The sequence below is a fragment of the Nocardiopsis oceani genome (assembly GCF_054777395.1).
Map to the genome: position 1 here is coordinate 1 of NZ_BAAHAR010000050.1, position 54,914 is coordinate 54,914.

Annotated in this window: 55 protein-coding genes (1 of these 55 running past the window's edge); 32 read left to right on the top strand and 23 right to left on the bottom strand. The window is 70.4% G+C overall.

Annotated elements, in window-relative coordinates; translation table 11 throughout:
- Positions 1-111 precede the first annotated feature (111 nt).
- Positions 112-957, bottom strand: a complete 846-nt coding sequence (locus tag ACYVDG_RS26465) for an SGNH/GDSL hydrolase family protein (RefSeq protein WP_460759354.1) — start codon at positions 955-957, stop codon at positions 112-114.
- A 295-nt stretch (positions 958-1,252) separates the two neighbouring features.
- Entirely contained in the window at positions 1,253-1,978 is a 726-nt protein-coding gene (locus tag ACYVDG_RS26470; protein WP_460759359.1) for an SDR family NAD(P)-dependent oxidoreductase, read from the bottom strand.
- A gap of 168 nt (positions 1,979-2,146) precedes the next feature.
- Between ACYVDG_RS26470 and ACYVDG_RS26475 the strand changes: the two genes are divergently transcribed.
- The 7 genes from ACYVDG_RS26475 to ACYVDG_RS26505 all read left to right on the top strand — a co-directional run bounded on the left by ACYVDG_RS26475 (position 2,147) and on the right by ACYVDG_RS26505 (position 9,399).
- Complete coding sequence (locus ACYVDG_RS26475) at positions 2,147-2,566, top strand: hypothetical protein (protein ID WP_460759364.1); 420 nt, start codon at positions 2,147-2,149, stop codon at positions 2,564-2,566.
- Between the two features lie 336 nt (positions 2,567-2,902).
- Positions 2,903-4,159, top strand: a complete 1,257-nt coding sequence (locus ACYVDG_RS26480; protein WP_460759368.1) for an MFS transporter — start codon at positions 2,903-2,905, stop codon at positions 4,157-4,159.
- Between the two features lie 433 nt (positions 4,160-4,592).
- On the top strand, positions 4,593-6,011 hold the full coding sequence (locus ACYVDG_RS26485; protein WP_460759373.1) for a glycoside hydrolase family 6 protein: 1,419 nt from the start codon (positions 4,593-4,595) through the stop codon (positions 6,009-6,011).
- Positions 6,012-6,217: 206 nt separating this feature from the next.
- Positions 6,218-7,030, top strand: a complete 813-nt coding sequence (locus ACYVDG_RS26490; RefSeq protein WP_460759378.1) for an SDR family oxidoreductase — start codon at positions 6,218-6,220, stop codon at positions 7,028-7,030.
- A 110-nt stretch (positions 7,031-7,140) separates the two neighbouring features.
- The gene (locus tag ACYVDG_RS26495) at positions 7,141-8,436 is read left to right on the top strand and encodes a hypothetical protein (RefSeq protein ID WP_460759383.1); all 1,296 of its coding nucleotides are present in this window, start codon (positions 7,141-7,143) and stop codon (positions 8,434-8,436) included.
- A 74-nt stretch (positions 8,437-8,510) separates the two neighbouring features.
- Positions 8,511-8,942: a VOC family protein gene (locus ACYVDG_RS26500; RefSeq protein ID WP_460759387.1), complete on the top strand. Its 432-nt coding sequence runs from the start codon at positions 8,511-8,513 to the stop codon at positions 8,940-8,942.
- A 100-nt stretch (positions 8,943-9,042) separates the two neighbouring features.
- Positions 9,043-9,399 (top strand): antibiotic biosynthesis monooxygenase family protein, encoded by a 357-nt coding sequence (locus ACYVDG_RS26505; RefSeq protein ID WP_460759392.1) that lies wholly within the window; start codon positions 9,043-9,045, stop codon positions 9,397-9,399.
- A gap of 14 nt (positions 9,400-9,413) precedes the next feature.
- Here the strand turns inward: ACYVDG_RS26505 and ACYVDG_RS26510 are convergent, their stop codons facing one another.
- Positions 9,414-10,175: a class I SAM-dependent methyltransferase gene (locus tag ACYVDG_RS26510; RefSeq protein ID WP_460759398.1), complete on the bottom strand. Its 762-nt coding sequence runs from the start codon at positions 10,173-10,175 to the stop codon at positions 9,414-9,416.
- 116 nt (positions 10,176-10,291) lie between these two features.
- Here ACYVDG_RS26510 and ACYVDG_RS26515 point away from each other — a divergent pair, with 116 nt between their 5' ends.
- Positions 10,292-11,521 carry a benzoate/H(+) symporter BenE family transporter gene (locus ACYVDG_RS26515; RefSeq protein WP_460759403.1) on the top strand — a complete coding sequence of 410 codons (1,230 nt, stop codon included), beginning with the start codon at positions 10,292-10,294 and terminating at the stop codon, positions 11,519-11,521.
- Positions 11,522-11,670: 149 nt separating this feature from the next.
- Positions 11,671-12,624 carry a GNAT family N-acetyltransferase gene (locus ACYVDG_RS26520; RefSeq protein WP_460759407.1) on the top strand — a complete coding sequence of 318 codons (954 nt, stop codon included), beginning with the start codon at positions 11,671-11,673 and terminating at the stop codon, positions 12,622-12,624.
- Here ACYVDG_RS26520 and ACYVDG_RS26525 read toward each other — a convergent pair.
- Both ACYVDG_RS26525 and ACYVDG_RS26530 read right to left on the bottom strand, forming a co-directional pair.
- Positions 12,602-13,255, bottom strand: a complete 654-nt coding sequence (locus ACYVDG_RS26525) for a TetR/AcrR family transcriptional regulator (protein WP_460759411.1) — start codon at positions 13,253-13,255, stop codon at positions 12,602-12,604. The genes ACYVDG_RS26520 and ACYVDG_RS26525 overlap by 23 nt on opposite strands.
- A 7-nt stretch (positions 13,256-13,262) precedes the next feature.
- The gene (locus tag ACYVDG_RS26530; protein WP_460759415.1) at positions 13,263-13,844 is read right to left on the bottom strand and encodes a DUF7134 domain-containing protein; all 582 of its coding nucleotides are present in this window, start codon (positions 13,842-13,844) and stop codon (positions 13,263-13,265) included.
- A gap of 215 nt (positions 13,845-14,059) precedes the next feature.
- On the opposite strand from ACYVDG_RS26530, the gene ACYVDG_RS26535 reads away from it, so the two are divergent.
- Positions 14,060-15,169, top strand: coding sequence for a sulfurtransferase (locus ACYVDG_RS26535; protein ID WP_460759418.1), 1,110 nt, complete (start codon positions 14,060-14,062; stop codon positions 15,167-15,169).
- Positions 15,160-16,467, top strand: a complete 1,308-nt coding sequence (locus ACYVDG_RS26540) for a YeeE/YedE family protein (protein ID WP_460759422.1) — start codon at positions 15,160-15,162, stop codon at positions 16,465-16,467. Before ACYVDG_RS26535 ends, ACYVDG_RS26540 begins: the two co-directional genes overlap by 10 nt.
- A 13-nt stretch (positions 16,468-16,480) precedes the next feature.
- On the opposite strand, the gene ACYVDG_RS26545 is transcribed toward ACYVDG_RS26540, so the two are convergent.
- Both ACYVDG_RS26545 and ACYVDG_RS26550 read right to left on the bottom strand, forming a co-directional pair.
- Positions 16,481-17,251, bottom strand: a complete 771-nt coding sequence (locus tag ACYVDG_RS26545) for a nucleotidyltransferase domain-containing protein (protein WP_460759428.1) — start codon at positions 17,249-17,251, stop codon at positions 16,481-16,483.
- Positions 17,252-17,293: 42 nt separating this feature from the next.
- A complete protein-coding gene (locus tag ACYVDG_RS26550; protein ID WP_460759433.1) occupies positions 17,294-18,505 on the bottom strand; it encodes a DUF418 domain-containing protein in 1,212 nt (403 codons plus the stop codon).
- Positions 18,506-18,592: 87 nt separating this feature from the next.
- Here ACYVDG_RS26550 and ACYVDG_RS26555 point away from each other — a divergent pair, with 87 nt between their 5' ends.
- Both ACYVDG_RS26555 and ACYVDG_RS26560 read left to right on the top strand, forming a co-directional pair.
- Entirely contained in the window at positions 18,593-19,207 is a 615-nt protein-coding gene (locus tag ACYVDG_RS26555; RefSeq protein WP_460759439.1) for a TetR/AcrR family transcriptional regulator, read from the top strand.
- Positions 19,208-19,271: 64 nt separating this feature from the next.
- A complete protein-coding gene (locus ACYVDG_RS26560; RefSeq protein ID WP_460759444.1) occupies positions 19,272-20,096 on the top strand; it encodes a phosphotransferase in 825 nt (274 codons plus the stop codon).
- A 25-nt stretch (positions 20,097-20,121) separates the two neighbouring features.
- On the opposite strand, the gene ACYVDG_RS26565 is transcribed toward ACYVDG_RS26560, so the two are convergent.
- On the bottom strand, positions 20,122-21,768 hold the full coding sequence (locus ACYVDG_RS26565; protein WP_460759447.1) for a BCCT family transporter: 1,647 nt from the start codon (positions 21,766-21,768) through the stop codon (positions 20,122-20,124).
- Between the two features lie 240 nt (positions 21,769-22,008).
- Complete coding sequence (locus ACYVDG_RS26570; protein WP_460759452.1) at positions 22,009-22,539, bottom strand: GNAT family N-acetyltransferase; 531 nt, start codon at positions 22,537-22,539, stop codon at positions 22,009-22,011.
- A gap of 118 nt (positions 22,540-22,657) precedes the next feature.
- Here ACYVDG_RS26570 and ACYVDG_RS26575 point away from each other — a divergent pair, with 118 nt between their 5' ends.
- Positions 22,658-23,254 carry an HAD family hydrolase gene (locus tag ACYVDG_RS26575; RefSeq protein ID WP_460759455.1) on the top strand — a complete coding sequence of 199 codons (597 nt, stop codon included), beginning with the start codon at positions 22,658-22,660 and terminating at the stop codon, positions 23,252-23,254.
- A gap of 56 nt (positions 23,255-23,310) precedes the next feature.
- On the opposite strand, the gene ACYVDG_RS26580 is transcribed toward ACYVDG_RS26575, so the two are convergent.
- The 3 genes from ACYVDG_RS26580 to ACYVDG_RS26590 all read right to left on the bottom strand — a co-directional run bounded on the left by ACYVDG_RS26580 (position 23,311) and on the right by ACYVDG_RS26590 (position 26,465).
- A complete protein-coding gene (locus ACYVDG_RS26580) occupies positions 23,311-24,198 on the bottom strand; it encodes an alpha/beta fold hydrolase (protein ID WP_460759458.1) in 888 nt (295 codons plus the stop codon).
- A gap of 365 nt (positions 24,199-24,563) precedes the next feature.
- Complete coding sequence (locus ACYVDG_RS26585; protein WP_460759462.1) at positions 24,564-25,382, bottom strand: aldo/keto reductase; 819 nt, start codon at positions 25,380-25,382, stop codon at positions 24,564-24,566.
- A gap of 75 nt (positions 25,383-25,457) precedes the next feature.
- A complete protein-coding gene (locus ACYVDG_RS26590; protein ID WP_460759468.1) occupies positions 25,458-26,465 on the bottom strand; it encodes an NADP-dependent oxidoreductase in 1,008 nt (335 codons plus the stop codon).
- 158 nt (positions 26,466-26,623) lie between these two features.
- On the opposite strand from ACYVDG_RS26590, the gene ACYVDG_RS26595 reads away from it, so the two are divergent.
- Complete coding sequence (locus ACYVDG_RS26595) at positions 26,624-27,568, top strand: LysR family transcriptional regulator (RefSeq protein WP_460759617.1); 945 nt, start codon at positions 26,624-26,626, stop codon at positions 27,566-27,568.
- A gap of 56 nt (positions 27,569-27,624) precedes the next feature.
- Here ACYVDG_RS26595 and ACYVDG_RS26600 read toward each other — a convergent pair whose 3' ends face one another.
- Both ACYVDG_RS26600 and wrbA read right to left on the bottom strand, forming a co-directional pair.
- Positions 27,625-28,554, bottom strand: a complete 930-nt coding sequence (locus ACYVDG_RS26600; RefSeq protein ID WP_460759473.1) for an arylamine N-acetyltransferase family protein — start codon at positions 28,552-28,554, stop codon at positions 27,625-27,627.
- Between the two features lie 68 nt (positions 28,555-28,622).
- Entirely contained in the window at positions 28,623-29,255 is a 633-nt protein-coding gene (gene wrbA, locus ACYVDG_RS26605) for an NAD(P)H:quinone oxidoreductase (RefSeq protein ID WP_460759476.1), read from the bottom strand.
- A 131-nt stretch (positions 29,256-29,386) separates the two neighbouring features.
- Here wrbA and ACYVDG_RS26610 point away from each other — a divergent pair, with 131 nt between their 5' ends.
- The 3 genes from ACYVDG_RS26610 (at position 29,387) to ACYVDG_RS26620 (ending at position 34,558) form a co-directional block, all read left to right on the top strand.
- Complete coding sequence (locus ACYVDG_RS26610) at positions 29,387-32,650, top strand: BTAD domain-containing putative transcriptional regulator (RefSeq protein ID WP_460759480.1); 3,264 nt, start codon at positions 29,387-29,389, stop codon at positions 32,648-32,650.
- A 283-nt stretch (positions 32,651-32,933) separates the two neighbouring features.
- The gene (locus tag ACYVDG_RS26615; protein ID WP_460759485.1) at positions 32,934-33,527 is read left to right on the top strand and encodes a hypothetical protein; all 594 of its coding nucleotides are present in this window, start codon (positions 32,934-32,936) and stop codon (positions 33,525-33,527) included.
- Between the two features lie 194 nt (positions 33,528-33,721).
- Positions 33,722-34,558, top strand: coding sequence for a TIGR03619 family F420-dependent LLM class oxidoreductase (locus tag ACYVDG_RS26620; protein ID WP_460759490.1), 837 nt, complete (start codon positions 33,722-33,724; stop codon positions 34,556-34,558).
- 35 nt (positions 34,559-34,593) lie between these two features.
- Here ACYVDG_RS26620 and ACYVDG_RS26625 read toward each other — a convergent pair whose 3' ends face one another.
- A complete protein-coding gene (locus ACYVDG_RS26625; RefSeq protein WP_460759493.1) occupies positions 34,594-34,830 on the bottom strand; it encodes a hypothetical protein in 237 nt (78 codons plus the stop codon).
- A 179-nt stretch (positions 34,831-35,009) separates the two neighbouring features.
- Between ACYVDG_RS26625 and ACYVDG_RS26630 the strand changes: the two genes are divergently transcribed.
- The 4 genes from ACYVDG_RS26630 (at position 35,010) to ACYVDG_RS26645 (ending at position 38,329) form a co-directional block, all read left to right on the top strand.
- On the top strand, positions 35,010-36,143 hold the full coding sequence (locus ACYVDG_RS26630) for an ABC transporter substrate-binding protein (protein ID WP_460759497.1): 1,134 nt from the start codon (positions 35,010-35,012) through the stop codon (positions 36,141-36,143).
- Positions 36,140-36,940: an ABC transporter permease gene (locus ACYVDG_RS26635; RefSeq protein ID WP_460759500.1), complete on the top strand. Its 801-nt coding sequence runs from the start codon at positions 36,140-36,142 to the stop codon at positions 36,938-36,940. The genes ACYVDG_RS26630 and ACYVDG_RS26635 overlap by 4 nt, the downstream gene beginning before the upstream one ends.
- Before the next feature lie 104 nt (positions 36,941-37,044).
- Complete coding sequence (locus ACYVDG_RS26640) at positions 37,045-37,827, top strand: ABC transporter ATP-binding protein (protein ID WP_460759503.1); 783 nt, start codon at positions 37,045-37,047, stop codon at positions 37,825-37,827.
- A 52-nt stretch (positions 37,828-37,879) separates the two neighbouring features.
- A complete protein-coding gene (locus ACYVDG_RS26645) occupies positions 37,880-38,329 on the top strand; it encodes a GNAT family N-acetyltransferase (RefSeq protein ID WP_460759506.1) in 450 nt (149 codons plus the stop codon).
- 72 nt (positions 38,330-38,401) lie between these two features.
- Here the strand turns inward: ACYVDG_RS26645 and ACYVDG_RS26650 are convergent, their stop codons facing one another.
- Complete coding sequence (locus ACYVDG_RS26650; RefSeq protein WP_460759511.1) at positions 38,402-39,004, bottom strand: TetR/AcrR family transcriptional regulator; 603 nt, start codon at positions 39,002-39,004, stop codon at positions 38,402-38,404.
- A gap of 52 nt (positions 39,005-39,056) precedes the next feature.
- On the opposite strand from ACYVDG_RS26650, the gene ACYVDG_RS26655 reads away from it, so the two are divergent.
- The 3 genes from ACYVDG_RS26655 (at position 39,057) to ACYVDG_RS26665 (ending at position 41,133) form a co-directional block, all read left to right on the top strand.
- Positions 39,057-39,530 carry a GNAT family N-acetyltransferase gene (locus tag ACYVDG_RS26655; protein WP_460759516.1) on the top strand — a complete coding sequence of 158 codons (474 nt, stop codon included), beginning with the start codon at positions 39,057-39,059 and terminating at the stop codon, positions 39,528-39,530.
- A gap of 68 nt (positions 39,531-39,598) precedes the next feature.
- Complete coding sequence (locus tag ACYVDG_RS26660) at positions 39,599-40,207, top strand: cysteine hydrolase family protein (RefSeq protein WP_460759519.1); 609 nt, start codon at positions 39,599-39,601, stop codon at positions 40,205-40,207.
- Between the two features lie 26 nt (positions 40,208-40,233).
- Positions 40,234-41,133, top strand: coding sequence for a GlxA family transcriptional regulator (locus ACYVDG_RS26665; RefSeq protein ID WP_460759522.1), 900 nt, complete (start codon positions 40,234-40,236; stop codon positions 41,131-41,133).
- Positions 41,134-41,175: 42 nt separating this feature from the next.
- Here the strand turns inward: ACYVDG_RS26665 and ACYVDG_RS26670 are convergent, their stop codons facing one another.
- On the bottom strand, positions 41,176-42,684 hold the full coding sequence (locus tag ACYVDG_RS26670; protein WP_460759525.1) for an MFS transporter: 1,509 nt from the start codon (positions 42,682-42,684) through the stop codon (positions 41,176-41,178).
- Positions 42,685-42,743: 59 nt separating this feature from the next.
- On the opposite strand from ACYVDG_RS26670, the gene ACYVDG_RS26675 reads away from it, so the two are divergent.
- Positions 42,744-43,487, top strand: coding sequence for a TetR/AcrR family transcriptional regulator (locus ACYVDG_RS26675; RefSeq protein WP_460759528.1), 744 nt, complete (start codon positions 42,744-42,746; stop codon positions 43,485-43,487).
- A gap of 28 nt (positions 43,488-43,515) precedes the next feature.
- Here the strand turns inward: ACYVDG_RS26675 and ACYVDG_RS26680 are convergent, their stop codons facing one another.
- From ACYVDG_RS26680 to ACYVDG_RS26700, 5 genes are all read right to left on the bottom strand, one after another.
- Entirely contained in the window at positions 43,516-45,318 is a 1,803-nt protein-coding gene (locus ACYVDG_RS26680) for an alkyl/aryl-sulfatase (protein WP_460759532.1), read from the bottom strand.
- A gap of 216 nt (positions 45,319-45,534) precedes the next feature.
- Positions 45,535-46,017 carry a DUF1269 domain-containing protein gene (locus ACYVDG_RS26685; protein ID WP_460759536.1) on the bottom strand — a complete coding sequence of 161 codons (483 nt, stop codon included), beginning with the start codon at positions 46,015-46,017 and terminating at the stop codon, positions 45,535-45,537.
- Between the two features lie 116 nt (positions 46,018-46,133).
- On the bottom strand, positions 46,134-46,286 hold the full coding sequence (locus ACYVDG_RS26690; RefSeq protein ID WP_460759541.1) for a hypothetical protein: 153 nt from the start codon (positions 46,284-46,286) through the stop codon (positions 46,134-46,136).
- A gap of 15 nt (positions 46,287-46,301) precedes the next feature.
- Entirely contained in the window at positions 46,302-46,802 is a 501-nt protein-coding gene (locus ACYVDG_RS26695) for a DUF3592 domain-containing protein (protein WP_460759546.1), read from the bottom strand.
- Between the two features lie 83 nt (positions 46,803-46,885).
- Positions 46,886-47,683, bottom strand: coding sequence for a class I SAM-dependent methyltransferase (locus ACYVDG_RS26700; protein WP_460759550.1), 798 nt, complete (start codon positions 47,681-47,683; stop codon positions 46,886-46,888).
- Between the two features lie 272 nt (positions 47,684-47,955).
- On the opposite strand from ACYVDG_RS26700, the gene ACYVDG_RS26705 reads away from it, so the two are divergent.
- The 5 genes from ACYVDG_RS26705 (at position 47,956) to ACYVDG_RS26725 (ending at position 53,234) form a co-directional block, all read left to right on the top strand.
- A complete protein-coding gene (locus tag ACYVDG_RS26705; RefSeq protein WP_460759555.1) occupies positions 47,956-48,870 on the top strand; it encodes a TauD/TfdA dioxygenase family protein in 915 nt (304 codons plus the stop codon).
- Between the two features lie 102 nt (positions 48,871-48,972).
- Entirely contained in the window at positions 48,973-50,091 is a 1,119-nt protein-coding gene (locus ACYVDG_RS26710) for an ABC transporter substrate-binding protein (RefSeq protein ID WP_460759559.1), read from the top strand.
- Positions 50,088-50,996, top strand: coding sequence for an ABC transporter ATP-binding protein (locus ACYVDG_RS26715; protein WP_460759564.1), 909 nt, complete (start codon positions 50,088-50,090; stop codon positions 50,994-50,996). Before ACYVDG_RS26710 ends, ACYVDG_RS26715 begins: the two co-directional genes overlap by 4 nt.
- Positions 50,989-51,840 carry an ABC transporter permease gene (locus ACYVDG_RS26720; RefSeq protein WP_460759568.1) on the top strand — a complete coding sequence of 284 codons (852 nt, stop codon included), beginning with the start codon at positions 50,989-50,991 and terminating at the stop codon, positions 51,838-51,840. The genes ACYVDG_RS26715 and ACYVDG_RS26720 overlap by 8 nt, the downstream gene beginning before the upstream one ends.
- A 32-nt stretch (positions 51,841-51,872) precedes the next feature.
- Positions 51,873-53,234, top strand: coding sequence for an LLM class flavin-dependent oxidoreductase (locus ACYVDG_RS26725; RefSeq protein WP_460759572.1), 1,362 nt, complete (start codon positions 51,873-51,875; stop codon positions 53,232-53,234).
- A 157-nt stretch (positions 53,235-53,391) separates the two neighbouring features.
- Here the strand turns inward: ACYVDG_RS26725 and ACYVDG_RS26730 are convergent, their stop codons facing one another.
- Positions 53,392-54,390, bottom strand: coding sequence for a cupin domain-containing protein (locus tag ACYVDG_RS26730; protein WP_460759577.1), 999 nt, complete (start codon positions 54,388-54,390; stop codon positions 53,392-53,394).
- 112 nt (positions 54,391-54,502) lie between these two features.
- Between ACYVDG_RS26730 and ACYVDG_RS26735 the strand changes: the two genes are divergently transcribed.
- A protein-coding gene (locus ACYVDG_RS26735; protein WP_460759580.1) for a Rossmann-fold NAD(P)-binding domain-containing protein crosses the window boundary here: on the top strand, positions 54,503-54,914 show its 5' end (the start). It continues 455 nt past the right edge of the window; the window shows 412 of its 867 coding nt (coding positions 1-412); its start codon is at positions 54,503-54,505; the stop codon falls past the right edge of the window.

Below are 54,914 nucleotides of genomic sequence, written 5' to 3' on the forward strand. Positions count from 1 at the left end.
GGGCGAGCCAAGTGGACCAACCGGTGGAAGCGGGCGCTGAATGCCTTCGAGGTGACCTTCGAGGGCCGGCTGACCCCGACACGCCGCTGACCAGGAAAAATAGTTACACCCTTAACTTGACACACCCGACGAGTCTGGGATGCCCACAGTCTCCGCGATGGCGGTGCCGAAGGCCTCCATCCCCTGGGCATTGGGATGCAGCGGGGCGGCGACGCTGCTGGGGATCAGGCCCTCCAGGTAGCGCTCCCCCGACGGGGCGCACACGTCGTGGCCTTCGCTGACCGCCGCTAGGTCGACGTAGGTGCCACCATGCGCGATGGCCTGACGCTCCAACACGTCGTTGAGGTTGTCGACCGAACCCTGGATGTAGTCGGCGTCCCGGCCCCACATGGGTTGTGCTGGCCAGCAGCCTCCCTCTCGGAGGTAGGTCCCGTAACCCGCGACCACGATGTCGGCGTTGGGGGCGCGGTCTCGGATCTCCGTGAGGGCCTGGTCGAGTTCGGGTTCCCAAGCCTCGATGTCCTCAGCGAGCTCGTCTCCGCCGCCCTCGGTGAAGCGCTCCTCGCAGGAACTGCCGTGCGGTTCACGCAGGAGGTTGAGGCAACCCAGGGTCGTCAGGACCAGGCTGTTGTCGTTACCGCCCACGGTGAGGGAGACCAGGTCGGTGTCCTCGCCCAGGGCGTCGTACTGGGGCGGCAGGAAGCCGTACTGCTCTCCGCTGAAGTCAGAGAGCTTGGCCCCCGAGCAGCTGACGTCGGTGAGGTCCGCACCAAGCGCCTCCGCTGCGACCTGGGGGTAGTTCCGGTCGGAGCGCAGGCACGCGATGTTGCGGTCCTGGTCGGGGATGAGGGGTCCGGCCGCGGCGGAGTCACCGAGCGCGACGTAGTTGAGTGGTGCGGTCTCTGCGGGGCCTTCCTCGGCCTGAACGGGCGAGGTCGTAGCAACCCCAATACTCACAGTAGCCACTCCAGCCACGGCGATCCTGGTCAACCCTTGCTTTCCCACGGGGCCTCCGCTGTTTTTCGCTGTTCGCAACCCTGCATCACATGATGCGGGCCGCTCGCCTTTCGTGGGCTCAGGAAACCGCCGGGGGTCGCGGCGGACGCCCCGCGACCCCTACGGAAAGCGCAGGTCGTGCGGCCCGAACGATCGAGCGGTCCACCCTCCCCGCACTCCGGAACGCCTCCGGCACGCCTCGGGCTCACCACCGGACCCCCTCAGCCCCCAAGCCACCGCAAGGTGACCACGCCGTTCAGCGCCCGGGAAGTGCCCCGCCGTTGACTCCGAGGACCTGACCGGTGGTCCATCCCGCCTCGGGTGAGGCGAGGAAGGCCACGACCGCAGCGACATCGTCAGGGGTACCCGCACGCCCGACCAGGGTCTCGGCGGTGAGTGTGTCGTGTCGGCCCGAGCGACCCTCCTTGGTGAAGAACTCGGTGTCCTGGACATAGCCGGGGGTGAGTGTGTTGACGGTGATCCCGTCGGGACCGCCCCGCTTGGCGAGGTCCAGCCCCCAGCCGCACAGCCCGGCCTTGGCCGCGGCGTAGGCGTCGCCGCCGCCCCGGTGCGCGGCGATGGAGCTGATGTTGACGACCCTGCCTCCCGGGCGTTGGAAAGCAGGCCAGAGTGCCTGGGTCAGCATCATGGCGGACAGGAGGTTGGCGTCGATGGTGCGCCGGTAGATGTCGAAGGCGCCCTTCAGGTCGACCGGGGCCTCCTTGATGATCCCTCCGGCGTTGTTGACCAGGACGTCGACGGGCTCGGCGGAGAGCTGGTCGGCGGCGGCCAGGACCGCGTCCTCGTCGGTGAGGTCGACGGCCAGGGGGACGATCCGTAGGCCGGCGCTGTCGGAGGCGACCCGCTCGAGGACCTCCTTGCGGCGGCCCAGGATGTGGACCTCTTCCCCGGCCGAGGCGAAGCGCTCAGCGATCGCCCGCCCCATGCCCGTTCCGCCTCCGGTGACGATGACTCTGCGCATGTGTTTCCTTCATCGCTGGGGTGATCGCGCGCAGGAAACCACGTCGCCGTCGGCGGGGCAACTCCGTTGGCGACACCCGGCGGACGCAACAGGACCCCGACGAATGCAACACGTAGCATTTCCATTACCCAAAGTCACATCATGCCGCCGAGTCGCCCTGGAGCTCCCATGAAATCGCCCGTCAGACCGCACCAGATGGCCCTGCGGATCGCCACCGGCGCGTCCATCCTCAACTCCGGGTTGGACAAGCGCGGGGCCGACGAGGACACCGCCGTGGGACTGCACGGCATGGCCGTGGGCACGTACCCGTTCCTGGACAAGATCGACCCGGTCACCTTCACCAAACTCCTGTCCGCCGGGGAGATCGCCCTGGGCAGCGCACTGCTGGTGCCCCTCGTGCCGAACAAGCTCGCGGGCGCGGGGCTGAGCGCCTTCGCGTCCGGTCTGCTCGGCCTCTACCTGCGCACCCCCGGCATGCACAAGCCCGGGAGCCTGGCGCCCACCTCCGAGGGCCTGCCGCTGTCCAAGGACCTCTGGCTGCTCGGCGCCGGACTCGCCCTGGTACTGGAGGGCTGCGAACGGGACTGAGTCCCAGCGCCGAACCTCACCCCGGCCCCGGAGCGAAAACCCCTCGCCCCGGGGCTTTCGCGTGTGTAGCGTTCAGCTCTCAGCCAGCACCCTGCCCCCTACGGAGAGGACACCCGTGCCTACCACCACCGTGCGACCGGTCACCGCTCCCGCCCCGGCTCGGGGAAACCGGTAACACCCCTGCGCACCGACTGACCCCGGGTCCGACAGACAGGGCCTCCGGGCTGACGTGGCAGGACATCCGCGAACCCTCCGCTGAGGCGGGCCGGGCAGCCGAGCGCTGCCCCGTCCACGCGCCGATCGGCGCCTTCGCCATGCCTCAACGGGAGTCCTCCCATGTCCTCTTTCCGTGCGCCGTTCACGTGGCGCCCCGATGACTCACCCTCCCTCGGGCCGGACTTCATCCGGCTCTGGTGGTCTGCCGCCCTCACCAACCTCAGTGGCGGTTCCCTGCTCGCCGCCGGCCCTCTACTGGTCGCCTCCCTCACCGACTCGGCGGCGGTGGTCGCCGGTGCCGCCTTCGTGCAGATGCTGCCCACCCTGCTCTTCTCCCTCACCTCCGGCGCCCTCGTCGACCGGTGGTCCCGCCGGGCCGTCCTCGTCTCGGCCAACCTGGCGCGGGCCATGGTCCTGGCCGTGCTCGCCGCGGTGCTGCTCGCAGGGGTCCCACCCGTGTGGGTTCTGTACGCCGCGCTGTTCGTGCTGGGCGTCGCCGAGACCCTTGCCTCCCCCGCCTACGATGCGATGGTGGTGTCGGTCGCACCCAGGGCCCTGCTCGGCCGGGCCAACGCCCGGTTGGCGCTGACCTTCTCCCTCAACAACCAGCTGCTCGGCCCGCCACTGGGCGCCTTGATGTTCGGGGCCGCGTGGGCGCTCCCCTTCGGTTTCGACGCGATCACCCACGTCATGGCCGCGCTGCTCGTCCTCCGCATCGCGGTACCGCCCGTACCGAAGCCCGAAACCGGCGGAAAGGCCGGGGGCGGCCAGCGAACCGCACTCCGGGGCGCGGTTCGGGACGGGCTGGCGTACGTGTGGCAGACGTCCACGCTGCGCACGCTGTGCGCGTGCATCCTGGTCATGAACCTGACCGGGGTGGGCGCTTTCGCGATCTGGGTGATCTACGCCCAGGAACGACTGGGCTTGAGCGACACGCAGTTCGGGCTGTTCATCTCCGCGGGCGCGCTCGGCGGTCTGGTTGGCTCCGCGGCCTTCGAGTGGCTTGAGCCTCGGTTGGGCCTGGTGTTCCTGCTGCGGTGGGGTCTCGTGGTGGAAGCGCTCACGTACGCGGCTCTGGCGCTGGCCTCGAACGGCATCGTGGCGGGGGCCGTGATGGTGCTGTTCGGGGTACACACGATGGTGTGGGGCACGGCCGCTGTGACGGTACGCCAGCGGGCCACTCCGGACCGCCTGCTCGGCCGGGTGGGCAGCGTGTACCGGTGGGCCGACATCGGTGGTGCGGCGTTGGGCGCACTCCTCGGCGGGCTCCTCGCGGAGCACGTGGGCCTGTTGGCGCCGTTCTGGCTCGCCGCGGCATCCGTGGGTGCGCTGACCCTCGCCGTGTGGCGGCCCCTGGGTGTCGCCCGCCCGCTCTGACTGGACAGGGACCGATGCTACTGAATGGTCATTAATCCATTACCCACCTGGGCTTTCACAAAAAAGGACTGAGTTCCAGAATCCAGAACTTCATATGGTGTTTACATATCACCATTGGAAGGTTACGGTTCTGGAAAGCGCACACAGGACTCGGCACCCCCACGAACGACCGTGATCCACCGGGCGCTCATCGCACACACTGTCCACCAAGATCGGTCATTCGCTAACTGGGAGCGCTCCCAACCTCCTAGGCGAAAACAGCCCGTCCCCCCATCCTCCCCCACTTCCCCTTATCCCCCGAGGTCAGACCGGCCATGCGCACACGATCACCACCATGCACCCGTTGGAACAGCGGATACGCCCGTGTCGTGCGCCGCGCCCGACACCCTTATCGCTCCTTTGTGGAACACCCGCTCACCCTGAGGACCCAAATATGAGAAGTACCCGCGACGCAAAGAAAACGCCGTGGGCTCGACGAGGAATTGCTGTGGCCGCCGGATTCGGCCTCATCGCCTCGGGAGCCTACGCGTTCTCCTCCCCCGCGACCGCCGACCTGGTCTCGTCCGCGGACGACGTCAGCACCGCCGAACGCGTCGAGAACCCCTATGAGGGCGCGCCCGTCTACGTGAACCCGATCTGGTCCGAGAACGCCGCCTCGGAACCGGGCGGCGAAGCCATCGCCGACGAACCCACCGGTGTGTGGATGGACCGGATCGGCGCCATCGAGGGCAACGACAGTCCCACGACCGGCGACATGGGTCTGCGCGACCACCTCGAGGAGGCGGTCGAACAGGCCGCCGGCGAGCCGCTGGTCTTCCAGGTGGTCATCTACAACCTTCCTGGCCGTGACTGCGCCGCCCTGGCCTCCAACGGCGAGCTCGCGGCCGACGAGATCGACGTTTACGAGTCCGAGTACATCGACCCGATCGCGGAGATCCTCGCCGACTTCGAGGACTCGCCCCTCCGCGTCGTCACCACGATCGAGATCGACTCGCTCCCCAACCTCATCACCAACGTCTCCCCCAGGGAGACCTCGACGCCCGAGTGCGACGAGATGCTCGAGAACGGCAACTACGTCGACGGTGTCGGCTACGCGCTGGGCCAGCTCGGCGCGATCGACAACGTCTACAACTACGTGGACGCCGGCCACCACGGCTGGATCGGCTGGGAGGACAACTTCGTCCCCTCCGCCGAGCTGTTCTACGAGGCCGCCAACGCCAACGGGGCCTCCCCCGACGACGTGCACGGCTTCATTGCCAACACCGCCAACTACTCGGCCCTGGAGGAGGAGAACTTCTCCGTCACGGACGAGATCGACGGCACCCCGGTGACCGAGTCGGAATGGGTCGACTGGAACCAGTACGTCGACGAGCTCTCCTTCTCCCAGGCGCTGCGCGAGGAGCTGGTGACACAGGGCTTCGGCTCCGACATCGGCATGCTGATCGACACCTCCCGCAACGGCTGGGGCGGCGATGCCCGGCCCAGCGGCCCGGGACCCGAGACCGACGTCGACGCTTACGTGGACGGAGGCCGCTACGACCAGCGCATCCAGTCCGGCAACTGGTGCAACCAGTCCGGAGCGGGTCTGGGCGAGCGCCCGACCACGGCACCCGAGCCCGGCATCCACGCCTACGTGTGGATGAAGCCCCCGGGCGAGTCGGACGGCTCCAGCGAGGAGATCGACAACGACGAAGGCAAGGGCTTCGACCGGATGTGCGACCCCACGTATGAGGGGAACCCGCGCAACGGCAACAACATGAGCGGCGCTCTGGACAACGCGCCGATCTCCGGCCACTGGTTCTCCGCGCAGTTCCAGGAACTGCTGGCCAACGCGTACCCGCCCGTCGAGTAGCACTCCTTGACGGGCTGGGGCTCACTCCCGAGCCCCGGGGCGTCCGTCCACCCGCGCGGGGTGGACGGGCGCCCCGCCCCTGTGCGGGGCCCGGGTTCCCCGCCTCCTGCGTGTCCGGCCCGCACGCCGCTGTTGAGCGGGGTTCAACTAGTGTGGTGCGCGCCTCACCACCCCCGTTGGCTCCCCAACCCGAAGGGCTCTCCCCCATGTCCACCTCCGAAGCCTCCCGCCGCACCGCGCTCGTCACCGGGGCCTCTTCCGGGATCGGCGCGGCCGTGGCCGCCGTCCTGGTTGAGCGCGGATACCGGGTGTACGGGACCAGCCGCAGCCCCGAGACGGTTACCGAGCCGGTGCCGGGGGTGGAGTACCTGGCCCTCGACCTGACCGACTACGAGTCGGTGGAAGCCTGCGCCAAGGCCGCGGGTGAGGTGGACGTGCTGGTCAACAACGCCGGGGAGAGCCAGAACGGACCGGTCGAGGAACTCCCCATGGAGGCGGTGGAGCGGGTGTTCCGCCTGAACGTGTTCGGCGCGGTCCGCCTCACCCAGCTGGTGCTCCCGGGGATGCGCTCGCGCGGGTACGGGCGGGTGGTCATGGTGGGTTCGATGCTGGCCAGCTTCCCGCTGGCGTACCGCTCCTCGTACGTGGCGACCAAGGCGGCGATGAAGGGCTTCGCGGACGCGGTGCGGCGCGAGGTGTCCCCCTTCGGCGTGGGGGTGACCACGGTGGAACCGGGCTCGATCAACACCGGCATCAGCGAACGCCGCACCCAGTACGTGGGGGACGAGTCCCCGTTCCGGGCGGAGTACCAGACCATGGTGGGCAGACTCAACGCCAACGAGGCGAAGGGCATCTCGGCGGAGAAGGTGGCGGCGACCGTGGTCGGGGCCATCGAGGCGAAGCGGCCGCGCCCGCTGTACGCGGTGGGCAGCAACGCCCCGCTGGTGTTCGCACTGCGCCGCCTGCTGCCGCGCGGGGTGATGCTGCGGATCGTGGCCCGCAAGCACGGCCTGAACTGACCGGAACGGCGTCCGGCCCCCGCCGTGGAAACCGTTGCGGCCCCGAACCGGAGCGGATCCGGGGGCATCTTCCCCAGTGTCCCTCCCGCACCCGCAGCTCCGGAGAGTCCATGGCACCCACGAAGCCGCGCACCCCCTGGCCCCACGTTGTCAGCGCGCTGGCTTTGGTCCTCCTCGCCGCATGGGTACTCAGCCCGTCCTCCGAAAACGGCGAAGAGGATGTCCCCGAGCGGCTGCTCGACTTCCAGTCGGCCTGGCCCACCGTCACCTATGAGGCAGAGGAAGACGACGACTTCCTGGAGGAAGCCGTAGAACAATCCTGCCCGGAGCCGGACCTGTGCCACATCCTGTGGGCCGATGCCGGAGTCGAGGGCCGGGACAATACCGCCCAGCACGAAGCAGCCTTGGTCGACATCGACCCGGAAGAAGACGAACTGCGGCTCTGGACCGTCCGCTACCGGGAAAGGTCAGCGGACGGCCTGGACCAGGGGTACAACGTCCGGGGCCCGGAGGAGATCGACCCGAACGTGCCCTCGGTACTGGTGGCCGAGAACCTCGACCACAACACGTCCTGGTTGTTGCCCGAGGGGGCGACGGGTGTGGAGACGCTCTCCTTCGACGAGGACGAGGGCACCGTGGTGACCGAGGACACCGACCAGCGGCACGGGAAGGGCTTCGAGCGCGTGCACTCACCCCAGGACAAGAGAGCCGAGAACCCGGTTCTGCGCTACCAGTACCGGGGCCAGACCACCTATCGGAGCGAGAACAACGTACGGGTTTGTGTCGAGGAGCCGACACAGGGATGCCGAACAACCTTTCCGACGGAGGAGTCCCTGGTCTCCCTCAACAGCGCGTTGGGACGGGTGAACTTCCCCGCCTATGACAACGGCCCCTCGATCCACCTGGACCCGGAGGTGCGCTTCGACGGCGAATTCGGCGGTCTGGTGGACGAACCCTTGGGCGACGCCGGCGGTGTGGTCTGGTTCTCGTGGGTGAGCCCGCACTATAGGGAAGAAGACAAGGACGAAGAGTTGTCCGCCCACGCCGTGTACTTCGACAACGGAGCTCCCGCCGTCCAGGGCGTCGCGGTGGACAGGGACGAGCTGAACGCGCGGGGATCTCTGCCCGATGATGATGCCGTGGACGGAGTCGCCATGTTCCGGGATCTCGCTACGGATCCTGACGCCGAAACTGACCCCGTGGTCCCCGTTGCGTTCCACCCCAACACCCGGCCACCAGTGATGGCGCCCGAGCTGGACGTGGCAGAGTCCGGTGACGGCTTCACCATCTACGAGCCCGTATCCGTACCCGAAGCCGACGAGGACCCCGCCCGGTCCGCCTACGTCTTCACCGACGCCGACGGAGAGCCGCTGTGGACGGGATGGGTGGACCCGGAGGACCGCTAACGGTACAGCGGGGTTGACGGCGGTCCGTCGGTCCGGATGATTGCACTCAGTATCAGGTAAGGAACTGGGGGACCATGCGGCAGCAGGCGCACTTCATAACGCTGGCCACAGCGGATCTGGACGCGGCACGGCGGTTCTACCGGGACGGGCTCGGATGGGAGCCGCTGACCGACGTTCCAAGGGAGATCATCTTCTTCCAAGTGGCCCCCGGCCTGGTGTTGGGGCTGTTCGACGCGGAGAAGTTCAACCGTGACCTCGGAGGGGGCTCCGCGGTCACGGGTGCCTCTGGGGTCGTCCTCGCACACAACGTTGAGAGCCCCGACGAGGTCGAGCGCACCGTCGAGACCATGGCGGCGGCCGGGGCGACGGTACTCAAGGCGGCGCAGCCCGGTGAGTTCGGCGGGGTCTACCACGCGCACGTGCACGATCCCAACGGTGTCATCTGGGAGATCGCGCACAACCCCGGATGGGAAGTGGACGCCTTGGGGACCGTGGTACTCGGCTGACTCCCGGAGGCGTGGTCCGGTTACGCGAGCAGGTCACCGCGTAACCGGTCGCGTCCCTTAGGTTGGCCTCAGTAAGTGTCGACCGACCGGAGGTACGCGCGTGACCAGTGTCGTGAAGTTCAACGTCCTGACCGTCCCGGAGGGTGAGGGTTCCACGCTGGAGGAGCGTTTCGCCAAGCGAGCCGGGCTCGTGGAGAACCAGGAGGGTTTCGAGGAGTTCCAGCTGCTGCGCCCGGTCGAGGGCACGGACAAGTACCTCGTGTACACCCGTTGGCGGTCCGAGGAGGACTTCCAGAACTGGGTGAACGGCCAGGCGTTCAAGAAGGGGCACGCCCAGGCCGCGTCGGACGCGAAGAAGGACGGCCACGCCCACGGCGGACACGGCGGTCCCGCGGCGACCAACAGTGAGATCTGGGGCTACGAGGTCGTCCAGCACGTCGTCGCCGCGCGGGACTGACCCCTGGTCCGACCTCACACCGGTTTGCGGGCCTCCACGAGGTGGCGGGCGGAGTGGGCCACGAACGGTCCCTCCGACACGATCCGATCGTGCAGGTCCCGCAGCCGGTCCCGGTACTGCTCCACGGTGAAGCCCGGGACCATCCACACGACCTTGCGCAGGAAGTACACGACCGCTCCGATGTCGTGGAACTCCATCCGGAGCCGCTCCGAGCGCAGGTCGACGACCTCCAGTCCGGCCGCCTTGGCGCCGGCACGGTCATGGTCGGGGTGACGGGCGTTGCGACCCTCTTCGGGCTGCGGACCGAGGAAGAACTCGACGAGCTCGAAGCCGCTCGCCGGACCGACGTGCTGCGCCAGATACGTGCCGCCCGGGGCGAGGACGCGAGCGATCTCTTCCCAGTACACGGTGACGGGGTGGCGGCAGACGACCAGGTCGAAGGCGGCATCGGCGAAGGGCAGCGGGGGTTCGTCGGGGGCGGAGACCACGGCCACACCCTTGGGGTGGAGCAGGCGCGTGGCCTCGGCGGCATTGGGCGGCCACCCCTCGGTGGCGACGGTCAGCGGAGGGTGTTCGGGGATCCCCGCGAGGACCTCGCCGCCGCCGGTCTGGATGTCGAGGGCGGCGCTGGCGCGGACCATCCGCTCACCCATGGTGCGCTGGTAGCCCCAGGAGGGACGCTGCTCGGTGGCCCGGCCGTCGAACCAGGAGAAGTCCCAGCCCGCGGTGGGTTCGGCCTCGGCCTCGGCTACGAGTTCGTCGAATGTGCTGCTCATCTGCGCATCGTCGCAGTTCGTGCCCGATCGATCCATCGGATTTTCCCGCGTGCGCCCAGCGCGGAGCCGCCACCCGGTTAACACCGCCCAGCGGTGGGACGACAGGATGGTCCGCTATGAGGAACCTCATCCGCCGGGTCAGACTCGCCTTCCCCCTCTCCGCCGTGGCCGCGGGGCTCATCGCCGTCCTGGTCGGGGTGACCAGTTCCGCCGCGATCGTGTTCACCGCGGCGGAGGCCGCCGGGGCCTCCCCCGGGGAGATCGCCTCGTGGATGCTCGCGCTGGGTGTGGGCATGGCCGTCACCTGTGTGGGGTTGTCTTTGCGCTACAAGGCGCCGGTGGTGACCGCCTGGTCCACACCGGGCGCAGCGCTGTTGGCGGTCGGGTTGGACGGGGTGACCATGGCGCAGGCGGTGGGTGCCTTCCTCTTCTCGGCCGCGCTGATCACCCTGAGCGGGGTGACGGGCTTGTTCGAGCGGGTGATGGACCGCATCCCCGTGCCGCTGGCAGCCGGGCTCCTCGCCGGCGTGCTGCTGCAGTTCGGAATCGGGCTGTTCACCAGCATGGAGGGCGATTTCGCGGTGGTGTTCGCGATGTTCGCCGTGTACCTGCTGTGCCGCCGCTGGCTGCCCCGGTACGCGGTCCTGCTCTCCCTGCTCGCCGGGGGCTTGGTGGCCGCGGCGCAGGGTTCGCTGCGGTTGGGGTCGGTTGACCTGGCGCTGGCCACACCGGTGTTCGTCGCCCCCGAATTCTCCTGGCAGGTGCTGGTCAGTGTTGGCCTGCCGCTGTTCGTGGTCACGATGGCCTCGCAGAACCTGCCCGGGGTGGCGGTGCTGCGCGGTGACGGCTACCGGGTGCCGATCTCGCCGGTGATCGGGTGGACCGGGGCGACGAACATGGTCCTGGCCCCGTTCGGCTGTTACGGGATGAACCTGGCCGCGATCACCGCGGCGATCTGTACGGGGCCACAGGCCCATCCGGACCGGGAGCGCCGCTACTTGGCCGGGGTGTGGGCGGGCGTCTTCTACTTGTGCGTAGGGCTGTTCGGCGCGACCGTGGCGTCGCTGTTGGCCACGCTGCCGTCGACTCTGGTGCTGGCGATCGCCGGACTGGGGCTTTTGGGGACGATCGGCGGGTCGTTGGCCTCGGCGGTAGCGGAGGAGGGGTCACGGGAGGCGGCGGTGGTGACGTTCCTGGCCACGGCCTCAGGGTTCACCCTGTTCGGGGTGGGTTCGGCCTTCTGGGGTCTGCTCGCCGGGGTGCTCACCCTCTTCGTGACCGGCGCCCGTGTGCCGGGGCGCCCCGGCCGAAAAGGGGTTGCGCGTTCGGCGAGCGCGCGGCTATAACAGGCCGGGTCACCACCGAACCCCCGGTGGTGGGCCGACGAGAGAGGAGGCGCGACCGATGTTTGCCGTGATCACCGCGCCCCAGTCCCCCGGGGTCACCGACCACCGTTGACCCCGCGACGGCGGGCGCACGCACCGAAGGTGTCGCTTTGACCGTTAACCCGTATGACCTGACCATCCGACCGATCAGCGGCCCCGAGGAGCTGGAGCTCTTCAACCGGCTGCCGTACGTACAGAACCACGAGGTCGCCGGGGACCTCGCCGCGGGCCGCCGCCGCGCCCCCTGGATGTGGGTGGCCCTGGACGGTGACCGCCTCCTGGCCCGCCTGTCCTGGTGGTGCCGTCCCCAGGACGACGCCCCGCTGCTCCTGGACATCCTCGACGTGGACGATGGCGCCCATGGCGTCGACCGCGTCACCGTGGCCGAACACCTGCTGCGCACCGCTGGGAACACGCTGTTCCCGGAGGGATCGGTCTGGCCCGAGTACCTGCGCTTCGTCCCCGCCGACTGGCGCGAGGACGCCGCGGCGCGGCGCGTGGTGGAGGACCGCGTGCACGCGGTCGAGCGGCTGGGCGCTGTCCCGCTCGTGGAGCGACTGCGCTTCGAATGGTTCTCCGAGTACCCCGTCCCCGAAAACAGCGGCCGCCTGGCCTTCCGCGGTTTCGAGGGCACCGAGGAGATCCTGGGGCTCCTGACCCGCGCCTTGGAAGGGACCCTTGACGCCCACGACCGCGCCGACCTCGGGAAGCAGAGCGCCGAGGAGGTCGCGGCGGAGAGCTTCGACGACGAGTTCGCCAACTACCGGACTCCGCGCTCCTGGTGGCGGGTGGCGACGCTGTCCAGCGGGGAGCCCGTGGGCTTCGTGATCCCGGCACGCAACGCCTACCACCCGATCATCTCCTACATCGCTGTGCTGCCCGAGTACCGAGGAAACGGGTACATCAACGACCTGCTCGCCGAGGGCACGCGTGTGCTCGCCGAGGAGGGCGTGCCGAACGTCCGGGCCGCCACAGACGTCCAGAACGTACCGATGGCCCAGGCCTTCACCCGGGCCGGCTTCGACACGATCAGTGCCGTGGTCAACCTGACCTGGGAGAAGTAGGAGGGTCCGCGGGAGCCAGGCCCAAGCCGTCCACCAGGTCGGCGGCGAAGCGGTCCAGCGGGGGGAAGTCCTCGGTGCCTTCGGAGAAGGCCTCGAAGAACCCCCGCTGGAAGCAGGCGCCGACGAGCAGGGCCGCTGCGGCGTCGGGGTCGACGGTCGCCGCGACCCTACCCAGCGATCGTTCGGCGTCGAGGTGGGCGGCCACCGCCCGGTTGACGTTGAGCGGCCCGGCCCCGTGGGCGGCCATGCCCTCCCGGTGGCGGCGGAGCAGGGTGGGTTCGGCGAAGAGCGATCCGAGCATGGGCGTCCCGTGTCGGAAGAACGGCACCGCGCCCCGCACCACGTCGACCAGTGTGTCTCGTACGGTGCCCTGCCCGACCCGGTCGGGCAGGTCGGCGAGTTCGGCGACGAACGGCGGGAACCGGTGCCGCAGGACTTCGAGGACGAGTTCGGACTTGTCGGTGAAGTGCTTGTAGAGGGTGGCTTCGGAGTAGCCGGAGGCGCGGGCGATCTCCTTGGTCGTGGCGCGTGCCATGCCCAGGCGTTCCATGACCTCCGCGGCGGTGTCCAGGAGGTGCTGTCGGGTCTGGGCCGCGGTCGCCCGGGGCCGACGTTTCCGGTCACCGTCCATGGGACTCCTAGCTTGTACTGCGGTCGGGCTGTTCTGTGCTCGGTCCGGGGCGGGCGGCGAGCATGCGGCGCTGGCGGACCAGCTCACCGGCCGCGTACGGACCGGCGAGGAACACACCTATCACGGCGGCGAAGGCGACCCAGGCGAGCAGTGCGGCTCCGGGGTCGGTGACGGCCGCGACGCGTTCGTGCACCCAGGCCAGGGACGCGGCGTAGGCGGCGGCCGCGGCGACGGCAGCCCAGGCGCGGGAGGCGCCGAGCGCGGCGACCGTGTAGAGGGCGACCATCGGCGCGAGGAACAGGCCGAGTTCGTGGCCGAGCAGCAGGTACCCGGCGTAGGCGGCGCAGGTGGCGAGCAGGGCGGGGACGGGCCGGGTGCGCCGCCAGCAGAGCGCGGCGCAGCCGGCGGCGACCAGCACGAACGTGAGGGTGTCGGGGGTGCGGGTGAGGCCCCAGCCGTCGACGGGGGCGAACGGGTCGCCGTCGACGTCGCCGAGCGTGGCGGCGAGTTCGATCACGAGGATGAGGGCGGCGATAGCGAGGTCAGCACCCCGGACGCGGCGTCGGGGAGGGCTTTCGGTGGCGGCCACGGCGGACTCCTTAGTAAGTGGGTACTCACTCACCATAGGCAAACGCAACGAACACCGCAAGGGACTCACGCCCGGAGACTTCGAGGCCGGGGCGACATCCACAATTCCCCATATTCTCAGTAGGAATTATTGACAACAGGTGCGCCCGCGTCGTTCAATGCCTGTAGTGACCCGCCTACCCCGAGCACATCCGATCCCCCGACCCAAGGACCGCCATGACTGAGGAGAACAAGGCACCGACCCCCGCACAGGGCCCGGAAGAAGGCACCAACGCACCCCGCAAGCTCTCCCGGCTCTGGTTCCCCGTGGGGGCCGTGGCCGCGGTCGGGATCCTGGTGGGCGTGCTCGTCTTCGCCCCGACCGGCGGTAAGGACGGTACGGACACCGCCGCGGACGGGGAGGAGACCGCACAGGACGGTTCCGCCGGAGCACACCAGGACGAGGTCCTCGTGACCGCCGAGTGGGTGGAGGACCACCTCGACGACCCGGACGTCGTGGTCGTGGAGGTCAGCGAGAACCGCCCCGACAGCGGGCTAACCGCCTACGAGGAGGGACACGTTCCCGGAGCGGTCGAGTTCGTGTGGACCGACCACTTCACCCAGCAGGTCGACCGCGACATCGTCGACCAGGACGGGTTCACGGAGCTCGCCCAGGAAGCCGGGATCGACGACGACAGCACCGTCGTCCTGTACGGCGACGCCAACAACTGGTTCGCCGCCTGGGGGGCCTGGGTGTTCAAGCTCTACGGCGCCGAGGACGTGCGCCTGCTCGACGGAGGCCGGGACCTCTGGGAGGAAGAGGAGCGCCCGCTCGACAACGTGGCGCCCTCCCCCGACACCGGCACCTTCACCGCGGCCGAGCCCGACAGCGGTATCCGCGCCTTCCAACCCGACGTGCTGGAGGTTGCCGAGGCCGACGACGCGGACTCCGCCGACCTGGACCTCATCGACATCCGCGGCCCGGAGGAGTTCAACGGCGAGATCGCGGTCGCCGAGGGCTTCGACGGGGAGGCCGCTGTCAAGCTCGGCCACATCCCCAACGCGGTCAACGTGCCGTGGGCCAGCATCGTGGACGAAGAGGACGGCACGTACCTGCCGCCCGAGGAGATCGCCGACATCTACGCTGAGGCCGGTGTGGACGGCAGTAAGCCCGTCATCGTCTACTGCCGGATCGGCGAGCGCGCCAGCCACACCTGGTACGCGCTCAGCCAGATCCTCGGCTACGACGTCCAGCTGTACGACGGCTCCTGGACCGAGTGGGGCAACTCCGTGGGCGTGCCCATCCAGAACAACACCACCGAGGAGCGCTCCGGACTGTGGAGCTGAGCCCCGTGTCCGACCAGCGTTCACGGGCCCGCGAAGCCAGCAGCGTCGACGACGTGTCCCGCACAGGCGAGGGAGCCCCCACCGGGCCGGAGGGGCCCGCGGGCCCCTCGCCCGGCTGGACCCGCGGCGACACCGTTCGCACCACAGTCGCCCTGGTCATCGCGCTCGTCCTGAGCGGGGCGGCCTGGTGGGTGTACCAGGAGAACGACCGGGGCGGCCCCACCGCCTCTTTCGCGCTGCTGGCCGGTACCGCCCTGGGAATCCTGTTCGAGCGCGGCCGGTTCTGCTTCTACTGCATCTTCCGCGACCTGTTCGAGAAGGGCGACAGCCGGGGCGTCTACGCGATCCTGACCGCCCTGGCGGTGGGCAGCACGGGGTACGCGTTCGTGTTCACCATCCGGATGTCCGATCCCACCGGGGACCAGCTGCCCACCGCCGCGCACATCGCGCCGGTGAGTGTGGCCCTCGTGGTCGCCGGGCTGGCCTTCGGGCTCGGGGTTGCCCTGTCCGGCGGCTGCATCGCCGGACACCTGTACCGGCTGGGTGAGGGTTCGCTGCGGGCACTGCCCGGGCTGGCGGGCGTCCTGGGCGGGTTCGGGCTGGGGTTCCTCACCTGGAACCCGGTCTACCTGGGGTTCATCAGCGGCGCGCCGTCACCTTGGCTGCCGTCCGCCCTCGGGTACACGGGCGCGCTCGTGCTCCAGCTCGGGCTGCTGGCCGGGATCGCGCTGCTCCTGCTGCGCTGGAACCCTCCGCTGCCCGCCCGGCCCGGCGGCCGGGTCGGGCTGGGTGAGCTGCGGCGGCGGATGTTCTTCGAGCGCTGGCCCGCGCTGCTCACCGGGGCACTGGTCGGGCTCGTGGGTGTGGTCGCCTACCTGCGTTCCGAACCGCTCGGGGTGACCTCCCAGCTCAGCAGTCTGGCCCGGACCGCGCTGGACTCCCAGGACGCGCTGCCGCACACCCTTTACGGACTCGACACCACGCTGGCCGGATGCGTGGCCTTGGTCGTGGAGACCGTCACCGACAACGGCTGGCTGGTGATCGGGATCGTCGCCGGTTCCCTGGCCGCGGCGCTGCCCGGGCGCCGTTTCCCCCTGGAGCCGCTGACCTGGCGGAACGGATACACCGCGCTGCTTGGCGGGGTCATGCTCGGCTGGGGCTCGATCACCGCACTGGGCTGCACCGTCGGGGTGTTCCTGTCCGGGACCCAAGCGTTCGCGGTGTCCGGTTGGGTGTTCGCCGCCTCGGTCGTGGGCGGCCTGGCCCTGGGGTTCCGTGCCGGGGTCCACCGCTCCTGACCCACGGTGCACGTCACCTGGCACCGGCGATGATCCGCCCGGCTTCGGCGACCCCTGCCAGGAGGTCCTGCGGGTCGGCGGTCATCCCGGCGACCACGAAGTCCAGTTCGTCCAGCCCTGCCTTGGACAGCAGGTCCTTGTCGTTGGTCGCCCACTCACCGCGCCCCGCGAGTACGGCGTGCGCCGCCTGCGCCGCGGCCTGGGCGACCAGCCCCGCGCACTGGCTCACTCGGCCCCGCGGCGCGTGGTTGGCTTCGGCGTAGGCGAGGTTGGCCGAGGCGAACCCGCGCCAGAGCGGAGGGGCGTTCTCCCGCAGGGCCTCTGGGTACTCGGGCCGGGGCAGGTCCCCGGCCAGCACCCGGCCGAGGGCGAGTTCGGCGACGACCAGGTAGGTGGGGATGCCCACCAGGTGGAACATGAGCGGTTCGACCCGGAAGCGGCCCTGCGCGGCCTCCCCGATCTCGTGTTCCACCACGTCGAGGTCCCGGTAGTGGACGTCCACGGAGCGGCCGTCGATCCGCAGCCAGGCACCGCCGTTGAACACGCCCTCACTCCAGCCGCCGACCTCCGAGACCTCGCCCTCCCAACCGACGTCCCGGAGCGCCTGGGGGTCGAACCCGCCTGTGGAGCCCCGGTAGTAGAGGGCGAGATCCCAGTCACTGCCGGGCCGGTGGGTTTCCTGAGCCCGTGATCCGCCGAGCATGACCGCCTCGACCCTTGGAAGGGACGCGAGGCGGTCGGCGGTGGCGGAGAGGAAGCGCTGGTCGCTGTCAGAGAACGGCATGCCTCCATGATGCCGTCCGACACCGGCCGGCGCGGCGATCCCTCAGCCGCTCCCGCCCGTTGGACTTCCGGTGGAAGCCGTGACGGGTTCGGGCTTCGCGGGGCGCCCGTAGGTCACCCGGCGCAGGAAGGCTTCGGCCGGGCCGCGCACGCCGAATCGGGCCATGAGCGCGGCTAGCACCACGGTGGCCGACCAGACCGCCGCACCGAGCAGCACCGACTGGGCATCGTCCAGGCGGACGGCCAGGTTGAGCGTGTACGGCATGAACAGCACGAGCCAGGCCACGGACTGGAGCAGGTAGCAGGTCATCGACCGCTGACCGGTGGCCGCGAGTGCCCGCACCACAGGGCCCCGCCGGTCGCCCATGGCCACGGCGACCAGGGCGATCAGGGCCGCGTACCCGAAGCCACCGGCGTAGCCGGAGAGGACGTGCAGCCACTTCGCGCCGAGCAGCAGGGCCGGTTCGGGGGACCACGCCTCGATCATCACGAGCATCTCCGGGACCGCACCTAGCACGGCCGCGGGGATGCCGATCAGCGCGACCTTGCGGAGGAATCCGAGGTGCCGTTCGGGCTCCTCCATGAGGCGGCGGCGGGCCGCCCAGACGCCGATGAGGAAGGGGAAGACCGAGGTGAACAGCATGAGCACGGTGACCGCCGGCCACGACACGAGCCGCATGAACACGTCCACGAGCGGGGTCAGCTCGGCCGCGAGGTCCTGCTGGGCGTGCGAGGAGGAGAGGGCCGACTCCGCCGAGGCGTACACCAGGCTGCCGACGGACATCCAGGCGAAGGCGTGCGCGAGCAGCCTCCGGTCGCTGCGGACGAGCAGGCCCGCGAACAGCAGGGCGATCAGCCCGTACACGGAGATGATGTCGCCGTAGAAGATCAGCGTGATGTGCAGGAACCCGATGAAGACCATCCATCGGCCCCGCCTGCGCACCAGGGCCCGTACCCAGGGCCACTCCCGCCCCTCGGCGGTGCGGCGCAGGTAGATCTGGGCCAGGCCGTAACCGAACAGCGCGGCGAACATCGGGTAGCCGCGCGACTCGGCGAAGAGGGTCATGAAGCCGGTGACCGCGACGTCCAGGGTTCCGGCCAGGCTGAGGGCGTCCCCGCCGGTGGCGAACTGCCGGAACATGTGGGCGTGCACGGTGGCGATGACCAAGAGCATGAAACCGCGGGCCAGGTCGGGGGCGAGCGAGCGCCCGGCGGGCGGGGTACCCGACGCGGTGGGCTGGGTGGTGTGTGGCACGGCTGCCTCCGGACGTATCGGCCATTAGATACGATGACGTATCTAAGAAATATAAGCTACGCGACCGTTTCTTACGAACGGACGGACATGACTGACCACATGCGGCCAACCCCCAAGGCCACACGCAGGCGCGGCCAGGAACTCGTCGACGCCATCTACCAGGCGGTCCTCGCCGAAACCGCCAAGACCGGGGTGCCCGGTCTGACCATGGAGGGGATCGCCCGCAGGGCCGGAACGGCCAAGACCTCGCTCTACCGCCGCTGGTCCGCGCCAGAGGACATCCTGATCGAGGCACTCCACCACCACTTCCCCCAAGAGGTGCCGAGCCCGGAGGCGGACGACCTCCGCGGAGACCTCGTCCGGGCACTGGAGCTCTTCCGCTCGACCATGACCGACGGGGAGTTGGGGTACGCACTCATGGCCGTGGTAGCCGAGTGCATGAGGCGGCCCGAGCTCCTCACACGCATGTGGACGGAGGTGTACGAGCCGCGCGGTGGACGCTTCACCCGTACCGTGCTGGAGCACTACGCCGCCTCAGGCGAGGTGGACCCCGCCAGGGTCAACGACCTCACCACCGACATAGGTGAGGCCATGCTGCTCAAGTACTGCGCGGACCACCCGTGGCAACTTCCGCCGTCCACCTACCTGGCGCGCATCGTCGACGAGGTCATCCTGCCCGCGATCGGCCACCGCCCCGCCTGAGCCTCCCGTGGGAAGGGCGGGAAAACCGGTCGCCCGGCGCGCAGCCGCCGGTTAGGGTCCCGGCATGCGCCTGCCCGACTTCCACGACCCCGCCCTGCGCGCCACCCGGCCCGAGGAGATCCACGTCGGCCTCTCCGGAGCCCGGGTGTTCCGTCTCCGTGACGGCGGTGGCCGACCGGTGGCCGTGTTCAAGTGCGTACCGTCCGAGCGCCCCGACCTCATGCGGGAGCTGGAACTGGAGGCCGTCCGCTCCGACTGGCTGGGCGGCTCCGGTCTGACGACGCCCCGCCTCCTGGAGCACGGGTCCGACGACCGGGGGCGCGGGTTCCGGTGGACGGTCTCCGCTCACGTGCCCGGCACCGCCGCCCACGAACCGGTGGCCGTTCGGGAGCACCCGCGGCTGGTGGAGCGGCTAGCCGAGGTGGCGGACCGGATCCACCGTTCCTCACCCGGTCCGGTGGTGGAGGCGAGGCCGCTGGACGGGATCCTGGAGCGGGCCCGGGACCGGGTTGCCTCGGGGCTGGTCGAACGCTCCTGGCGAGGCACCGGACGCTCGGATGCCGACCCGGCGAGAGCACTGGCCGCGGTGGAGCGGCTGGTCGAGCGGGCGGGCCGCCTCCCGGAAGTGGTGACCCACGGGGATTTCTGCCTGCCGAACGTCCTGATCACCCCGGCCGGCGCATGGGGACTGGTGGATCTGGGGAAGGCGGGCCCGGCCGACCCGCACACCGATCTGGCCGCCATGGTCGGCAGTCTGCGCAACCGGCTGAATCCGCACTTCGGCGAGGCGGACGTGGACCGGTTCCTGGACTCCTACGGACGGAACCGCGTCGACCCCGAACTGCTCTACCTGCACTCCGAGGTCGACGCGTTCTTCTGGCCGGTCTGACGCCAGACCGGCCTCACCGCTCAGATCAGGTCTCCTCATCCTCGGGCCGCCCGGCTGCGGCTCCGCCGTTCTCGCGCTGCTGGTCCCGTCGCATCCTGCGGGCCCGCGCCTCCAGCGGCGCGCTGCGCTGCCTCTGGACACCGGAGCTCTCCGCTATCTCCCCTTGGAGGGACTTCACCAGCGCGGCCATCATGAAGAAGCCGATGAAGAAGAACGGCAGCCCGATCACGATGATCGTCTGTTCCAGTGCTTGCAGGCCGCCCACCCCGGTTGCCGTGAGAACGGTGGCGGCGACCACCCCCTCGGTGATCCCCCAGAACACCCGCTGACGGGTCGGGGACTCCTGCGTGCCGGAGCAGAGCATGTCCACCACCAAGGACGCGGAGTCCGAGGAGGTGGTGAAGAAGATGATGACGATGAGGATGCTCAGGGCGGAGAGGACCGTGGCCCACGGGTAGTTGGCCAGGAACGTGAACAGGGCGCCCGGGATGTCCTCGTTGACGACGACTTCCTCCACCAGGTTCCCGTCCCGGTTCATCTCGATGTCGAAGGACGAAAGCCCGAAGACACTGAACCAGACGATGCTGAACGCCGTGGGCAGGCCGAGCACACCCAGGACGAACTGGCGGATGGTGCGCCCCTTGGAGATACGCGCGATGAAGATGCCGACAAACGGCGACCAGGTGATGGTCCACGCCCAGTAGAAGACAGTCCAAGAGCCCTGCCATCCCGTGTCCCCGAACGTGTCGGTCCAGAAGGCCAGCGGGATGAGCCACTCCGCGTACACACCGGTGGTCTCGATGATGCCCTTGGCGAGAAAGACCGAGGAGCCCGCCAGGAACACGAAGGCCAGGAGCGCCACCGCCATCACGATGTTGATCTGGGAGAGCCACTTGATACCGGTGTCGAGGCCGGTGGCCACGGAGATGACCGCGATGCAGGTCACTACCGCGATGAGGATCACCTGGGTGACCGCACTCTCCTCGACACCGAACAGGGTGTTGAGGCCGCTGTTGATCTGCATGGTGCCGAGACCGATGGTGACGGCGACACCGAACAAGGTGCCGATCACCGCGACGATGTCGATGGTGCGGCCGATCGGACCGTGGATGCGCTCGCCCAGGAAGGGGTGGAAGACCGAACTGACCCGGAAGGGAAGGCCTTTGCGGTACACGAAGTAGGCGAAGGCCAGCGCGGGCAGGCAGAAGATCGTCCAGGTGTGCAGGCCGAAGTGGTAGAGCGTGAAGCCCATCGCCTGTTGGGCGGCCTCGACCGACTCGGGTTCCGCGTTCTGTTGCGGCGGGTTGGCGAAGTGGCTGACCGGCTCAGCAACACCCCAGAACATGAGGATGCTGCCGATTCCGGCCGCGAACAGCATGCAGAACCACGTGACGTTGCTGTAGTCGGGTTTGCTTTCCGGAGGCCCCAACCGGATGTGGCCGAAGCGGCTCAGGCAGATCCAGATCAGGAAGATCAGGAACGAGGTCACACCGAGGATGTAGACCCACCCGAGGTTGGAGAGAATCCACTCCGAAGCCGTTCCGAAGACGCGGTCCATCGTTTCGGTGAACGCGATGGCACACACCACGAATACGACGGTCAACGCCGCCGATATAAAGAAGATTGCCGGGTTTGTCTCCAGACCCAGCTTCCGTGCCAGCTTTTCGAACATGCCGACTGCTTTCTGGTGTTTCGGGGTTGTTCGGCAGGGAAAAACCCCTTCGCCCATGTGCCTCTCTCGGGCAAGGATACGCACCGGGAGGGGGTGACCTGTTATGCCGTTCCCTTGGACTGGAGTTGGAACCGTCCTTCCCCGGAGGCATTCACACCACACCGAAATACATCGGTGAAAATGCCCCAGAATCCATCAGGCGGCCGTCGCCCCATAAATGCGAAGAAAAGTCAACAGAACTCACTTGACGAACACCGCGCCGGGGCGCCCGTCCGGTGCATCCGGCCCGAAACCGATCTGGCGCCAACCCTGCCGCAGGTACAGGCGGCGCGCGGGGGTGTCCGCATCGGTGGTCTGGAGCCACGCTCGGCCGGGGATCTCCGCCACCACCCGCTCCATCAGAGCGGCGCCCAGGCCGCGTCCTCCCGAGTCCGGGTGGACCGCCAACAGGAAGACGGCGTGCGTCCCGTCGAGCTCCCGGTGGGCCTCTCCCAGCCGCTCGCACAGCTGCTGCCCCCAGAGGTCGTCCTCGGCCCACGTCCACGGATGTGCGTACACAAAGCCCTTGAGCTCTCCGCCCTGCCGGGCGGCGAGAGTGATGGTCGCGGTCTTGCCCCGGTAGGACGCATAGAGCCGCGCGAACAGGGCGGCTGCGGAGGGCGGTTCACTGAGCGGGGGCGGCGCGGAGGCCGCGGCGTAGAGCCGTTCGACCTCGTCAGGGGCGGGAGCGGTGTGGGGGGTGCAACGGATGATGCTGTGGGGCGTCGGCATACCGTCGTGCGTACCCCTCCGTAGCGACGCACGCAAGGGTTCAGTGGCGCGGCACACGGGAAGAAGCCCACCCGTACCGGCCCTGAAGCCACCCGTTCGCAACCCCTGGGAGCACCTCTTGGACGCAGTGCTGTTCGACATGTTCGGTGTGGTCGCCATGGACCAGTCGCCGACGGTCCGCGCCGCGATGGTGGAGTACTCCGGCCACGACTACGACACCTTCTGGAACGCCTACTGGACGCCGCGCCCGGACTACGACCGCGGCGACCTGGACGGCTCCGCCTACTGGAAGGCGGTGGGCGACCTCCTCGGCACCCCGTTCGCCCCGGAGCAGGTCGAGGACCTGATCGCCCTGGACCTGGACAGCTGGTCGCGGCTGAACGAGGACACGGTGGAGATCGTGCGCGAGCTCTCGGAAGCGGGGACCCCGCTCGGTCTGCTCTCGAACATCCCCCAGGAGCTGGCCGCCCGCTTCGAGGAACGCCACGCACACGTGTTCGCCCTGTTCCCGGTGCTGGGCCTCTCCTGCCGGATCGGCCACGCCAAACCCGAGGCCGACGCCTACCGCTGGTGCCTCGAACGGATGGGTTTTCCCGCCGACGGCGTCCTTTTCGTGGACGACACACGGGCCAACGTGGAAGCGGCCCGTGCCCTGGGACTCCGAGGGCACGTGTTCACCTCCGCCGCAGGCCTGCGCCGGGCCCTGCCGGAGTAGGGGCACGTCCTCCGGTGCCGGGAGGGTCGCGGCCCGCGGCACCGGAGGCCCGCGGGTCAGGTGTCGAGTTCGCGCAGGAGCTCGGCGACCGCTTCGGGCTGCTCGTACAGGGACAAGTGCCCGGCCCCCTCTATGGTGCGCACCTCGGAGTCGAGGAACCGGCGGGCCGGCCCGTGTAGGCGCGCGGGTGAGAAGAACGGGTCGTGCGAGCCTGTGGCCACCCGGACCGGGGTACCGGACCAGGCCATGAAGGACTCCGCGTGGAGCGGGGTCGGGGTCGAATGGGTACGGCAGTGGCGCGACACCAGCGCCAGCCACTCCGCTTCGGAGCGGTGTTCCGCACAGCCGGTGTCCGTGGACGGGCCGCTGAGGAACTCGATGAGTCGGGTACTGGTCTGCTCGTTGGGATGGATCATCCACGGCAGGGTCACGCGCATCGACTCCGAGCTGACACCGGCCGCCGTCAACCCGGCGGGGTTGAGCAGCAGCATCCCGGCGACCAGCGGGTTGGGGGTCGAGGACAGCGCGATCGCCGCACCCCTGGAGTGGCCCAGCACGAGGACCGGGCCATCGGTGATCTGCGGCAGCAGTTCGTCGAGCCACGCACCGTAGGCCTCGACCCGGGAACCTGCGGTCCGCTGACTACAGCTCAGACCCGGCTGCCCGGGAAGGTCGACCAGCAGCACCGGCCGGTCCGCGGCGAGCTCGCGGGCGGCGGGGACCGTGGTGGCGGCGTTGAAGTTGGTTCCGGACAGGACCAGCACCGGCGTACCTGTTCCACCCGAGGCCCGGAAGGCCTGTGTGGGACCCAAGCGGGTCTCCACCGGAGGAAGGGGGCCGAGTTCGGGCCACTGGCTCAGGGCTTTGTGACACCAGGCGTGCACGGACCGCTCAGCGGTTTCGGAGCGGTAGACACGCGCGGCGCGAAGGGGGACGACGGTCATGAATCAGGTTTCGCGTAGAGAGAGATGTGGTGTCCGCCGTGTGAACTGTCCCGGCGCACCATGGAGGACTGTACGCCTCTGTTCGGCCCCTCGCCACTCCGGGAGGCAAGTCCCTGATGAGGTGTCGCCGGACGGCCGCGCACAGCACGCTTATACCCCTCGCGAAGTGTCTCGTGTTAGCTGTGTTTGCCCTGGTACTGGGGTCGATTCTCCGGCCGGAAGCGGTCATCCGACCGTGCCCGGGTTTACCCTCGGATCGTCGAACCTGGTGGCCCGCACCGGATAATCGGTACGGGCCACCATGGGATCATCGGGACGCCGAACGGTCCCGTCCGCTGGGTTAGGGCGTGTTCGGCGAACACAACCTAGTTCAACGTGTCCGGGTCCGGGCCGATGCGGCCGCCGCGGTCGAGGGAGTGGACCCGCTCCATGTCCTCGGCGGTGAGCTCGAAGTCGAACACGTCGAAGTTCGCCCTGATCCGCGACGGGGTCACGGACTTGGGGATGACGACGTTGCCGAGCTGGAGGTGCCAGCGCAGCACGACCTGCGCCGCGGACTTGCCGTGCTTGGCCCCGAGGTCGACCAGGATCGGGTCATCGAGCAGGCCCTTGCCCTGTCCCAGCGGGCTCCAGGCCTCCGTCAGGAGTCCGTGGTCGGCGTTGGTGGCGCGCATGCCGGTCTGCGAGAAGTACGGGTGCAGCTCGATCTGGTTGATCGCGGGCACGACCTCGGCCGCACCGATCAGGCGCTCCAGGGTCTTGGCGGTGAAGTTGGACACGCCGATGGCCTTGGCCCGCCCCTCGGCGTGGATGCGCTCCAGCGCCTTCCAAGTGTCGACGTAGGAGTCGCGCTCCGGGGCCGGCCAGTGGATCAGGTACAGGTCGACGTACTCGGTGCCCAGGCGCTCAAGGCTCGCGTCGAAGGCCTTCAGGGCCTTGTCGTAGCCCTGGTCGTCGTTCCACAGCTTGGTGGTGAGGAAGATGTCCTCACGGGCCACACCGGAGTCGGCGATGGCCCGGCCCGTGCCCTTCTCGTTGTCGTAGAGCCGTGCGGTGTCGATGCTGCGGTAGCCGGCCTCGATGGCGGCCGTGACAGCAGTGTGGGCCTCGTCGTCGGGGACCTGCCAGACGCCGAATCCGAGCTGCGGCATGGTGAGGCCGTTGTTCAGCGTGACGTGCTGCAAGGGTGTGCCTTTCGACTGTGTGGGGTGTGGGGTGTGCCGTGGCGCATCGTGCCACGGGCCGGTGCGGGGATGGGTTCAGGAGTCCAGTCGGACCAGCATCTTGCCGGTGTTGGCCCCGCGCATCATGCCGAGGAAGGCCTCTACCGAGTGGTCGATCCCGTCCACCACGGTCTCCTCCGTGCGCAGCTTTCCCTCGGCCAGCCACGGACCTGCGAGCTTGTGGTACTCGGGGTCCAGGTCGCCGTGGTCGCCGACGAGGAAGCCCTGGAGTTTGATGCGCTTGCCGACCAGCAGAGCGAGGTTGTCCGGCCCGGGCACCGGCTCGGTGGCGTTGTAGACCGAGATCGCTCCGCACAGGGCGGCCCGGCCGTGCACGCGCATGCCTTGGATGGCGGCGCGCAGGTGGTCGCCACCGACGTTGTCGAAGTAGACGTCGATGCCTTCGGGTGCGGCTTCGGCCAGCTGCCCCTCGAGATCGCCCTCGCGGTAGTCGATGGCGGCGTCGTAGCCGAACTCCTCCAGCAGGCGGCGCTTCTTCTCGGGGCCGCCGGCGGAGCCGATCACCTTCGCTGCTCCGAGCAGCTTGGCGAGCTGGCCGGCGATGCTGCCGACCGCACCCGCGGCACCGGAGACGAACACCACGTCACCCTCCTTGAGCCCGGCGACCGCGGTCAGCCCCGCGTAGGCCGTGAGACCGACCATGCCGAGCGCGCTGAGGTAGGCCTGCGCGGGAGCGGCGTCGGTGTCGACGACCTTGGCGCGGGTGGCGTCCATGAGTGCGTACTCGCGCCAGCCCTGGAAATGCAGGACGGAGGAGCCCACGGGGACGTCGGGGCTCTCGGAGGCGACGACGGTGCCGACGGCGCCGCCCTCCATGGCCTTCCCCAGTTCGAAGGGCGGCACGTAGGACCTCACGTCGTTCATGCGGCCGCGCATGTACGGGTCGACCGACATCCAGTCGTTGCGGACCAGGATCTGGCCCGGAGCGGGGTCGGCGACGGTGGCCTCGACCACGGCGAAGTCCTCGGGCTTCGGCTCACCGGAGGGCCGGGCGACGAGGTGGACTTCCTTGGAAACGGGCATGGTGAAGCTCTCCCCCTGATTCGACTTCGTGGGACCGGGAACCGGCACAGCCACGGGACCTCGACACTAGACCGGAGCGGCATACAGATACCAATAGGATCGGCGAGGTGACCTATAGGATTTCCAATGGTTCGGCCTCGCCAGCTGCGAAGCCGGTCCTGTCGTCGGCTCCGGCACCGGATCCCGTGGCGGACGGGCCCCTCGACCTCCAGCTGCTCCGCACCTTCCTCGCGGTGCACCGCTCGGGTTCGTTCACCGCGGCGGCGCAGCTGCTGAGGCTCTCGCAGCCGACCGTCACCACCCAGATACGTACCCTCGAGCGCCGCCTGGGTCACGAACTCTTCGAACGCCTTCCGCGCGGTGTGGCACCCACCGCCGACGCGAACGACCTCGCCGCCCGTGTAGCGGGCCCCCTCGACGACCTGGAGGTGGTGGCGGGCCGGACCGGCCCCGGCTCGTCGTCGCTGCCGCCCGCTCCGCTGCGCTTGGCCGGCCCGGCCGAGCTGCTCGGCGAGCGCGTGCTTCCCGCGCTCGCCCCGCTGGTCACCGGCGAGGACCTGCGCCTGCGCGTGCACACCGGGCTCGCCGACGAACTATTGGAAGGGCTCCGGGCCGGACGGCACGACCTGGTGCTGTCCACGGTCCGCCCCCGCGGCCGAACGCTGCTCGCCGAACCGCTGATGGACGAGGAGTTCGTCCTGGTGGCCGCACCCTCCTGGGCCGAACGGATCGGTCTCGACCGGGTCCAGCGCCAGGGCTGTGCCGCGCTCTGCGGGGTGCCGTTGGTGACCTACGCCGACGACCTTCCCATCGCGCGCCGCTACTGGCGGCACGTGTTCGGGGTGCGGCTGACCTACACGCCCGCGATCACCGTTCCCGACCTGCGTGCGGTGATGACCGCCGTGGCGGGCGGGGCGGGGGTGACCGTCCTGCCGCGCTACCTGTGCCAGCGGGCCCTGCTCGACGGGGATCTGGTGGCACTGCTGGAGCCGGAGGACCCGCCGTTCAACACCGTGTACCTGGCCCGGCGCCCGGGTGTGACTGACAATCCGCACCTGGAACGGGTCCGGTCACGCCTCTTGGGAGCGGCCCGCCACTGGTGAGGCCGCCCGCCCCAAGCTCATACGGCCCGGGTTCGGACGGCCCCGCGGCTCCCGGGTCACCCCCCGAGCGGCGATTCCTCCGGGAGATCCTGGGTGCGAAGGCGCTCCACGAGTGCGCGTTCCCGTTCCTCGGACAGGTGGATCCCGAAAACCGAGCGGAGTGTGCCGGGGACGTCCTCCTCGGAGATCTCGCGGGTGCGCTTCTGCCCGTTCGGCAGGTAGGTGTTGAGGACCAGTCCGGCGAGCGCGTGCCTCTCCTCGGCGCCGTTGAATGCGGCGATGGGCTGCTGGGTGAAGGGTGAGGACTCGTGGGTCGCGGAGATGATGTTCTGCTCCGCGTAGTCGGACCGGTAGTGCGTCTCCTCGGTGAACTGCACGACGTTGAACCAGTCGCCCTGCTTCGGGCGCCGGTAGCGGAGCACCCAGTGGTCCAGGTCGGAGCGGTCCATCCGGTACTCCCACGGCCCCGTGGCGGTCCGCACGCCCTCGGTCAAGGGGACCGGGCCGCGCGGCCCGACGTTGCCGATACCCACGTCCACGTGGAAGTCCGTCCCGTCGATCACCACCGACAGGATGGCGTGCCCGCGCCCGGTGATGACGCGCTCGTCGGCGCCCATCAGCATGCGGGCGTTGCGGCCGGTCACCCGGAAGCCCAGGCGGTCGAGGACCGTGCCGAACAGGATGTTCTGTTCGTTGCAGTAGCCGCCGCGTCGGCCGCGCACCATTTTGTCCTGCAGGGAGTCGATGTCGAGCGGGATCGGGACACCAAGGTAGGCGTTGATCCCCTCGAACGGGATCGCTTCCAGGTGCGCGGACTGCAGGGCCCGCAGTGTGTCGAGGGTCGGAGTGAGCGGCCCGTCGTAGCCGATCCGCTCGAGGTAGGCCGACAGGTCCAGGGGTTCGGAGTCCCAGCGGGCGGACACGTGGGGGCGCCCACCCGCGTCCGCGCGGCCGTCGTGTTCGAGGGTGGTGCTTTCGACTGTCATCGAAGGCTCCTTCTGGTTAGGGCGTGTTCCGCGGAACACGGCCGAGGGGCGGGAAGTGGAACCGGTGGTCATTCGGTGTGGGCGGCGGCCAGGGTCCCGGCGAAGGCGGCCAGCCGCCCGCCCTGCCAGCGGGCGGCGGCGAGCACGGCCTTCACGTACTCCGGGTCCGCCTCGGCCCGCTCCTCGACCTGGCTGACGCCGTACGGGTTGCCGCCCGCCGCCGTGACCAGCTCGTAGTCGACGTATCCGGTGGGCACGACGACCGCACCCCAGTGGAAGAACGTGTTGTAGAGGGAGAGCAGGGTGGACTCCTGGCCGCCGTGCTCCGAGTGGCTGCCGGTGAAACCGGTCGCGGGCTGGCCCGCGAACTCGCCCGCCTGCCAGAGCCCGCTGGTCGTGTCGATGAACTGCCGCAGCTGGGAAGCCACGTTGCCGAACCTGGTGGGCGTGCCGAAGGCGTAGCCGTTGGCCCAGAGCAGGTCGTCGTGCGTGGCCTCGGGGATGTGCGCGGTGGCGTCCAGGTGGGCGCGCCATTCGGGCTGGCCCTCGACCACCTCCGCCGGTGCCAGTTCGGCTGCCCGGCGCAACCGGACCTCGGCACCGGCGTCGGCGGCCCCGTCCGCCACCGCCTCGGCGAGGCGGTGGATGTTGCCGGTGGACGAGTAGTAGACGACAGCGATGCGGGCGACCTGCGCACTCATCGGGTTCTCCTTGATCGTGTGGGGTGCGGCGTTGGGCCCACCGTGGCCGCGGGCGCTGACCGTCGGCTGACCGTCCGCTGACCGCCCGCCGTCAGAGGTGCCGTCAGGGGCGAGCATCTAATGTGGGCGGCATGAGATTCGGGGTTCTCGGTCCGATCGCGGTGTGGACCTCCGGCGGCGAGCGTGTGCGGGTTCCCGGCACGAAGGTCCGCGCCCTGCTGTGCGCGCTGCTCATCCACGAGGGTCACCCGGTGTCCGTGGACCGTCTGGTGGACGCCCTGTGGGACGGACGTCCGCCGAACCAGTCGGCCGGAGCGCTTCAGGCGAAGGTCTCCCGCCTGCGCAAGGCGTTGGACCAGGCCGAGCCGGGCGGGCGCGCGCTCGTGGAGCACGGGCCGGGCGGGTACCGCCTGGCTGTGGACCCCTCCGACGTGGACGCGACGCGGGCGCGGGAGCTTCTGGAGCGGTCGAGGAGCGCCACCGATCCGGGTTCGGGGGCCGAGGCGCTGCGGGAGGCGCTCGCCCTGTGGCGGGGACCGGCCTACGCCGACGTTGCGGACGAGGGGTTCGCCCACCACGCCGCCGCCCGCTTGGAGGAGCTGCGGCTCACCGCTGAGGAGGAGCTGGCCCAGGCCCGGTTGGAGTTGGGCGAACACCGACTGCTGGTGGGTGAACTGGGCGACCTGGTGGAGCGGCATCCGTTGCGCGAACGCCTGCGGTCCGCGCACATGCTGGCGCTGTACCGGTCGGGTCGGCAGAGCGAGGCCCTCGAGAGCTACGAGTGGCTGCGCTCGCACTTGGCGGAGGAACTGGGCCTGGACCCGGGCGCGGAACTGACCGCCCTGCACTCGTCTCTCCTGGCCCGCGACGCCTCCTTGGAGTCCCCGCCCGAAGCGGCTCCGGGCCCCCCGCGCGGCCGCACCAACCTTCCCGCGCCGCTCAGCGGGGAGCCGGACGGAGGTCTCGTGGGCCGGGGCCCGCAGATCGACCGGGTGCGCACACTCCTGGGGTCGGACCGGTTGGTCACCCTCGTCGGGCCGGGCGGGGTCGGCAAGACCCGGCTGGCCGTGGAGGCCCTGCGCGGGATCTCCGACCGGTTCCCCGACGGGGTGTGGATGGTCGCTCTCGGCGGGCTGGGGCCCGAGCCCGGGAGCCAGGACTCTGCGGAAACCGGGAGCATCGCCGAGGCGGTGGCGGCCGTACTGGGGCTGCGTGAGGGGGTACCTGAGCACGCTCCCCGGGAAAGGGACCGCCGCGGGTCGGCCGAACGGCTGTGCGCCGCCCTGCGGGACCAGCGGGCGCTCCTGCTGTTCGACACCTGCGAGCACGTTCTGGACCCCGTCTCGCGCCTGTGCGAACAGCTGCTGGAATCGTCCCCGGGGGTCCGGGCCCTGGCCACCAGCCACGAACCGCTGGGACTGGTGGACGAGCGGGTACACCCCGTTCCCCCGCTGGATCTGCCCGAGAGCGCGGAGGAGGCCGACCGCTCAGCCGCGGTGCGCCTGTTCATGGCCCGCGCCGCACGGTCCTCCCCGGGGTTCGCGCTGCAGGAGGACGACCGGGAGGCGGTGGCCGCGGTCTGCCGCCGCCTGGACGGGATCCCGCTCGCGCTGGAGCTGGCAGCCACCCGGGTGCGCACCTTGGGGGTCCGCGAACTGGCGCGGCGGCTCGACGACCGTTTCCGGGTCCTGGGTCGGGGGCACCGGACCGCGCCGGAGCGCCAGCGCACCCTGCGCGCGGTGATGGACTGGAGCTGGGAACTGCTGGACGGCGACGAACGCGCTGTGCTGCGCCGGCTCGCCGTCCACCGGGGCGGCTGCACGCTGGAGGCGGCCGAGCGGGTGTGTTCGGGCGGCGGCGTGGCCGAGGACGACGTCTTGGACCTGGTCGCCCGCCTCTCGGACCGCTCCCTCGTGGTGGTCGATGAGGGGACGGCCGGTTCACTCCGGTACCGGCTGTTGGAGTCCGTGGCCGCCTACGGCTTGGAGCGGCTGGCCGAATCCGGTGAGGGTGAGCGTGTGCGGCGGGCCCACGCCGAGCACCACACCGACCTCGCGGAGGAGGCCGAGCGCGGGTTGCGCGGGCACCGGCAGCGCGAGTGGCTGTGCCGTCTGGACGCCGAGGCCGCCAACCTCCGGGCCGCCCTCGACTGGGCCGTCCTCGCATCCGACCGGGGCGCGGACGAGCTGGCCGTACGGCTGGCCGGGGCGTTGGGACGGTACTGGACCATGCGGGGCCGGCTCAGGGAGGCGCGCCGCTGCCTGGCCTCCGCGCTCGGCACCCGGCCCGAGGTCGGCAGGCAGTACTCCCCCGCCCGGCTGCGGGCCATGGCCTGGCGCACCGCCGTCAGCTTCCTGGACCCGGTTGACGAGGACCGCCACGACCGGCTTACAGAGCTGTTCGACGCGTACGCGGCCGCCGACGACCCTGAGGGTGCCGCCCACGCACGGTTGCTCTGCGCGGCCAGCATGCTGGGGGCCGGGGACACGGCCGTTATCGGCGGGCTGGCGGAGGAGGCCCTGACCGCCTTCCGCGCCCTCGGGAACAGGTGGGGGATCGCGTCGGCGCTCGTCGTCCGGGCCGAACTGAACCTGGTCGGTGGGGACCTGGACCGCTGCCGTACCGACGCCGAGTCGGCCCTGGCCCTGTTCCGAGAGGCCGGGGACGGCCACGGCGGGCTGGGCGCCACCCGCATCCTCGGCACGCTGGCGGAGATCGGCGGCCGGTACACCACCGCGCGGCGGCTGCACACCGACTCCCTGCGGGTGGCCGAGGACCTCGGCCTGTGGACGTTCGTCTCGGAGCAGCTGTCGGGGTTGGGGCGGCTGTCCCTCCTCGCAGCCGACTTCGACGCCGCGGCGGAGCTTCACGAGCGGGCGTTGCGGATCGCGCGGGAACGCGCCCACGGTGCGGGCGCGGCCTTCGCGGAGAACGGGCTGGCCCTGGCCGACCGCCGCAACGGCAGGCTCGATGCGGCGGAGGAGCGCATGCAACGGCTCGTGGAGTGGAACGAGCGGAGCGGCTACCTGCCCGGTGTCGCCCTGGGCAAGGCGGAGCTGGGGTTCGTCGCGGAGCTGCGGGGTGATGCGGACGCCGCACGGAGGCTGCACACCGAGGGACTGGCGGCGGCACGCGCGACCCGTGACCCGCGTGCGGTGGCGCTGGCGCTGGAGGGCTCCGCGGGGGTCGCGGTCCTCGACGGGGACGCGGGGGCGGCGGCCCGCCTGTTGGGGGCGGCCGCGGCCGCACGGGAGTCTGTGGGCGCGCCCCTGCCCGGGGCGGAGCGCGGTGACGTCGACCGGATCAGTGCGGCCACCGCAGCCGTACTCGGCGAGCAGGCCTTCACGAAAGCGTTCGGGGAGGGGCAAGGGGTGTCGGAGTTCGAGTCAGGGTAGGTACTTCGCGGCTCGGGTTAGGCTGCGGACCATGCACGACCCCAACGCATCCCCCGGATCCCACACCCCCGCTGGCCAAGGGCCGCCGCAAGGACCGCCCCAGAGCCCGTTCCAAGGGCCGCCGCAGGGTCCGCCGCAGGGACACTTTCCGCCGGGGGGACACCCGCCACAGGGACCGCCGCCGGGACACTTTCCGCCAGGGGGACACCCGCCGCAGGGTCCGCCACCGGGGCCGCCCCCGTACGGTCCCGGCCCGCAGGGGAAGCGCAGCGGTGGAAAGACCGTGCTCAAAGTGCTGTCGATCGGGTGCGTCACGATCCTGCTGCTCATCGTGGCCGCCGGGGTGGGCGGCGCCTACTACCTCGGCTGGATCGGTGGGGAGGGGAAGTACGATTCCGCGCCGAGCGCGTGCGGACTCGTGGACGAGGCGGCCGTCGACGCGGCCGTGCCCGGGCTCACCGGTGACATGACCGAGGAGACCCGCGAGTTCTCCAGCATGGACGACCTCGAGTGCCTGGTCGGGGACGAGTGGGGCGACGACCGGATCTACCTCTCCGTGATCCCCTATGGCAAGGACGAGATCGGGTTCCAGCACCGGTCCGCCGACGAGAACGCCGAGAGGCAATATCGCAGCAAGTGGGTCACCGAGACCAGCAGGCACCCGGAGCCGGGTCCCGGCGGTGTGGAGGTCCGGGTGGGCGAAGGCGGCAGCCCGGGCTACGAGTACGTGACCGCGGTGACCCAGTTCGACAACCTGGTGGTCGAGGCGCGTGTGGAGGCCTCCACCGAAGAAGGGCAGAGCGGTTCGCTCTCGGAGAGCGAGAGCCAGGACCTGGCCGTGACACTGCTGGTCCACGCGGTCGAGCAAATCCGGTAGGCAGCGGAGGGACCGCGCGGTCGAGGTGACCGGAGGAGGCTTCTCCGAACCGCCGGGCACCGACCACCGGGAGTTGGTCGCCAACCTGACCCCGCCCGGAGAGTCGGGCTGAGAGCTCCCGCCGACCGAGGCCGCCGTGACGGCGCGCGTGGAATCTTGACCCTCACACCGGTGTCAGGAGCTACGGTCACCGCATGAGCGAGCTCACCGAACCGATGACCGGACCGCGCCTCCAAGTGGTCCTGCCCGACGAGTCGCCCCTGATGCCGCCGTCGGCCCTCGTGGACCTGGGGGTCCGCGCGGAGGCCCTCGGTGTGGACACCGTGTGGCTGCCCGACCACCTGCTGCCGCCCAAGCCCTACGGGACGACGTTCGGCGGTGTGTACGAGCCGCTGGTGACCCTGGCGTACCTGGCCGCGCGCACCGAGCGGGTGCGCTTGGGCACGTCGGTCCTGGTCATGCCGATGCGTGACCCCGTTGTCTTGGCGAAGCAGGTGGCCACCCTGGATCGGCTCTCCGGGGGCCGCTTCACACTGGGGGTGGGCGTGGGGTGGTCGCGCGAGGAGTTCGCGGCCGTCGGGTCCGACTTCACTACCAGGGGAGCCCGGACCGACGAGGCTCTGGAGCTGCTGCGGCACCTGTTCGAGGGTGAGGGCCCCTTCCGGGGGCGGTTCCACTCCTACGAGAAGGGGGTGTTCGAGCCGCGCCCGCCGGAGCGGATCCGGCTGATGGTGGGCGGCGGTTCCGAGGCGGCACTGCGCCGGGCGGCGGGGTGGGCCGACGAGTGGCAGGGGGTCGACCCGTCGCCCGAGGCCTTCCGCACGGCCCGCAACCGGCTGCGCGAGCTCACCGCGCGCCCCGTGCGCGCTGGGACGCGGATGGCGTGGACCGGGGGCGAAGAGGAGTTCGAGTCGGCGGTGGAGCGCTTCCGCGAGCTGGCGGCCTCGGGCGCGGACTCGGTGGGCGTGTGGTTCGGAGACGTGGAGGGGTTCGAGGAGCGGATGGTGCGGTTCGTGGCCGCCCTGCGCTGACCGGCCCCGGCTCACCTTCCCTTGGCCGTCCCCGGCTACTTCTCCGACCGGAGGATGCCCTTGCCGCCGTACTTCTTGTGGATGGCCTGTTTGGACACCCCGAGGACTTCGGCGATCCGGGCCCAGGTGGCTCCCTGGTTGCGGGCGCGCCGGACGAGGACGGCCTCGACCCGCTCGGCCTCCCCCCGCAGTTGGACGACGGCGTCCAGCCCCACCAGGGGGTCGTCACCGTCGATGGCCCGGGTGAGCGCGGTGAGCTGTTCGGAGTCCATAGGTCAACTGTAATTGACCAGCCCCGATCTCGGGAATCCTTGTCCGCCGGGTCGGCGCCCGCCGGTTCAGCGCGACGCCACTGCCCTGGCCGGTGCAGGCGGAAGGCAAAGGCGGCACCGTCTCGGCTGGAAGTCCCTGGTGGCAGCCGTTGCCGATTTACCCACTTAATCAGTAGGATATGTGGGAATTAGCCGGATCGCGGTGCGAGGAGGCACCGGGACCACCCCCGAAGGAGCCGACCATCCAACGAGAGCTACCCACCTCAGCCTTCGTCCGACTGGGCACGACCCTGGCCCTCACCGGCCTCCTCACTGTCACCGCCTGCTCCGGCGCCGACGACGCGGGCCAAGAGCTGGGCCTGGACGAACCCCTCCCCACCGACATCCCCGAGGGAACGGTCCTCAGCATCGGCGACCCCAAGACCCAGCGGGCCTTGGAACTGTCCGGCGAGGTCGACGACCTGCCCTTCGAGCCCGAGTGGGCCAACATGGACGGCGGCCCGCAGACGTCCGAAGCGTTCCGCGCCGAAGCCCTCGACGTGGGCGCCGTCGCGGACATCCCGCCCCTGCACGCCCGCTGGACCAACCTCGACGTGCGGGTGATCACGGCCTCCGAGCGCGAGGATCCGCTGGACTTCCCCCTCTACGAGATCGGCATCGCCCCGGGCGCGGACGTCGAGTCCCTGGAGGACATCGGCGGCCTCCGGGTGGCCTACAGCCCCGGCCAGGCCCAAGGCGCGATCGTGCTGCGCCTGCTGGAGTCCGTCGGCCTCTCCCAAGACGACGTGGAACTGGTGGAGATCACCAGCGTCGACGACTCGTACGTGAACGCACTGGCCAGTGACGAGGTCGACGTAGCCCCGCTGAGCGGCGTCCTCATCCGGCGCTACCTCGAAAGGTACGAGGAGGACGGGGCGGCGGTCTTCCCCCACGAGCTCCGCGACGACCCTTGGCACCTCTACGCACCCGAGGAGGTACTCCAGGATCCGGCCAAGGCGGCCGCCCTGCGCGCGCTCGCCCAGGCGTGGGGGCGCGCGTCGGAGTGGATCAGCGACAACCCCGAGGAGTGGGCGGACGGGTTCTACGTCGACCACGAGGGCCTGAGCCCGGAGGACGCCGCCTACCTGGTGGAACGGGACGGTCAGAACGTCATCCCGGAGAGCTGGGACGACACGATCGAACGCCACCAGGCCACCGCGGACCTGCTCGCCGCCGAGCAGGACTGGCCCGAGGTGGACGTGCGCGAAGAGGTCTACGACACGCGCTTCGAACCCGCCGCGCTCGCGGAGGCGGAATCGGGAGGTGACGCGTGAGCGTCGGCACCCACGGAACGGAAGCCCCGGGAACCGGCCCCCGGGAACAGGACTCCCCCGAAAGCCCTTCCTCAGATCCACCTCGGCCCGGGCGGGCCGGACCCGGCGGGCTCGGCACTCTGCGCCCGCGCAGACCGGTTCAGCCCCGGAGCCGCAGACTGGGTCCCGGCCCCCGGATTCCGTTCATCCTCGCCCTCGGCCCCCTGCTGCTCCTCGCGGTGTGGACGGTGGGTTCAGCGGCAGGCTGGATCGATCCGCGCACCCTCACCGAGCCGTGGACGGTCCTGTCCACCGGTATCGACCTGGCCGCCGACGGCACCCTGCAGGAGCACCTCGTCGTCTCGGCCCAGCGCGCCCTGCTCGGCCTGGGTTTCGGTGTCGTCGCCGGGCTCGCCCTGGCGGTGGTGTCCGGGCTGAGCCGCATCGGTGAAGGGCTCGTGGACGGCCCGATGCAGATCAACCGCGCCGTCCCCAACCTCGCCCTGCTGTCCCTGCTGATCCTGTGGTTCGGCATCGGCGAGGAGATGAAGGTGATCACGATCGCGCTGGCCGTGGTCGTGCCCATCTATATACACACGCACAACGGCCTGCGGGCGATCGACCGGCGCTACGTGGAACTCGCCGAAACGCTGGACTCCGGGCGGCTGGCCTTCCTGCTCCGCGTGGTCCTGCCGGGCGCCCTGCCCGGGTTCCTGCTGGGGATGCGGTTCGCCGTCACCGCCGCCTGGCTGTCCCTCGTGGTGGTCGAGCAGGTCAACTCCACCAACGGCCTCGGCTACATGATGACGCTGGCCTGAACCTACGGGCAGACGGACGTGATCATCGTCGGTCTGGTCGTGTACGCGATCCTCGGACTCCTGCTGGACGGGCTGGTCCGATTGGTACAGAGAAGGGCGCTGAAATGGCGACGCACGCTGGAGGACTGAGCGTCCGGGCCGAGGACGGCGTCGCGGATCCGGCGGTCCGGGTACGCGGGCTCACCCGGAGCTTCCACGCCGGCCCCGACCTGAAACAGGTGCTGAAGGGTGTGGACCTGGACATCGTCCCGGGCGAGTTCGTGGCCCTTCTCGGCCGCAGCGGCTCGGGCAAGAGCACCCTGCTTCGGGCAGTCGCCGGGCTGGACCACGGGGTACCGGGCAGGGGGGATCTGACCAGGCCCGACCGCGTCTCCATGGTCTTCCAGGACTCCCGGCTGCTGCCGTGGCAGCGGCTGCTCCCCAACGTCGTCTTCGCCCTGCGCGACCGGAACGCGCGGGACCTGGGCCGGGCCGCTCTCGCGGAGGTCGGACTCGGCGGCCGCGAGCGGGCCTGGCCGAACGAACTCTCCGGCGGAGAACAACAGCGCGCCGCCCTCGCCCGTTCCCTGGTCCGCGAGCCGGAGCTCCTGCTGGCCGACGAGCCGTTCGGTGCGCTCGACGCCCTCACCCGCATTCGGATGCAGGCCCTGCTCCTGCGGCTCGTGGAGCGGCACCGCCCCGCGGTCCTGCTGGTGACGCACAGCGTGGACGAGGCGATCGCCCTGGCTGACCGGGTGCTCGTCCTGGACGAGGGGCGGATCGGCACCGACGTGCGCATCGACCTGGACCGGCCGCGGGACGTCACCGCCCCGGGTTTCACGGACCTGCGCTCGGTTCTGCTCGCCGACCTGGGTGTGGAGGGAGACGGGGGTGAGCAAGGACAGTAGGTGTCCCGGCGGGCCCGGGGCCGCGCGCACGGCGGAGCGCTAGGTTAGGCGCATGCTCACCATCGAACGCGCCGTGCAGGCGGACGTGGCGGCGATCGTCGCCATGCTGGCCGATGACCCCTTGGGCGCCTCCCGGGAGACCCCCGACGACCTGGCCCCGTACCTGAGGGCCTTCGAGGACATCGACGCCGACCCGCACCAGTACCTGGCCGTGGCCCGTCGGCAGGGCCGTGTGGTGGGTACCCTCCAGCTCACGGTCCTGCCCGGTCTGTCCCGGAAGGGCACCTCCCGCGCCCAGGTGGAGGCGGTGCGGGTCCACACGGAGGAGCGCGGCAGCGGCCTGGGCACCGAGCTCCTGGAATGGGCCGAACGCGAGGCGCGCAGGCGCGGCTGCGTGCTGCTGCAGCTCACCTCGGACGCGCAGCGGGAGGGCGCCCACCGCTTCTACGAGCACCTGGGCTACGAGGCCAGCCACGTGGGCTTCAAGAAGCGGCTCGGCTGAGCCCGCGGTGGGGGCGGCACCCGGGTCTCCGGGCAGCGCGCGGACCTCTGGCCGGGTTCGACCGGGCGGGTGTCACCGGTCGGCCCGACCAGAGCGACCAGCTCGATCAGACTGGTCCGCCAGGTCCGCCAGGTCGGTTTGGACGGCCCGGGTCACGCGGTCGGTGTCTCCGGTGGCGAGGAGGTCGAGCAGGGCGCCGCGCAGGAGGGCGAGGACGCGGGTGCGCTGAGCGAGCGCCTCGGGTGTGTCCGGGGCGGGCTGGGACCGGGCCAGGACGTCCAGCCAGTCGCGGACGGTGGCGGCGGCGAAATCGGCCCAGGGCCCCTGCGTTTCGACGAGCGAACGGGCGTAGCCCTCCACCCACAGGGTCAGCAGGGACCGGTGCTCCTCGGCGGTCAACCACTCCCACACCCGGGCCGCGGTCTCCGGCAGGTCGGCGCCGCGGGGCAGCCGTTCCAGGAGTGCGAGCTCGTCGGCGCGGGCGCGGCCGAGGAGTTCGCGGACGAGGCCGTCCTTGCTGCCGAACAGGTAGAGCAGCACGCGCGGGCTGGTGCCGATGGCGGTGGAGAGGGGGCGCAGGGACAGGTCGGCCAGCCCGTGGTCGAGGGCGTAGCGGTAGGCCGCTTCCAGCAGGTGGTTCCGGCGCGGTGAGGGGCTTGCTCCGTCGGTGGGCACGCGCCTAGTCTAGGAGTACTGAAACAGTCGTGTCAGTAGCCTGGAGGTCGTTGTGGAGACCCGGATCCGACCGCTCGGAGCCCCCGGCGACCTGGGATGGGTGGTCAAGGTCAACGGCGAGGCGTACGCGGAGCAGTACGGCTGGGACATGACCTACGAGACCCTGGTCGCGCGGATCGTCGCGGACTTCGACCCGGCCACCGGCGCAGCGTGGATCGCCGAGGCGGACGGGGCACGGGTCGGCAGCGTCTTCTGTGTCCCCGACGGCCAACCCGGCACCGCCCGCCTCCGGCTCCTCATGGTCGCCCCTGGGGCACGCGGACTGGGGATCGGCTCCGCCCTCGTGGAACGCTGCCTGCCCTACGCCCGGGAACAGGGCTACAAGCGGATGACCCTGTGGACCAACGACGTCCTGACGTCGGCGCGACGGATCTACCAGGAAGCCGGATTCACCTTGGTGGAGGAGGAGCCCCACCACAGCTTCGGGCACGACCTCGTCGGCCAGTACTGGTCCCTGGACCTGTGACCGGATCAGTCCGGTAGGGGCCGGGATCGTGCCTGGCCCGGGCCCCGGCCCGCTGGGAAGGTCCGGGTATGAGCACAGTTCCCAGCACCGGCAGAGCACTGGTCGTCGTCGACGCGCAACGGTCCTTCCTCCAGCAGCAGAGCTGGCAAGCCGCCTCCGACCCCGAGGTCGCCAAACCCATCAGCCGCCTCGTGGACCACTACCGGAACCGGGGCGACCGGGTGGTGTGGATCCTGCACACAGAGCCCGGTACCGACACGGTGTTCGACCCCGAGCGCGGCCTCGTGGAGCCCATGCCCGGGCTGTCGCCGACCGGTGGCGAACCTGTCATGACCAAGACCGCGCACAGCGCGTTCACCGGCACCGACCTGGGGCGTCTGCTCACGGGTTGGGGCATCGGCGAGGTCACCGTCTGCGGGGTGCGCACCGAACAGTGCTGCGAGACCACCACCCGCATGGGTTCGGAGCTCGGCTTCGGCATGGTCTTCGCGGTGGACGCCACGGCCACCCAACCCATCGAGGCCCCGGGCGCCCCGCCCGGCCGTGCGCTGCGGGAGGTCCTCGACGACCCGGCGACCCTCCTGCCGCGGGACATCGTCAACCGCACCGTGTACGCGCTCTCCGGCCGCTTCGCCGCCGTGCGCACGGTCGACGAGATCGTGTCCGGGGCCCGCTGATGCGGCCCGGTTAGAATGACCGGATCGTGCGCAAGGTCGTCTTCCTCCTCCTACCGGGACTCCACCTGCTGGATCTGGCCGGCCCGGCCCAGGTGTTCTCCGGCATGGCCGACACGGGCCATCCCGTGGAACTCCACCACGTCAGTGCGCTCCCCGAGGTGCCCACCGCCCAAGGCGTCGGGCTGCGTGCCGCGACCGACTGGCCGCCCGTTGGCCCCGACGACCTGGTGCTCGTCCCCGGCTGGCGGACCTCCGGGGCGGCGCCGCACGTCACCCCGGAGCAGGTGGCGGCGCTGACCGCGCACCACGCGTCCGGCGGCATGCTCGCCAGCGTCTGTTCGGGCGCCTTCGTCCTGGCCCGTGCAGGGCTGCTGGACGGGCGCCGGTGCACCACCCACCACACCCTCCAGGACGAACTCGCCCGCCGACACCCGCGTGCCCGGGTCGTACCGGACGTGCTGTACGTGTCCGACGGCCGGGTGGTGACCTCGGCGGGCATCGCGAGCGGCATCGATCTCGCCCTGCACCTGGCGGCCCGGTGGCACGGCCCGGCGGTGGCGGCCTCCGTGGCCCGGGAGATGGTGGTCTACGCCCGCCGCAACGGCGACGAACCCCAGGCCAGCGTGATGCTGCGGCACCGGAGCCACCCGGTGGACGTGGTGCACCGGACGCAGGACGCCATCGATGCCCGGTACACGGAGCCCCTGCGGCTGACCGACCTCGCCGCTTCGGCGGGGGTCAGTGAGCGCACTCTCACCCGGGCCTTCGCCCGGGCCACGGGCCTGACCCCGCTGCGGTACCAGCAGAGTCTGCGGGTGGAGCGCGCCGAGCAGCTGATCGGTGGGGGTTCGACGGTGGAGTCGGCGGCCCGGGCGGTGGGCTTCCAGGACGCCCGCATGCTCCGCCGCCTGCGCGTACGCTCCTGAACACCCCGCCCCCAGGCCCGCAGCGCTCGCCGTTGGTAGCGCTCACCGTTGGCGCAGGAGCACGAGAAGCCCCACCGCCAAGGTGAGCAGGAGCGCGGCACCGACCAGGCCGGTGGCGGACATCCCCTCGACGAACGCTTCCCGCGCCGAGGCCGCCATACTGCTCGCCGCCTCCGCCGGAAGCTGTTCGGCCGCCCCGAGCGCGGCGCCCAGGCTGGACCCGATCACTTCCACGCCCTCCTCGGGAACGTCTTCGGGCAGCCGTTCCCGGACCCCGGTCCGGTAGAACACCGCGCTGACCGTGCCCAGGACCGCGATGCCGAGCGCGGCACCGAGCTCGTTCGCGGTCTCCGACACCGCGGAGGCCGCTCCCGCGCGTTCGGGTCTGACCGCTGCGACCACCACGTCCACGGCCAGGGCCGCGACCGGCCCGACACCCATGCCGACCAGCGCGGAACCGGCCAGGACCCACCAGGTGGGCGGGTCGGCCGGGACCAGGCCCAGTACGAGCATGCCGCCCGCCGAGACCAGAGCCCCGCCCGCGAACACCGCGCGGTGGCCCCACAGCCGGGCGGCGGTGACGGAGAGGACGGAGGTCACCGCGACCGCCACGAGGACCGGCACCAGCAGCAGCGCGGCGTTCAGGGGCGAGAACCCCTGGACCAGCTGGAGGAACTGGGCGGTGTGGAGCATCATCCCCACGAGCGAGAACATCATGAGCCCGCCCGCGAGGACGGCCCCGGTGAACCGGCGGTTGGCGAAGAGCGACACGTCCACGAGCGGCACCGCCAGTCGGCGCTGCCGCAGGACGAAGACGGTCCCCGAGAACAGGCCGACCGCCAGTGCCGCCGCGCCGACCGGGGTGAGGGCGAGCTCCTCCGCGGCGGTCTTGGCCGACCACACCAGAGGCAGGACGGCAGTGAAGGACAGCAGGACGCTGGGCACGTCGAGGGGCCCGGCGCGTGTGTTCCGGTACTCAGGGAGCACCAGAGCGCCCACCGCCAGCAGGGCCAGGATGATCGGCACGTTGACCAGGAAGACCGATCCCCAGGCGAAGAACTCCAGGAGGACGCCGCCGACGATCGGGCCGAGCGCCGCCCCTCCGGCGAAGCCCGCGGTCCACAGTCCGATCGCCCGGGTCCGCTCGGCGGGGTCGGTGAAGATGTTGCGGATCAGCGCGAGCGTGGACGGCATGAGGGTGGCCCCGCCGACCCCCATGAGGGCGCGGGCGGCGATCAGCGCCTCGGGGGAAGTGGAGAGCGCCGCCGCCAAGGAGGCCGCACCGAAGAGCGCGGAGCCGACCATCAGGAGGCGCCTCCGCCCGATCCGGTCGCCGATGTTGCCGGCGGTGATGAGCAGCCCGGCCAGCAGGAAGCCGTAGATGTCGAGGATCCACAGTGCCTGCCCCGCGGTGGGTGCGAGGTCGGCGGTGATGGCGGGCACGGCCATGTAGAGGATCGAGATGTCCATGGACGTGAGCAGGACCGGGACGATGAGCACGCCTAAGGCGAGCCACCGCCGAGAGTGGGTTCGTGTGGTGCGGGTGGTCAAGACAACTCCTTGAGTACGGCGTACGCATGCACGTGGGTACACCGTACGCAAGGGTTAGCATGACCGCAACGGCGAACCGGGTGGTGAGTGTGGCGGGACAGGCGTTGAACAGGGAACGCATCGTCGAGGCGGCGATCGGTCTCGCCGACCGCGAGGGGCTCGACGCGGTGTCGATGCGCCGGATCGCCAAGCAGCTCGGCGCCGGCGCGATGTCGCTGTACCGGCACGTCTCGGACAAGGAGGAGCTGCTCCGGGACATGATCGACACCCTCCACGCCCGGCACGCCTACCCCGATCCCGGCGGCCTGGACTGGCGGGAGCGGATGCGCCTGCTCGCCCGGCACGACTGGGCCATGTACACCGCCCACCCGTGGCTGCTCACCGCCACGGCAACCGTCGCCCCGCCAGCCGGTCCGCACATGCTCGCGTCCATGGAGTGGGCGCTGACCGCCCTCGAACCCCTCGACCTCACCCTGCCCCAGGCCGGGCGCGCGATCATGGCCGTCACCCACTACCTCCAGGGCAGCGCCCGCATGGCACTGGGCGACGAGACCGGGCCGGGTGGCGCGAGCGGACTGGGTGATACCGGGGAGCTCGCGGACCGAAGCCCCGGGGCCGCCTGGCGGAAAAGGCTCGGCGGCGACGACCTCTCCGGCTTTCCCCGTGTTGCCGCCCTCGTCAGTTCCTCCCCGGAATCCGATGAGGACGACGGGAAGCAGGGCGGGGACTGGGTCCTCACCGGGCTGGACATGGTCCTGGACGGGATCGCCGCGCAGTCTTCGGCAGCGCGTGCGCTTCCCTGACCTCCCAGGGCCCGTTCAGGAGGCCCGTTCAGGGGGTCACGATGTCGAAGTTCGGGTCGGGCTGGTCCAGGAGGCCGAACAGGTGGTCCAGGAGCGACTCGTCGCCGGAGAACGCCATACCCTCCGTCCCCTTGCCCGCGAGCAACCGCAGCAGACGGAACTTGTTCAGGGTGACGACCAGCCCGGGCTCGCCTCGGCGCGGCTTCTCCCGTGTGGTGAGCGCCCCGTTGGACAGGGTCGTGCGGTACGTGGTGCCCAGGTCCGAGAACACCCAGTCGATGACCATGTGCGTGTCCCAGGCCTTGGGGCCGTTGATCCGGATCGCGAGCGACTCGAAGAGCTGGCCCATCGACAGCGCGGCCGTCATACCGGCGCCCAGGTCGGGCGAGTGGTCCGGTTTGCCGCGCCGCAGCTCGGCTGAGCCCTGGAGGTAGAAGTTGCGCCAGGTACCGTTCTCCGAGCCGAAACCCAACCGCTCGTACACCCCGGCCAGCGCCGCCCGGGCCCGGCCGTGCCCGGGTTCGGCGAACACCGCGTGGTTGAGCAGGGTCGCGGCGAACCGGAGGTCCCCGTGGCACCGGTACTCGTCCGCCTTGCGCACCACCTCGTCCACACCTCCCATGCAGTCGACGTACCTGCGGGCCTCCTCCTCGGGAGGGTGGTCCCACAGGTGGGCGGGGTTGCCGTCGAACCAGCCCATGTAGCGCTGGTAGATGGCCTTGACGTTGTGGCTGACGGAACCGTAGTAGCCGCGCGTGTGCCACTCCCCCTCCAGCCCGGGCGGCAGCTGCAGGTGTTCGGCGATCTCGGAGCCCACGTACCCCTGGTTCATCATCCGTACAGTCTGGTCGTGCAGGTAGGCGTAGAGGTCGCGCTGCTGCCTCAGGTACCTGACCAGGTTGTCGGTACCCCAGGTCGGCCAGTGGTGCGAGGCGAACAGGACGTCGGACTCGTGCGCGAACAGTTCGACGGACTCGTCGAGGTAGCGCGACCAGATCCGGGCGTCGCGGACCTGGGCTCCGCGGAGCGTGAGGATGTTGTGCAGGTTGTGGGTGGCGTTCTCCGCCATGCACAGGGCCCGGTGTTCGGGGAAGTAGAAGTTCATCTCCGCGGGCGCCTCGGTTCCGGGCGTCATCTGGAAGACGATCCGAACCCCGTCCACGACCTCCTCTTGGCCGGTCCGGGTGATGTCGCGGTTGGGCGCGATGAGGGTGACCGTGCCGCTCGAGTTGGTCTGTCCGAGACCCAGTCCGATCTGTCCCCGCGGCCCCGGCTCCAGGTGGGAGCCCGTGTGGAAGAGGCTGCGGCGGGCCATGGCGGGCCCCGCGTGGACGTTCTCCGACACCGCGTGCTCCATGAACCCGGACGGTGCGAGGATCGGCACGGTGCCGTCGGTGACGCCGCCGACCCCGCCGAAGTGGTCGACGTGCGAGTGCGAATAGATCACCCCGCTGACCGGGCGGTCGCCGCGGTTCGCGCGGTACAGCTCAAGCCCGGCACGTGCGGGTTCGGCGGAGATCAGCGGGTCGATGACGAGGACGCCCTGGTCGCCCTCGACCAGCGTCATGTTCGACAGGTCCAGGCCCCTGACCTGGTAGATCCCCTCAGCGACCTTGAACAGGCCCTGCTTGGCACACAGGCGGGACTGGCGCCACAGGCTCGGGTTGGCGCTGTCCGGGCACTCCCCGTCGAGAAACGCGTAGGCGTCGGCGTCCCAGACCACCCGGCCCTCCTCGTTTCTGACCTGCCCTGGCTCGAGCCGGGCGATCAGTCCCCGGTCCGCGTTGGCGAAGTCGGTGGGATCGGCGTGGTCGGGTCCGTTACCGGTCATCACTTCTCCTCGTCGAGTCGACGCTGGCCAGCGGGCCGGGTACGGGCGCAAGATCCATGATCAGGGCGAGGGGTTCAGCGGAGTGCAACGCTCGGCTCTGTTGTTGGCCAAGGCCCCCGGGGAGCACCGGCGGGGCGGGACCGCGGCCCGGAAACGGAAGTGAGGGGCCGCCGGTGCGAGTGGCCCGCACCGGCGGCGTGAGAGGGCTCGGGGAGCCTAGCCTCGGAGTGCCTCGATGAGCTCGTGCTCGTTGTCCTTGGACAGGTTGGTCTGGATAACCGTGGGGTGCAGCGGCCGGAAGGCGTCGACGACACGGTCGATGGTGGCGTCGTCGGCGAGCAGGAACACGGCGGCCCTGCCCTGCTGGAGTTCGGAGCCGATGCCCCTGATCATGACGTCGTCGATCCCCACGTCGCTGAGCCTGCCCGCGATCGCCCCGGTACCCGCGCCGACGGCCAGTCCGAGAAGCGGGTTCAGGAACAGCATGCCGATGAGCGTGCCCCACAGCGCTCCGCCCGCGGCGCCGTAGCCGGTCAGGTTGACGGTCTGGTGGATGCGGGGACGTCCCTTGTCGTCCTTGTACGCGTAGGCGGCGTCCTCCAGTCGGAGGAGTTCCTGTTTGCTGAGGTCAGCGGCGATGTCGAGCGCCTCTTCGGCGGTGTCCCGGTCGGCCACCCCGAGCACGATCAGCTGCGCCATTGGTGTGTGTTCCCCCGTCGTCGCCTCCGGGCCCGGTGTCTAGGGCCCGATCTGCGGCAGCCTTCCCGGGGTCTGCTCCGGCCAACGCCACCAGGAGTCCTGGTTCTCGCAAAACCTCACCAGTCGCGGAGCGGCCCGCCGTGCCCGGGGCCGGGGTCGTCGGGGTCCTGTTCGCGCCGCACCTGGCGCCGGACCATGCGGTAGAGGCCGTAGGCCCAGGCCAGGACAGCCGCGCCAACGATCAGATAGCCGAGCGGGCCGAGTTCCATACGTGCCTTTCGGGTCTACTCCGGGACCTGCCCGGCGGCCGTGGCCTCCGGGTCGGCACAGTTGCGGGTGGGGTCCTCGGGGTCGTAACGAACGGCCACCTCGCTGCCCGCCGGATGACGCTGAGCGTACTTCCAGGCGCGGTGGGCGCCCCAGCGCCGCCGGGTGAGCTCATCGGGGTTGGGGGTGTTCCCCTCGTACTCCTGGCCGTCGACCTCGAACACGTACCTGACCCCTACCTTGTCGAGCTTGGGCTGTGGCTCCTTACCCGCGAGCTCGGGCACGGGGTGGGGCGGTCTCGCCCAGACCGGTTTCGCGAAGACGACGGTTCCGGTCGCGGTGGGCCAGCCCGCGGCCGTACGGGCGTCGCGACGGCGTTCCCGCTCGTTGCCCAGGAGCCGGTAGCCGACGTAACACGCTAGGGGGATGCCGACCGCCAGCAGGCCAATGAGGCGGACCAGCTGGGGGTTTCGGGAGGGCTCAGCGAGTTCGTGCGCGAGGGCCAGGACGGTCTCCACTCGGTACGCCTCCCTGGATCAGTCTCTCCGAAAGGCTTACCCACGCCGTGGTTCTCACACCTGGAAGCGGGGTTCGCCCTGGTTCAGGCCTTCCGGGCCACCACCAGCTGGGTGGTGTAGGGGACGCGTACGGTGCCGTCGGGGAAGTGGCGGTCGGCGATGGCCCTGAGCTGGGCCCGGATCCGGTCCGCACCGATCTCCTCGGCCGCGGCCGCCATCTTGCTGGACGACATCGCCATACCGAGGTACCCATCCGCGGTGAGCTCGCGTACCCACGGGAAGGTCTGCTCGGTCGCACCGGTCAGGCCCTTGGCCGCGGAGAATTCACCAACCAGGTCGTACGTGCGGTAGTACCGGTCGTATCCGGGGCTGTACCGCTCCAGCAGGTCCTCGTGGGCGTCGGTGAAGGCGCTGCCTTCGAGGTCGCGGTTGTTGTTGAGCACGGCGAGGGTGCCGCCTGGGGCGAGGAGGCGTACGGATTCGGCGTAGAAGGCGGGCCGGTCGAACCAGTGCACGGCCTGGGCGGTGAGGACGAGGGACGCGGAGGCGTCTGGGAAGGGGATGTCCTCGGCCCGGCCGTCTACGTACTCGACCGCGTCGCCCTCGCCCGGCTCGGCGTCGGTCGCGGCGGCCCCGCGCATGTCGTGACCGGGTTCCACACCGACCACGCGCGGCCCGGGGCCGAAGGCCCCGCGGAGAGCACGCGTGGAGATACCGGTTCCGGCCCCGACGTCGAGGAGGAGCCACGGGTCGGGCCAGTCGTCGGAGGGACCGGCGCGCACGTGGTCGCGCAGGGTGTCGAGCACCTCCTGCGGGTATCCGGGGCGGAAGGCCCGGTAGTTCTCGGTGAGGCCTTCGAAGGCCTGGGTGCGGTCGTTCATCTCGGGTTCCCTCCGCTGCGGATGAGCTGGCCTTTGGCCCGGCGGAATCCTAGCGCCCGCACCTCTCATGACGGATCGGTGACTCGTGTGAACGGATGATGACCGCACATCGAGCCCGTGAACTGCACGAACTCTTATTTCATAGTATTCCTACTGATTTGGTTGACTTTAGCTGCGCGGGCGATCTACCGTCAGAGCACTCGCAGCGGACGGACCGCGACCGGACGCGTGAGGCGACCGCCGCGCACCCCCTTGCCGAACGGAGCACCGTCATGACCACCACGGCCACGGAACTGACCGTCCGCCGCGTCGCCGGACGGATCGGCGCCGAGATCTCCGGCGTGGAGATCGGCCCCGACCTGGACGAGACCACCGTCGCGAGCATCCGCGAGACCCTGCTCGCACACAAGGTGGTCTTCTTCAGGGACCAGCACCACCTCACCGACGAGGCCCAGGCCGGGTTCGCCACCCTCCTCGGGCCGCTCACCACCCCGCACCCCACCACGGGCAAGGCCTTCGGGCAGGAGCACCACGTCCTGCCGATCGACTCCGAGCGCGGCAAGGCCAACAGCTGGCACACCGACGTGACCTTCGTCGACCGCCCGCCCCAGGCCAGCGTGCTGCGCGCGATCCACCTGCCCCCGTACGGCGGTGACACCACGTGGGCCAACACCGTCACGGCGTACCAGGACCTGCCCGAGCCGTTGAAGGAGCTCGCCGACGGCCTGCGCGCCGTGCACAGCAACGACTACGACTACGCGGCGGCGGTGCCCAAGCGCGAACTGACCGGCGACCTGAAGAAGTACCGGGAGCAGTTCGTCTCCACCGTCTACAAGACCGAGCACCCGGTGGTCCGCGTCCACCCCGAGACGGGCGAGCGGGGCCTGTTCCTCGGCCACTTCGCCCAGCACTTCTCCGGCCTCAGCAGCAAGGACTTCAACCTGCTGTTCGAGCTCTTCCAGCAGCGGGTGACCCGCCCGGAGAACACTGTGCGGTGGAGCTGGCGCGAGGGCGACGTGGCGGTCTGGGACAACCGCGCCACCCAGCACTACGCGGTGGCCGACTACGGCGACGAGGCCCGCCGCCTGCACCGGATCACCGTCGCCGGTGACGTCCCCAAGGGGGTCGACGGCCGCCCGAGCCGCTCCCTGGCCGGGGACTCCAGCGAGTACACCCCGGCGGTCTAGAGCCCCCTCACCGTTCCGAGGCCCGCCCCCGAAACCTCTCGGCACCCCCTTGACGACGGCGGGCCGACGCACGCGCGGCCCGCCGTCCTTCGGAGCTCACTCATGCACACGCGACGCGACATCCTGCGCTATTCCGCCGCGGTCGGCACCGCCGGGGCGACCCTTCCCCTGCTGTCCGCCTGCGGAACCTCCGAGAGCACCGCCAGCGACTCGGCCGCCACCGTCATCCGCTACCAGGGCAGCACCGGCAACGTGGTCTTCCCCGAGCTGGCGGCGGACCTCGGCTACCTCGACGGCATCGAGCTGGAGTGGATCGGCGACACCACCAGCGGCCCCCAGGACATCCAGGCCGCGGCCACCGGCGACACCGATGTCGGCGGGGCCTTCAACGGGGCGATCGCCAAGCTGGTCGCCGCAGGGTCACCGATCACCTCAGTGGTGTCCTACTACGGATCCGACCAGGAGACCTTCAGCGGTTACTACGTGCTGGAGGACAGCGACATCACCGAAGCCCGCGACCTCGTCGGTAAAACGGTCGCGATGAACACGCTCGGCGCCCACCACGAGTTCGTGGTCCGGGAGTGGCTGGCCCAGGAGGGTCTGGACAACGACGAGATCGCCCAGGTGGAACTCACCGTCGTCCCGCCCGCCAACACCGAGCAGTCCCTGCGCAACGGGCAGGTGGACGTGGCCACCCTCGGCAGCATCCTGCGCGAGACCGCCCTGGAGCGCGGCGGTATCCGCCCGCTCTTCACCGACGAGGGCCTGTACGGCACCTTCAGCTACGGGGCCCTGGTCCTGCGCGACGAGTTCATCGAGGACAACCCGGACGCCACCCTCGCCTTCGTCAGCGGCGTCGCCCGGGCGATCCGCTGGGCCCAGACCACACCGCGAGGCGAGGTGGTGGACCGGTTCACGGACATCATCGAAAAGCGCGGCCGCAACGAGTCCACCGACGTCATCCAGTACTGGAAGAGCAGCGGTGTGGCCGGCTCCGGCGGAATCATCGCCGAAGAGGAGTTCTCGATCTGGCTGGAGTGGCTGGACCGCAACGGGGAGCTCACCGAGGGCACGGTCGAGGCGTCCGACCTCTACACGAACGAGTTCAACCCCTTTCACAACGGCACCTACCCCGAGGACTCGGGCCCCGACGGCGATCCGGTCGCGGAACCGGACGGCGGCGAGGACGGCGACGAGCCCCCTGAGAGCGAGGACTCATGACGACCGCAGCGCACACACGGAGCACACAGGTGCGCGCCCATCCCAAACTGCTCCTGGACGGGGTGCGGCAGACCTTCCCTGTGCGTGACGCCAAGGGCCGGTCCGGCTCCTCACTGACCGCCATCGCCGACGTCACCCTGGACATCGCCGAAGGCGAGTTCCTGGCCTTGGTCGGCCCCAGCGGCTGCGGCAAGTCCACCCTGCTCGACCTGCTCGGCGGCCTCACCGAACCGAGCGGGGGCCGCATCCTCCTCGACGGTAGGCCGGTCGCCGGCCCCGGGCTGGACCGAGGCCTCGTCTTCCAGCAGTACGCGCTCCTGCCTTGGCGCAGTGCTCAGGGCAACGTGGAGTTCGGGCTGGAGGCCAAAGGCTTGGACCGGGCCGAGCGGACCCGGCGCGCCCGCGAGTTCCTGGAGCTGGTGGGCCTGGACGGGTTCGAGGACCGCTACCCGCACGAGCTCTCCGGCGGCATGAAGCAGCGCGTGGCGATCGCCCGCAGCCTGGCCTTCGACCCCGAGGTCCTGCTCATGGACGAGCCGTTCGCCGCACTGGACGCCCAGACCCGGGAGTCGCTGCAAGACGAACTGCGGTCCATCTGGCAGCGCACCGGAAAGACCGTCCTGTTCATCACGCACGGCATCGACGAAGCCGTCTACTTGGGCCAGCGCGTGGCCGTGATGACTTCACGGCCGGGACGGATCAAGAGCGTGACCGACATCGACCTGGACCGGGACGCCAGCGAGGACGTGCGCTCGGACCCGGCCTTCGCCCGCTACCGGCACCTCGTCTGGCGGGAACTCCACGACGAGGTGGCCCGGGCCCAGCGGTCCGAGCGGTCCCAAGCGTCCGAGGGGACCCACTCCGCCCCGCGCGTACCCGTCTCCAAGGAGGCTGACCGTGGCTGACATCCTCACCCGAACCTCCACCGCTCCCCCACCCGCCGCTCCCCTCCCCGACGGGCCCGCCCCCAAGGCGCCCAACCCCGCGCTGTCCACGGCGTGGCTGTGGTTCAAGCGCTCGGCCGCGATCGTGGCGTTCCTTCTGCTGTGGGAGGTGGCACCCCGGATCGGCCTGGTCGACCGCGTGTTCCTGCCCCCGCTCTCCGAGGTGCTTGTAGCCACCGGCGACCTGGCCGCCAGCGGGCAGCTGTGGGCGCACGTGTCCGCGAGCCTGTCCCGGGCGCTGACCGGGTTCACCATCGCCGTCTCGATCGCGGTACCGCTCGGCATCCTCATCGCCTGGTACCGGCCGGTGTCGGACTTCCTGCTGCCGATCCTGGAACTGTTCCGCAACACCGCGGCCCTGGCCCTGCTGCCGGTGTTCGTGCTGATCCTGGGGATCGGCGAGACCTCGAAGATCGCGCTGGTGGTGTTCGCCTGCACCTTCCCGATCCTGCTCAACACGATCACCGGGGTGCGTACGGTCGACCCGCTGCTGATCAAGTCGGCGGTCTCCTTGGGGTTCGGTCCGCTCGCCCTGTTCCGGAAGGTGGTGCTGCCCGCGGCGGTGCCGTCGATCTTCACCGGGGTCCGGATGGCGGGGGCCGCGTCGATCCTCGTGCTGATCGCCGCGGAGATGGTGGGCGCCCAGTCCGGGCTGGGCTACCTCATCAACGCCTCCCAGCTGAACTTCCAGATCCACGACATGTACGCGGGCATCCTGTCCATCGCGCTGCTGGGCGTGACACTCAACGGGGTGCTGGTCGCCCTGGAACGGAGGTTCTCGCGGTGGCGGGTGGCAGCGAAATGAGCTCGGACAAGCCCAAGGAAGCGAGAGAGAACATGACCGGTCACCGAGGGCTCCACCTCAACGCCTTCCTGATGGGGGTGGGTCACCACGAGGCGGCTTGGCGGCACCCGCGCACCGACGAACACCGCGTCCTGGACCTGGCCCACTTCCAAGAGCTGGGCCGCATCGCCGAACGCGGGAAGCTCGACTCGGTGTTCTTCGCCGACGGGCTGGCCACCGGGCCCAGGATCGAACGGAACACCCTGGCGGTGTTCGAGCCGATCACGCTGCTGAGCGCGATCGCCGCGGTCACCGAACGGGTGGGCCTGATCGCCACCGCGTCCACCGGCTACTACTCGCCCTACCTGCTGGCCAGGGCGTTCGCGTCGCTGGACCACATCAGCGGCGGCCGCGCGGGGTGGAACATCGTCACCTCCGGGCGCGCGGACGAGGCGGCCAACTTCGGCCTGGACGAGGTACCCGACCACGCCGACCGCTCCGAGCGGGCGCGGGAGTTCACCGAGGTCGCGGCCAAACTGTGGGACAGCTGGGAGGACGGCGCGATCCGGCTGGATCCCGAGGCCGGTGTGTTCGCCGACCCCGAACAGGTGCACACGATCGACCACGAGGGTGAGCGGTTCCGGGTCCGAGGGCCGTTGAACTCGCCGAGGTCACCACAGGGCCAACCCCTGCTGGTCCAGGCGGGGTCCTCGGAGGACGGCAAGGAGTTCGCCGCCCAGTACGCCGAGGCCGTGTTCACCGCCCAGCAGACCCTGGAGGAAGGGGTGGGCTTCGCCCGCGACCTCAAGGGGCGGCTGGCCCGGTTCGGCCGTACCCCCGACCAGATCAAGGTGCTGCCGGGGATCGTGCCGTTCATCGCGCCCACCGAGGCGGAGGCCAAGGAGTTGGAGGCCGAGTTCACCGCCCTGATCTCCCCCGACTACGCGCTGCGGCACCTGTCGCAGATGGTGGGCGTCGACCTCACCGACCACGCTCTTGACCAGCCTCTGCCGCCGCTGCCGGACGAGGAGCGGATCCGCGGCAACAAGAGCAGGTTCAAGCTGGTGGCGGACCTGGCCGGGCGCGAGTCGCTGACCGTGGGTGAGCTGATCGCGCGCCTGGGCGGCGGACGCGGCCACCAGACCTTCGCGGGAACCGCGGAGCAGGTCGCCGACCGGATCCAGGAATGGTTCGAGGCGGGCGCAGCGGACGGGTTCAACATCATGCCGCCGTACCTGCCGGGCGGCTTGGAGGACTTCGTGGACCAGGTGGTGCCGGTCCTCCAGGAGCGGGGGTTGTTCCGCACCGAGTACGCGGGCCGGACGCTGCGCGACCACTACGGCCTGGAGCGTCCGGTGAGTCGGTTCGCGGCGGCGGTGGACGCCCGGTCCGCTGTCGAGGTGGCCCCCGCCTGATCTGTGCCGATCCCCGTTGTCCACAGGTTGGGCAGTGCCTCTGGCGCGGGCGGCCCGATGCGGTTTCACTGGGATGGATCCCATCCCCACCCCAGCTCCCCAGGGAGGACCGCCCGTGCGCACAGTGCTGGTCGACGACCGAGTCCCGCGACAGTGCTCAGCCGACGACGCCGGCCGGCGGGGCAACTGTGGTGTCGTTCTGCGGGGCAGAGGGGGTGTCGGTCCTGGCTCTTCGGTACTCGGATGGGCTGGTGCCCAACTGGTTCTTGAAGGCCGCGCTGAACGCGAACGCGCTCCCGTACCCCACGCGGGCGGCCAGCGGTTCCAGGCCCAGGTCGGGTTCGGCCACGAGGAGGTCGCAGGCCAGGCTCAGCCGCCAGGTGCGCAGGTAGGTCATGGGCGGACTGCCCACCGCGCGTTGGAAGCGGGTGGCCAGGGTGGACCGGGAGACCGAGCAGCCCGCCGCCAGCGACTCCAGGGTCCAGGGGTGGGTCGGGTGTCCGTGCACCAGGTCCAGGGCGCGGGCGACGGTCGGGTCGTGCTGGGCGCTGAGCCAGTTCGGCGCGGTGTCCGGGTGCGACTCCAGCCAGGCCCGGACCGCCATGACCAGCAAAGAGTCCAGCAGGCGGTCGTTGAGTGCGCTCTGGGCTACCCGCGCGCTGGTGATCTCCCTGGTGAGCAGGGTGACCACCGCCGGGTCGACGGCCCCCGCCGGCAGTACCGCCAGCGGGGGCAGCGCGGCGAGGGCGAGGCGCCCGATCTCGCCAGTGTCCTCGTAGGCGCCCAGAATCATCGTGTCCGTGCCGTCGGGGTCGTTTCCCCAGGTCCCGACGCCGTGGCTCATGGTCACGTGGAGTTCCCGGCCATCGAGGCTCATACAACGGTTACCCGGATAGACGATGGTGCCGGGAGGCGTGTCGGGGTGGTCCGAGAGCACGTACGGTTCCGGGCCGCGGATGAGCAGCACGTCTCCGGGGCCCGTCAGGACGGGGGCGAGGCCCTCACGGCGCAGCCAGACCCGGCCGCCGGTGATCACCACCAGCGCGAGCGGGGCTCCGTCGCGGATGTCCATGGCCCAGGGCGGACCCATCACGATGCGCAGGGTGAAGGCGGACCGGGCGCGCGGCCCGTCGATCAGGTGCACCAGGGGGTCCATGGTCTCCTCCCACCGGGCCGGGACCGGCTACGGCACGAACAGTGGACGTTCTCTTATGGAGTCCAGCAGATGAACCATGTCCCGTCCAGAGCTTTCCCGCTGTACTGGGGTCATGGATACGAACAGCAGCGCACACAGCACCACTCGGCGAGTCCTCGTCACCGGCGGGACCGGGATGACCGGGCGCCGCGTCACCCGACTGCTGACCCAGCTCGGCGTCGAGCACCGGGTCGGTTCCAGGGCGGGCCACCCGGGGTCCGGCACCCCGCCCTTCGACTGGCACTCCCCCGACACCTGGGACGCCGTCCTGGAGGGGGCCGACTCCGTCTACCTGTGCTACCACCCGGACCTCGCCTTCCCCGGGGCGTCCGACATCGTCACGGCCTTCGCGGCACGGGCCGCCGGCCACGGGGTGCGCCGGATGGCGCTGCTCTCCGGCCGCGGCGAACCGGAGGCCCAGCGGGCCGAGGAGGCGGTCCGGGCCGCCTTCCCCGACCTGACCGTGCTGCGCTGCTCCTTCTTCG

Excerpts from the sequence above, each read along its gene's own strand:
- ACYVDG_RS26470 (WP_460759359.1), bottom strand. The coding sequence starts at position 1,978 with ATGCGCAGAGTCATCGTCACCGGAGGCGGAACGGGCATGGGGCGGGCG.
- ACYVDG_RS26475 (WP_460759364.1), top strand. The coding sequence starts at position 2,147 with ATGAAATCGCCCGTCAGACCGCACCAGATGGCCCTGCGGATCGCCACC.
- ACYVDG_RS26480 (WP_460759368.1), top strand. The coding sequence starts at position 2,903 with ATGTCCTCTTTCCGTGCGCCGTTCACGTGGCGCCCCGATGACTCACCC.
- ACYVDG_RS26485 (WP_460759373.1), top strand. The coding sequence starts at position 4,593 with ATGAGAAGTACCCGCGACGCAAAGAAAACGCCGTGGGCTCGACGAGGA.
- ACYVDG_RS26490 (WP_460759378.1), top strand. The coding sequence starts at position 6,218 with ATGTCCACCTCCGAAGCCTCCCGCCGCACCGCGCTCGTCACCGGGGCC.
- ACYVDG_RS26495 (WP_460759383.1), top strand. The coding sequence starts at position 7,141 with ATGGCACCCACGAAGCCGCGCACCCCCTGGCCCCACGTTGTCAGCGCG.
- ACYVDG_RS26500 (WP_460759387.1), top strand. The coding sequence starts at position 8,511 with ATGCGGCAGCAGGCGCACTTCATAACGCTGGCCACAGCGGATCTGGAC.
- ACYVDG_RS26510 (WP_460759398.1), bottom strand. The coding sequence starts at position 10,175 with ATGAGCAGCACATTCGACGAACTCGTAGCCGAGGCCGAGGCCGAACCC.
- ACYVDG_RS26515 (WP_460759403.1), top strand. The coding sequence starts at position 10,292 with ATGAGGAACCTCATCCGCCGGGTCAGACTCGCCTTCCCCCTCTCCGCC.
- ACYVDG_RS26525 (WP_460759411.1), bottom strand. The coding sequence starts at position 13,255 with ATGGACGGTGACCGGAAACGTCGGCCCCGGGCGACCGCGGCCCAGACC.
- ACYVDG_RS26535 (WP_460759418.1), top strand. The coding sequence starts at position 14,060 with ATGACTGAGGAGAACAAGGCACCGACCCCCGCACAGGGCCCGGAAGAA.
- ACYVDG_RS26545 (WP_460759428.1), bottom strand. The coding sequence starts at position 17,251 with ATGCCGTTCTCTGACAGCGACCAGCGCTTCCTCTCCGCCACCGCCGAC.
- ACYVDG_RS26555 (WP_460759439.1), top strand. The coding sequence starts at position 18,593 with ATGACTGACCACATGCGGCCAACCCCCAAGGCCACACGCAGGCGCGGC.
- ACYVDG_RS26560 (WP_460759444.1), top strand. The coding sequence starts at position 19,272 with ATGCGCCTGCCCGACTTCCACGACCCCGCCCTGCGCGCCACCCGGCCC.
- ACYVDG_RS26565 (WP_460759447.1), bottom strand. The coding sequence starts at position 21,768 with ATGTTCGAAAAGCTGGCACGGAAGCTGGGTCTGGAGACAAACCCGGCA.
- ACYVDG_RS26570 (WP_460759452.1), bottom strand. The coding sequence starts at position 22,539 with ATGCCGACGCCCCACAGCATCATCCGTTGCACCCCCCACACCGCTCCC.
- ACYVDG_RS26580 (WP_460759458.1), bottom strand. The coding sequence starts at position 24,198 with ATGACCGTCGTCCCCCTTCGCGCCGCGCGTGTCTACCGCTCCGAAACC.
- ACYVDG_RS26590 (WP_460759468.1), bottom strand. The coding sequence starts at position 26,465 with ATGCCCGTTTCCAAGGAAGTCCACCTCGTCGCCCGGCCCTCCGGTGAG.
- ACYVDG_RS26600 (WP_460759473.1), bottom strand. The coding sequence starts at position 28,554 with ATGACAGTCGAAAGCACCACCCTCGAACACGACGGCCGCGCGGACGCG.
- wrbA (WP_460759476.1), bottom strand. The coding sequence starts at position 29,255 with ATGAGTGCGCAGGTCGCCCGCATCGCTGTCGTCTACTACTCGTCCACC.
- ACYVDG_RS26610 (WP_460759480.1), top strand. The coding sequence starts at position 29,387 with ATGAGATTCGGGGTTCTCGGTCCGATCGCGGTGTGGACCTCCGGCGGC.
- ACYVDG_RS26620 (WP_460759490.1), top strand. The coding sequence starts at position 33,722 with ATGAGCGAGCTCACCGAACCGATGACCGGACCGCGCCTCCAAGTGGTC.
- ACYVDG_RS26625 (WP_460759493.1), bottom strand. The coding sequence starts at position 34,830 with ATGGACTCCGAACAGCTCACCGCGCTCACCCGGGCCATCGACGGTGAC.
- ACYVDG_RS26630 (WP_460759497.1), top strand. The coding sequence starts at position 35,010 with ATGTGGGAATTAGCCGGATCGCGGTGCGAGGAGGCACCGGGACCACCC.
- ACYVDG_RS26640 (WP_460759503.1), top strand. The coding sequence starts at position 37,045 with ATGGCGACGCACGCTGGAGGACTGAGCGTCCGGGCCGAGGACGGCGTC.
- ACYVDG_RS26645 (WP_460759506.1), top strand. The coding sequence starts at position 37,880 with ATGCTCACCATCGAACGCGCCGTGCAGGCGGACGTGGCGGCGATCGTC.
- ACYVDG_RS26660 (WP_460759519.1), top strand. The coding sequence starts at position 39,599 with ATGAGCACAGTTCCCAGCACCGGCAGAGCACTGGTCGTCGTCGACGCG.
- ACYVDG_RS26675 (WP_460759528.1), top strand. The coding sequence starts at position 42,744 with ATGACCGCAACGGCGAACCGGGTGGTGAGTGTGGCGGGACAGGCGTTG.
- ACYVDG_RS26680 (WP_460759532.1), bottom strand. The coding sequence starts at position 45,318 with ATGACCGGTAACGGACCCGACCACGCCGATCCCACCGACTTCGCCAAC.
- ACYVDG_RS26685 (WP_460759536.1), bottom strand. The coding sequence starts at position 46,017 with ATGGCGCAGCTGATCGTGCTCGGGGTGGCCGACCGGGACACCGCCGAA.
- ACYVDG_RS26690 (WP_460759541.1), bottom strand. The coding sequence starts at position 46,286 with ATGGAACTCGGCCCGCTCGGCTATCTGATCGTTGGCGCGGCTGTCCTG.
- ACYVDG_RS26700 (WP_460759550.1), bottom strand. The coding sequence starts at position 47,683 with ATGAACGACCGCACCCAGGCCTTCGAAGGCCTCACCGAGAACTACCGG.
- ACYVDG_RS26705 (WP_460759555.1), top strand. The coding sequence starts at position 47,956 with ATGACCACCACGGCCACGGAACTGACCGTCCGCCGCGTCGCCGGACGG.
- ACYVDG_RS26710 (WP_460759559.1), top strand. The coding sequence starts at position 48,973 with ATGCACACGCGACGCGACATCCTGCGCTATTCCGCCGCGGTCGGCACC.
- ACYVDG_RS26715 (WP_460759564.1), top strand. The coding sequence starts at position 50,088 with ATGACGACCGCAGCGCACACACGGAGCACACAGGTGCGCGCCCATCCC.
- ACYVDG_RS26725 (WP_460759572.1), top strand. The coding sequence starts at position 51,873 with ATGACCGGTCACCGAGGGCTCCACCTCAACGCCTTCCTGATGGGGGTG.
- ACYVDG_RS26730 (WP_460759577.1), bottom strand. The coding sequence starts at position 54,390 with ATGGACCCCCTGGTGCACCTGATCGACGGGCCGCGCGCCCGGTCCGCC.